This is a genomic window from Xanthomonas sp. NCPPB 2864, assembly GCF_056675615.1.
Window position 1 is genome coordinate 173,015 of the sequence record NZ_JBWWVS010000006.1, and the last position, 42,774, is coordinate 215,788.

29 protein-coding genes and 2 other RNA genes (1 of these 31 running past the window's edge) are annotated in these 42,774 nt (G+C 66.5%); 15 read left to right on the forward strand and 16 right to left on the reverse strand.

Going from position 1 to position 42,774, the window contains the following annotated elements; genetic code table 11:
• Positions 1 to 784, forward strand: the 3' portion of a protein-coding gene (locus AC1KVE_RS14705; RefSeq protein WP_024938980.1) for an LpxL/LpxP family Kdo(2)-lipid IV(A) lauroyl/palmitoleoyl acyltransferase. It extends 137 nt beyond the left edge of the window; the window shows 784 of its 921 coding nt (coding positions 138–921); the start codon falls outside the window, past its left edge; the stop codon is at positions 782 to 784.
• Between the two features lie 61 nt (positions 785 to 845).
• Here the strand turns inward: AC1KVE_RS14705 and AC1KVE_RS14710 are convergent, their stop codons facing one another.
• From AC1KVE_RS14710 to AC1KVE_RS14720, 3 genes are read right to left on the reverse strand one after another with little or no spacing between them, the layout of a single operon-like run.
• A complete protein-coding gene (locus AC1KVE_RS14710) occupies positions 846 to 2,180 on the reverse strand; it encodes an O-antigen ligase family protein (RefSeq protein WP_046344212.1) in 1,335 nt (444 codons plus the stop codon).
• Positions 2,161 to 3,273 carry a glycosyltransferase gene (locus AC1KVE_RS14715; protein WP_481092408.1) on the reverse strand — a complete coding sequence of 371 codons (1,113 nt, stop codon included), beginning with the start codon at positions 3,271 to 3,273 and terminating at the stop codon, positions 2,161 to 2,163. Before AC1KVE_RS14715 ends, AC1KVE_RS14710 begins: the two co-directional genes overlap by 20 nt.
• A 10-nt stretch (positions 3,274 to 3,283) precedes the next feature.
• Positions 3,284 to 3,481, reverse strand: a complete 198-nt coding sequence (locus AC1KVE_RS14720) for a zinc-finger domain-containing protein (protein ID WP_016902555.1) — start codon at positions 3,479 to 3,481, stop codon at positions 3,284 to 3,286.
• Between the two features lie 316 nt (positions 3,482 to 3,797).
• Between AC1KVE_RS14720 and AC1KVE_RS14725 the strand changes: the two genes are divergently transcribed.
• Positions 3,798 to 7,160, forward strand: coding sequence for a GH92 family glycosyl hydrolase (locus tag AC1KVE_RS14725; RefSeq protein ID WP_481092409.1), 3,363 nt, complete (start codon positions 3,798 to 3,800; stop codon positions 7,158 to 7,160).
• 312 nt (positions 7,161 to 7,472) lie between these two features.
• On the opposite strand, the gene AC1KVE_RS14730 is transcribed toward AC1KVE_RS14725, so the two are convergent.
• Complete coding sequence (locus AC1KVE_RS14730; RefSeq protein WP_024938976.1) at positions 7,473 to 9,782, reverse strand: NADP-dependent malic enzyme; 2,310 nt, start codon at positions 9,780 to 9,782, stop codon at positions 7,473 to 7,475.
• A 198-nt stretch (positions 9,783 to 9,980) separates the two neighbouring features.
• Positions 9,981 to 11,327 carry a dicarboxylate/amino acid:cation symporter gene (locus AC1KVE_RS14735; protein WP_016902552.1) on the reverse strand — a complete coding sequence of 449 codons (1,347 nt, stop codon included), beginning with the start codon at positions 11,325 to 11,327 and terminating at the stop codon, positions 9,981 to 9,983.
• A 286-nt stretch (positions 11,328 to 11,613) separates the two neighbouring features.
• Between AC1KVE_RS14735 and AC1KVE_RS14740 the strand changes: the two genes are divergently transcribed.
• The 4 genes from AC1KVE_RS14740 (at position 11,614) to AC1KVE_RS14755 (ending at position 18,058) form a co-directional block, all read left to right on the forward strand.
• Positions 11,614 to 12,786 carry an OprO/OprP family phosphate-selective porin gene (locus AC1KVE_RS14740; protein WP_016902551.1) on the forward strand — a complete coding sequence of 391 codons (1,173 nt, stop codon included), beginning with the start codon at positions 11,614 to 11,616 and terminating at the stop codon, positions 12,784 to 12,786.
• A 203-nt stretch (positions 12,787 to 12,989) separates the two neighbouring features.
• Positions 12,990 to 15,638 (forward strand): hybrid sensor histidine kinase/response regulator, encoded by a 2,649-nt coding sequence (locus AC1KVE_RS14745; protein WP_481092422.1) that lies wholly within the window; start codon positions 12,990 to 12,992, stop codon positions 15,636 to 15,638.
• 294 nt (positions 15,639 to 15,932) lie between these two features.
• The gene (tcuC, locus tag AC1KVE_RS14750) at positions 15,933 to 17,282 is read left to right on the forward strand and encodes an MFS transporter (RefSeq protein ID WP_104596659.1); all 1,350 of its coding nucleotides are present in this window, start codon (positions 15,933 to 15,935) and stop codon (positions 17,280 to 17,282) included.
• Positions 17,279 to 18,058, forward strand: coding sequence for a substrate-binding domain-containing protein (locus AC1KVE_RS14755; protein ID WP_481092410.1), 780 nt, complete (start codon positions 17,279 to 17,281; stop codon positions 18,056 to 18,058). Before tcuC ends, AC1KVE_RS14755 begins: the two co-directional genes overlap by 4 nt.
• Here AC1KVE_RS14755 and AC1KVE_RS14760 read toward each other — a convergent pair.
• Positions 18,050 to 18,952: a LysR family transcriptional regulator gene (locus AC1KVE_RS14760; protein ID WP_026064333.1), complete on the reverse strand. Its 903-nt coding sequence runs from the start codon at positions 18,950 to 18,952 to the stop codon at positions 18,050 to 18,052. The genes AC1KVE_RS14755 and AC1KVE_RS14760 overlap by 9 nt on opposite strands.
• A 365-nt stretch (positions 18,953 to 19,317) precedes the next feature.
• Here AC1KVE_RS14760 and AC1KVE_RS14765 point away from each other — a divergent pair, with 365 nt between their 5' ends.
• Together AC1KVE_RS14765 and AC1KVE_RS14770 are read left to right on the forward strand one after the other, a co-directional pair.
• Positions 19,318 to 21,438 (forward strand): TonB-dependent receptor, encoded by a 2,121-nt coding sequence (locus AC1KVE_RS14765; RefSeq protein ID WP_481092411.1) that lies wholly within the window; start codon positions 19,318 to 19,320, stop codon positions 21,436 to 21,438.
• A 580-nt stretch (positions 21,439 to 22,018) separates the two neighbouring features.
• The gene (locus AC1KVE_RS14770) at positions 22,019 to 23,089 is read left to right on the forward strand and encodes an aldo/keto reductase (protein WP_481092412.1); all 1,071 of its coding nucleotides are present in this window, start codon (positions 22,019 to 22,021) and stop codon (positions 23,087 to 23,089) included.
• A gap of 190 nt (positions 23,090 to 23,279) precedes the next feature.
• On the opposite strand, the gene AC1KVE_RS14775 is transcribed toward AC1KVE_RS14770, so the two are convergent.
• The 4 genes from AC1KVE_RS14775 to AC1KVE_RS14790 all read right to left on the reverse strand — a co-directional run bounded on the left by AC1KVE_RS14775 (position 23,280) and on the right by AC1KVE_RS14790 (position 27,238).
• Entirely contained in the window at positions 23,280 to 23,918 is a 639-nt protein-coding gene (locus AC1KVE_RS14775) for a response regulator (protein ID WP_024938967.1), read from the reverse strand.
• A 191-nt stretch (positions 23,919 to 24,109) separates the two neighbouring features.
• Positions 24,110 to 25,159 (reverse strand): ABC transporter substrate-binding protein, encoded by a 1,050-nt coding sequence (locus AC1KVE_RS14780; protein ID WP_024938966.1) that lies wholly within the window; start codon positions 25,157 to 25,159, stop codon positions 24,110 to 24,112.
• Positions 25,159 to 26,544 carry a sensor histidine kinase gene (locus AC1KVE_RS14785; protein WP_016904740.1) on the reverse strand — a complete coding sequence of 462 codons (1,386 nt, stop codon included), beginning with the start codon at positions 26,542 to 26,544 and terminating at the stop codon, positions 25,159 to 25,161. The genes AC1KVE_RS14780 and AC1KVE_RS14785 overlap by 1 nt, the downstream gene beginning before the upstream one ends.
• Entirely contained in the window at positions 26,537 to 27,238 is a 702-nt protein-coding gene (locus AC1KVE_RS14790; RefSeq protein WP_016904741.1) for a response regulator, read from the reverse strand. The genes AC1KVE_RS14785 and AC1KVE_RS14790 overlap by 8 nt, the downstream gene beginning before the upstream one ends.
• Positions 27,239 to 27,481: 243 nt before the next feature.
• Between AC1KVE_RS14790 and AC1KVE_RS14795 the strand changes: the two genes are divergently transcribed.
• From AC1KVE_RS14795 to phbB, 3 genes are all read left to right on the forward strand, one after another.
• Positions 27,482 to 28,675 carry an OprO/OprP family phosphate-selective porin gene (locus AC1KVE_RS14795; protein WP_024938964.1) on the forward strand — a complete coding sequence of 398 codons (1,194 nt, stop codon included), beginning with the start codon at positions 27,482 to 27,484 and terminating at the stop codon, positions 28,673 to 28,675.
• 102 nt (positions 28,676 to 28,777) lie between these two features.
• Entirely contained in the window at positions 28,778 to 30,106 is a 1,329-nt protein-coding gene (locus tag AC1KVE_RS14800) for a CitMHS family transporter (protein WP_024938963.1), read from the forward strand.
• Between the two features lie 121 nt (positions 30,107 to 30,227).
• Positions 30,228 to 30,968: an acetoacetyl-CoA reductase gene (gene phbB, locus AC1KVE_RS14805; protein ID WP_024938962.1), complete on the forward strand. Its 741-nt coding sequence runs from the start codon at positions 30,228 to 30,230 to the stop codon at positions 30,966 to 30,968.
• 4 nt (positions 30,969 to 30,972) lie between these two features.
• Here phbB and AC1KVE_RS14810 read toward each other — a convergent pair.
• A non-coding RNA gene (locus tag AC1KVE_RS14810) (sX9 sRNA) lies at positions 30,973 to 31,048 on the reverse strand.
• A gap of 291 nt (positions 31,049 to 31,339) precedes the next feature.
• On the opposite strand from AC1KVE_RS14810, the gene AC1KVE_RS14815 reads away from it, so the two are divergent.
• Entirely contained in the window at positions 31,340 to 32,371 is a 1,032-nt protein-coding gene (locus tag AC1KVE_RS14815) for a LacI family DNA-binding transcriptional regulator (protein ID WP_024938961.1), read from the forward strand.
• Between the two features lie 137 nt (positions 32,372 to 32,508).
• Here AC1KVE_RS14815 and AC1KVE_RS14820 read toward each other — a convergent pair whose 3' ends face one another.
• On the reverse strand, positions 32,509 to 33,828 hold the full coding sequence (locus AC1KVE_RS14820; RefSeq protein ID WP_481092413.1) for an MFS transporter: 1,320 nt from the start codon (positions 33,826 to 33,828) through the stop codon (positions 32,509 to 32,511).
• A 267-nt stretch (positions 33,829 to 34,095) separates the two neighbouring features.
• Here AC1KVE_RS14820 and AC1KVE_RS14825 point away from each other — a divergent pair, with 267 nt between their 5' ends.
• From AC1KVE_RS14825 to AC1KVE_RS14835, 3 genes are all read left to right on the forward strand, one after another.
• Positions 34,096 to 36,552, forward strand: coding sequence for a TonB-dependent siderophore receptor (locus tag AC1KVE_RS14825; protein ID WP_434981737.1), 2,457 nt, complete (start codon positions 34,096 to 34,098; stop codon positions 36,550 to 36,552).
• A gap of 34 nt (positions 36,553 to 36,586) precedes the next feature.
• A complete protein-coding gene (locus AC1KVE_RS14830) occupies positions 36,587 to 38,506 on the forward strand; it encodes an amylosucrase (RefSeq protein ID WP_481092414.1) in 1,920 nt (639 codons plus the stop codon).
• 331 nt (positions 38,507 to 38,837) lie between these two features.
• A non-coding RNA gene (locus tag AC1KVE_RS14835) (sX9 sRNA) lies at positions 38,838 to 38,914 on the forward strand.
• Between the two features lie 67 nt (positions 38,915 to 38,981).
• On the opposite strand, the gene AC1KVE_RS14840 is transcribed toward AC1KVE_RS14835, so the two are convergent.
• The 4 genes from AC1KVE_RS14840 to AC1KVE_RS14855 form a co-directional block, all read right to left on the reverse strand.
• Complete coding sequence (locus AC1KVE_RS14840; protein WP_481092415.1) at positions 38,982 to 39,662, reverse strand: type 1 glutamine amidotransferase domain-containing protein; 681 nt, start codon at positions 39,660 to 39,662, stop codon at positions 38,982 to 38,984.
• A gap of 237 nt (positions 39,663 to 39,899) precedes the next feature.
• Positions 39,900 to 41,162 (reverse strand): flavohemoglobin expression-modulating QEGLA motif protein, encoded by a 1,263-nt coding sequence (locus AC1KVE_RS14845; RefSeq protein ID WP_481092416.1) that lies wholly within the window; start codon positions 41,160 to 41,162, stop codon positions 39,900 to 39,902.
• The gene (gene rsgA / locus AC1KVE_RS14850) at positions 41,162 to 42,253 is read right to left on the reverse strand and encodes a ribosome small subunit-dependent GTPase A (protein ID WP_481092417.1); all 1,092 of its coding nucleotides are present in this window, start codon (positions 42,251 to 42,253) and stop codon (positions 41,162 to 41,164) included. Before rsgA ends, AC1KVE_RS14845 begins: the two co-directional genes overlap by 1 nt.
• A gap of 229 nt (positions 42,254 to 42,482) precedes the next feature.
• Positions 42,483 to 42,774 (reverse strand): calcium-binding protein (locus AC1KVE_RS14855; RefSeq protein ID WP_481092418.1); only part of this gene is annotated, 292 nt, incomplete at its 5' end.

The following is a 42,774-nucleotide window of genomic DNA, read 5'->3' on the forward strand; positions in this document are numbered from 1 at the left end:
GGGCTGGATCGCGATGCGCCTGGCCGGCACGCGCCGGCGCGCTGCCGAGGTCAACCTCGCGCTGTGTTTTCCCGAACAGGACGATGCCTGGCGGGCGCGGCTGTTGCGCGACAGTTTCGATGCGCTGGGCGTGGGCCTGTTCGAATTCGCGCGTGCTTGGTGGGGCAGCATCGATGCCATCCGTCCGGGCGTGCAGGTCGAAGGGCTGGAACATCTGCAGCGTCTGCAGGAACAAAAGCGCGGCGTGTTGCTGGTGTCCGGCCACTTCATGACGCTGGAGATGTGCGGACGGCTGCTGTGCGATTACGTGCCGCTGGCCGGCATGTACCGCAGGCATCGCAACCCGGTGTTCGAGTGGGCGGTCAAGCGCGGGCGGCTGCGCTATGCCACGCACATGTTCGCCAACGAGGATCTGCGCGCCACCATCAAGCACCTCAAGCGCGGCGGTTTCCTGTGGTACGCGCCGGATCAGGACATGCGCGGCAAGGACACCGTGTTCGTGCCGTTCTTCGGGCATCCGGCCTCCACCATCACCGCCACCCACCAGTTGGCGCGGCTGACCGGCTGCGCGGTGGTGCCGTACTTCCATCGGCGCGAAGGTGGCCGCTACATCCTCAAGATCGCACCGCCGCTGGCAGACATCCCCTCCGACGATGTGATCGCCGATACCGCGCAGGTCAATGCGGCGATCGAGGATATGGTGCGCGAGGCGCCGGACCAGTACCTGTGGATCCATCGGCGCTTCAAGCGCCAGCCGGGCGGGCGCAGCGAATTTTATCGCTGATGTCGGCCGGTCTCAGGCCTGCGCTGCGTGCAGCCGCAGCAGCGCACGGATGTGCGGCGAGTCAGCGCGGCAGCGGCTGATCTGCGTCGTCGTTGAGCAAGGCACCGGCATACAGGCCGGCCAGCATCAGGCTCAGCCCGCCCCAGAAGCTGGAATAGAACGCCAGATGCGTATTGAGCGGGAACACGGTTGCCACCAGCGCGATCATTGCCGGGCGTGCCTGCGCGCGCGCGGCCAGGCTGGAATAGCGCCACGCACGCCAGGCCTGGGCCGCACCGGCCAGCCACAGCAGCAAACCGATCACCCCGGTTTCGGCCAAGATTTCCAGCACGATCTGGTGCGCATGGAAGGCCGGCCCGTCGCCCCATGCCGGCGCCTGCGCGGGGGCCGGATTGCAGGCCGGATACGCCTGCCGAAATCCGCGTGCGCCCACGCCATTGAGCGGATGCGCGCGGATCATGCACAGCGCCGCGCCCCAGATCTGCGCACGCCCGGACAGGGCCTGGTCGACGCCCTGCTCGCCATCGCTGAAGGCCAGGGCGGTGCGCTGGATGCGCTCGCGCGCCTGCGGCGCCACCGCCACCACGCCGGCCGCCAGCAGCGCGCCGATCAGCGCCACTCCCAGCAGGCGACGGCCACCCAGCAACTGCCAGCCGGACAGCAGCACGATCACGCCGTAGGTGATCCACGACGCCCGCGAACCGGCCAGCACCAACACCACCCCGACCGCCGCCGCAGCGCCTGCCCAGGCCCAGGCATGGCGCCGCCCCAGTGCCAGCAACAGGAAGGGCGACAGGCTGGCCAGGGTCTGGCCGAACTTGAGGTTGCACGGCCCCAGCACGCCGCTGAGGCGGTCGACCAGGGCCAGCTCCTGCGGTGTGCACAGGCCATGCCCGCTGATCAGTTGCTTGATCTGATCCAGGCCGAAGAACAACGGGCTGTTGCCGAACGCGGCCTGCAACAGCGCATCCAGCGTCCACACCGCGCCGATCACTGCCAGGCCGGTGAAGGTGCGCCGACGCCGCTGCGCATTGGCCACCGCGATCGCGCACAACCACATGAAAGGCAGATAGCGCAGATCGGTGGCCGACTTGCGCAGCGCGCGGCCCACGTCCACCGCATCGAACGCCGACAGCATCTGCGGCAACCAGTACGCGAAGAACAACACACTGGTCAGCGCCCAGGCCGCACCGCTGAGCAGCCGGGTGCCGCCGCGGAAGCGCGCATGCAGCAGGCGGTACGCCGCAAACAGCGCGCCCAGCGACAACACCGTCTCGGCCAGCCCGGGCGTGGGCCACAGGGCCACGAACAGGATCACCCACAGCGGCGCCCAGCGACCGGCATCGGGCGTCAGCACGGACGCGGGAGGGATGGCCTCAGCGGCGGAGTTCGTCATAGACCTTCAGGGTGGCCGCTTGCATGGCCTGCAACGTATAGGGAAGCACGGCGGGCGCTGTCGGCGCCTGCTGCAGCAAATGAAGCGCCTGGGTGCGCAAGGCAGCGGCATCGAAGGCCGGCACCGCGCCGCCGGGTTGCAACTCGGCCAGCAGCTCGCCGACGCCGCCATGCGCCCACCCCAGCACCGGCCGGCCCACCGACAAGGCCTCCACCACGGTGCGGCCGAAGGCCTCGGGTTTGCGCGACAGCTGCAGCACCAGATCGCTGGCGGCATAGGCCTCGGCGATGCGTGCGGTGGGTTCGGTGAAGGCGACCGCCTCAGCCACGCCCAGCCCGGTGGCCTCGGCTTCCAGCTCGCGCAGATAGGTTTCGCGGCCCGGCTCGCGCGCGCCCGGCAGCCACAACCAGGCCGGCACGCCGGCAGCGCGCACGTCGGCGAGCAGTTGCAGACCGTCGGTGTGCCCCTTCAGACGGGTGCCGCGCCCGGGCAGCAGCAGCAGGGGCGCATCGGCCGGCAGGCCGGGCAGCATGCTCTGTGCCCAGGCGAGCGCGCGGCGATCCGGATGCGGGCGACGCGGAAACTGCGCGATATCGACACCGCGCGGTATCGTGCGCAAGCGCGCGCTGTCGGTCTGCGGATAGTGCGTGCAGACGTACTCGCGCACCGTCTGCGACACGCAGATCACCCGCTCGCCGTAGGTCATCACCGCGCTGTAGCGGCTGGGCGAGTTGAGCCCGTGCACGGTGGTGACAAAGCGCGGCCGCGTGGCCTGCGGCATGCCGCGCAACGCGTACCAGCCCAGCCAGGCCGGCAGGCGCGAACGCGCATGCACGATGTCGGCGCCCAGTTCGGCGAACAGCCGGCGCAGGCCGACCACATGGCGCAAGGTCAGCAGCGACTTGCGCCCGATGTCCAGGGTGAGATGTTCGCCACCGGCCTCCAGCAGCGGCTGGACCAGGCGACCGCCGGCCGACACCACTACCGCGCGGTGGCCGGCGCGCACCAGCGCAGCAGCGATTTCCAGGGTGGAGCGCTCGACGCCGCCGGACTGCAGCGCCGGCAGCAGTTGCACCACGGTCAGGCGGTGCATCCGGCCAGGATCAGTCGGCGAGCACGAACAGCGCGCCGCAGTACGGGCACTTGGCTTCGCAGTTGGGCTCGTCTTCGATCGGCAGGTATACGCGCGGATGCGAGTTCCACAACGCCATCTGCGGCGTCGGGCAGCTCAGCGGCAGATCGCTGCGATGCACGGTGTAGCGCGATTCGGCATTGGCGGGCGCGGTGGCGGTCTGGCTCATGGCGGCACGATCGTAGAGGCAAAGGCAGAGCGCGGATTCTAGCAGCCTGCGTGGTGATCGGCCCATTGAGCGGGTGACGCCGGTTCGGGTGGCGATGGTCTCGGCGCCAGCGCGGGCGCCGGCAACCTCGAGAGATGCTAAAGATCCAGCAGCGCCTGGCCCCCTACAGGCACGGCAGCGCCACCCCACCCGGACATCGCGCTTATCATCGCCTGACCATGGCGCACCGCCCCGTGCCTGCGCCCCGTGTCCGGATCGCCCGCAGCACTCGGCCGGACCTGCCCTGCGGCATCGCACCCTAAGGAGACATCGCCACGTGACCTCGTCTGTTGTGCTGTTGCACCCGCGTGAGCTGTGGCTCCGGCTGGTTGTCGCCCTGGGCTGCGCTGCGCCGCTGTCGGTGAGCGCGGCAATTGAGTTTTCGAGTTCGTTCGAGCCCGGGCAGCCGTTGCCGGTGAGCGCAGCGGCAGGCGATGTGCAGATTGCCATCGGCACCGGCCCGGCCGCGCCGTATGCGGCCAAGCCCAACGCCGGCTACAGCGGTGCGCATGCATTGCGGTATCAAAGTCATGCTGCAGGTGGGCGGCGCACCCTGTTTACCGCCGATGTCCCGATCGGTGCCGATACGACGCTGTCGTGGCTGGTATTGCCGGAGAGTGTGGGCGGCGAGCACGTGGCATCGACCTATGTGTCACTGGATCTGCTGCTGGACGACGGCACGCGCGTGTCTGCCAGCGCTGCGCGGGATCAGCATGGCGTCGCGCTAGCTGCGCAGGCGCAAGGCGAGTCGAAGACGCTGTATCCGCAGCAATGGGCGCGCAAGGCGGTGCGGCTGGGCGACGTGCCCGGCCTGCGTGGCCGCCGTGTGCGCGCGATCGAGCTGGACGTTGCGCCGCCCGCAGGCGCGACCAGTGCCGGTTGGATCGACGATATCGCGCTTGCCGAGGTGCCGCTGACGCCGGCAACGCGTCCGTCGGATTGGGTGCTGACCACGCGCGGCACGCAATCCAATGGCACGTTCTCGCGTGGCAATAATTTCCCTGCAACGGCCGTGCCGCATGGCTTCAACTTCTGGACGCCGGTGACCGATGCGGGCACGCTGACCTGGCTGTATCGCTGGAACGAACACAACGATGCAGACAATCGCCCACGCCTGCAGGCCTTGTCGCTCAGCCATCAGCCCAGCCCGTGGATGGGCGACCGCCAGACCTTTCAGGTGATGCCGTCGTTGGCCGCCGGCGTGCCGCCAGCCGATCGCAAACAACGTGCACTGGCGTTTTCGCACGCCAATGAAACTGCGCGTCCCTATCGCTACGCGCTGCAGTTGGACAACGGGATCCAGGCCGAGATCGCACCGGCCGACCATGCCGCGCTGTTCCGCTTTCGCTTCCCGGTGCAGGGTGATGCCAATCTGGTGTTCGACAATGTGGACGCGCGCGGCGCGCTGCGCCTGGATGCGGCAACACAGACGCTCTCCGGCTACACCGATGTGCGTAGCGGGCTATCGACCGGGGCCACGCGCATGTATGTCTATGCCAGCTTCGACACGCCGTGGAAAACCAGCGGCCTGAGCGATACCGGCCGGCCCACCGGCTGGATCAAGTTCGATGCCGGCAGCACCCGGCAGGTGCAGATGCGCATTGCCACCTCGCTGATCTCGCTGGATCAGGCCAGGCACAACCTGGCCCTGGAAATCGCGCCGCAGGCGACATTCGAGCAGGTTGCCGCGCGTGCGCAGGACGCCTGGGATGCGTTGCTGGGACGCCTGGAGGTGCCCGATGTCACCGCCGACCAGAAGACCACGCTGTACTCCAACCTGTACCGCCTGCACCTGTATCCCAACTCCGGCCATGAGAACGTCGGCAGCGCCAGCGCACCGGACTGGCGTTACGCGAGCCAGAGCAGTTGGTCGGACGACAACATCGATGGCAGCGCGGTGCGCAGCTTTGCGCCGATCCGCAATGGCCGGGTCTATGTCAACAACGGCTTGTGGGACACCTTTCGCACCGCGTGGCCGGCGTACGCCTTGTTCGCGCCCGACGATGCCGGTGCGCTGGTGCAAGGCTTTCTGGAGCAGTCGCGCGCGGGCGGCTGGGTGGCGCGCTGGTCGTCGCCCGGCTATGCCGATCTGATGGTCGGCACCAGTTCCGACGTGGCCTTTGCCGATGCCTGGCTCAAGGGCGTGCAGGGCTTCGATCCGCTCGAGGCGTATGTTGCCGCACGCAAGAACGCCACCGTGGTGGCGCCCGACAGGCATGTCGGCCGCAAGGGCATGGCGCGTTCGACCTTTCGCGGTTATGCCGATACCGACACCCACGAAGGCATGTCGTGGTCGATGGAAGGCGCACTCAACGACTTCGGTATCGCCAACATGGCCGATGCGCTGGCCACGCAGGCGAAAACAGCCACGGCGCGCGAGCGTTACGCGACCGAGGCTTTGTATTTCCGTCACCGCGCGGCAGGCTATTCGGCACTGTTCGATCCGGCGATCGGGTTCTTCCAGGGCCGCACCCCGGACGGCACCTGGCGCGTGGACGCGGCACAGTACGATCCGCGCGTCTGGGGCCACGATTACACCGAATCCAGCGGCTGGACGTTTGCGTTCACCGCACCGCACGATGGGCAAGGCCTGGCCGCGTTGTATGGAGGACGCGCCGGTCTGGCAGCGAAGCTGGATACGTTCTTCGCCACCCCCGAGACCGCCGAGGCCAGGTTCGCCGGCTCTTACGGCTCCACCATCCACGAAATGACCGAAGCGCGCGACGTGCGCATGGGCATGTACGCGCACAGCAACCAGACCGCGCACCATATCCCGTGGATGTACCTGTACGCCGGGCAGCCGTGGAAGACGCAACGCCTGACCCGCGAGATCCTGGCGCGCCTGTACCTGGGCAGCGAGATCGGCCAGGGCTACCCCGGCGATGAGGACAATGGCGAAATGTCGGCGTGGTATCTGTTCGCAGCGATGGGCTTGTATCCGTTGCGCATGGGTACGCCGGCCTATGTGATCGGCTCGCCGCTGTTCACGCACGCCAGCCTGCGTTTGCCGAACGGCGGGACGCTGACGGTCAATGCGCTGCAGAATTCGCCGCAAAACGTGTACGTGCAATCGCTCAAGGTCAACGGCAAGCCCTGGCGCAAGACCTGGTTGCCGCATGCAGACATCGCCAGGGGTGCGACGCTGGACTTCGTCATGGGGCCGACGCCCTCGCGCTGGGGCACCGGGCCGGACGATGCGCCGCCATCGCTGACGCCTGCGGGTGAACGTCCTGCCCCCTTGCGCGATGTGCTCGGAGACACGGCGCGCATCACCCTGGCCGATGGTGGCGATGTCCCGGCACTGCATGACGACGATGCCGGGACGGTCGCTGCAGTTGCATCGGCATCGGCACTGACGTTCAGCGGCATGGCGCGCGGCACGCCGACGCTCTACACGCTGACCAGCGGCAACGCGGCGATTGCGGCAAGCGGATGGACGCTGGAAGCGCGGACGGCCGATGGTGCGTGGAAGGTGGTCGATCAGCGCCGCGAGGAAACGTTTGACTGGCCATTGCAGACGCGGCCGTTTCGCATTGCCTCCCCGGGTGCATATGCCGAGTATCGGCTGCGATTCAGCGCACCTGCGAAACTGCAGCTGGCGGAGATCGAGTTGCTGGGGGCTGAGCCTGCGGCGCGTTGAGGCGCCGGTCTCGCATCGCTGATCGCGCTGCTTTCTGCAGGCAGGCGACTGCAGGATGCAGGCACCCGCTCACGCGATCGACGGAGTTACACGGGGGCCGCCGGAGCGGGGTTTTACTGCAAGGTCAGCAGCGCTGGTGATCGTACCCCCCCGCTCCGCGCGCCGGCCCGCGCTTGCGGCGCGGGCGCTTCAAGGCACGCGCGCCAGTGGCGCGCAAGCAGTGCCTTGTCGCCCCGATGAGAGAGGGGCGTTGGCGCGGCACGCGGGGTGCCGCTAGCGGATCGGTCTTTGATGTTTCCCGGTGGGGGGATCTCAATCGCTATTTTTTTCGCTGGCGGTCTTCTCGGCATCGCGCTGCCGGCGGATCTGCGCATCCACCGCCGCGATCGCGGTCATGTTCATCACCCGGCGCGAGGTGGCGCTGGTGGTGAGGATGTGCACCGGCTTGGAGATGCCCATCAGGATCGGGCCGATCGCCACGCCGTCGGTGAACACGCGTACCAGGTTGTAGGCGATGTTGGCCGCTTCCAGGTTCGGCAGCACGAACAGGTTGGCCCGGCCCTTGAGCGTGCTGTTGGGCATGATCTGCTTGCGCAGCGCCTCGTCCCAGGCGGTGTCGCCCTGCATTTCGCCGTCGATGTTGAGCTCGGGCTTGCGCTTGAGCAGGGCTTCGCGCACCTGGCGCATCTTCAGCGCATCGCGCGAGTCGTGGCTGCCGAAGTTGGAGTGCGACAGCAGCGCGATATTGGGCTCGATGCCGAACAGCTTGAGGCGGTACGCGGCCTGCAGCGTGGCCTCGACCACCTGCTCCACGGTCGGGTCTTCCTGCACATGCGTGTCCAGGAAGAAGAACACGCCCAGCTGGTTGATCACGCCGGTCATCGCCGAGGTGGAGCTGACCCGCGGCTCCAGCGGAATCACGCTGCGTGCGTAGCCCAGCTTCTTGTGGAAGCGGCCGACCACGCCGGACAGCATCGCATCGGCTTCGCCACGCGCCACCATCACCGCCGCGATCAGGGTCGGACGCGAGCGCATCAGTTCCTTGGCGGCGGTGACGGTCACGCCGCGACGCTCGGTGAGCGCGTGGTAGTACTGCCAGTATTCGTTGAAGCGGGGATCGTCGAGGATGTTGGTGATCTCGAAATCCACTCCGGCGGTCAGGCGCAGGCCCATGCGCTCGATGCGCGCCTCGATGACGTCCGGGCGGCCGATCAGGATCGGGAACGCCAGGCCTTCGTCGACCACGTTCTGCACCGCGCGCAGCACCACTTCCTCTTCGCCCTCGGCATACACCACGCGCTGCTTGTCGGCGCGCGCGCGGTCGTAGACCGGCTTCATCATCAGGCTGGTGCGGTAGACAAACTGGCCGAGCTTGTCGCGGTAGGCCTCCATGTCGGTGATCGGGCGCGTGGCCACGCCCGAATCCATCGCCGCCTGCGCAACGGCGGACGACAGCTCCACCAGCAGGCGCGGGTCCAGCGGACGCGGAATCAGGTATTCCGGGCCGAAGCTCGGGGTCTCGCCGCCGTAGGCCGCGCCCAGGTCGGAGGCCTCGCGCCGCGCCATCGCCGCAATCGCCTTGACGCAGGCGATCTTCATTTCCTCGTTGATGCCGGTGGCGCCCACGTCCAGCGCGCCGCGGAACAGATACGGGAAGCACAGCACGTTGTTGATCTGGTTCGGGTAATCCGAACGCCCCGTACCGATGATGCAGTCCGGACGCACCGCCTTGGCCGCTTCCGGGGTGATTTCCGGGTTGGGATTGGCCAGCGCGAAGATCACCGGCTGGCGCGCCATGCTGGCGACCATCTCCGGCTTGAGGATGCCGGCCGCCGACAGGCCCAGGAAGATGTCCGCACCCTCGACGATCTCGGCCAGGGTGCGCTTGTCGGTATCGCGCGCGTAGCGCTGCTTGTCCGGGTCCAGGTCGGTACGGCCGGTGTGGATCACGCCGTCGCGGTCCAGCGCCAGGATGTTCTCCGGCTTCAGGCCCAGCGAGACCAGCATGTTGACGCACGAGATGCCGGCCGCGCCCATGCCAGTGGTGGCCAGCTTGACCTCTTCGATCTTCTTGCCGGTGACCACCAGCGCGTTGAGCACGGCGGCGCCGACGATGATCGCGGTGCCATGCTGGTCGTCATGGAACACCGGGATGTTCATGCGCTCGCGCAGCTTGCGCTCGACGATGAAGCACTCCGGCGCCTTGATGTCTTCCAGATTGATGCCGCCGAAGGTCGGCTCCAGGCTAGCGATGATGTCGACCAGCTTGTCCGGGTCGTTCTCGTTGATCTCGATGTCGAACACGTCGATGCCGGCGAACTTCTGGAACAGCACGCCCTTGCCTTCCATCACCGGCTTGGAGGCCAGCGGACCGATGTTGCCCAGGCCCAGCACGGCGGTGCCGTTGGTGATCACCGCCACCAGATTACCGCGCGCGGTGAGCTCGCTGGCCTGGGTGGGTTCCTCGACGATCGCCTCGCAGGCGAAGGCCACGCCCGGCGAATACGCCAGCGACAGATCGCGCTGGGTCAGCATCGGCTTGGTCGCGGTGACCTTGATCTTGCCGGCCGGCTGCTGGCGGTGGTAGTCGAGGGCGGCCTGTTTGAAGTCGTCGTTGGACATCGGCTGTGTGGGTCTCGAAGGCGCAGGAGGGCTGAATTCTACCCTCCTGCCTGAACAAGGGCCTGTCGCGCAGCTGTCGGCGTGGCAGGAAGATCGCAGGCTGCAGCGCGTCGTGCGCGGCGGCCAGTGTGGGCTGGAAGCGGAAACGGCCCTGCACCCCGCCGGCAGCGCCGACGGAATACAGGGCCGTAGGAAGCATCAGCGTGCGCTGATCGGGGCGACGACGTCGGTCGAGGCCACCGGTGCCTGCAGCGGCGGCGAGCCGCCATCCAGCACCAGCTTGAGCTGGTCGCGGTCCAGCGCATTTTCCCAGCGCGACACCACCACGGTGGCGACCGCGTTGCCGATGAAGTTGGTCAGCGAGCGGCACTCGCTCATGAAGCGGTCCACGCCCAGGATCAGCGCCATGCCGGCCACCGGCACGTCCGGCACCACCGACAGCGTGGCGGCCAGGGTGATGAAGCCGGCACCGGTCACGCCAGCGGCGCCCTTGGAGCTGAGCATCGCCACCGCCAGCAGGGTGATCTGCTGGCCCAGGCTCAGATCCACATTGGTGGCCTGGGCGATGAACAACGCGGCCAGGGTCATGTAGATGTTGGTGCCGTCCAGATTGAACGAGTAGCCGGTCGGCACCACCAGGCCCACCACCGACTTCTCGCAGCCGGCCTTTTCCATCTTCTCCATCAGCGACGGCAGTGCCGACTCCGACGAGGAGGTCCCCAGCACCAGCAGCAGTTCGGCCTTGAGGTAGCGGATCAGCTTGAGCACCGAAAAGCCGCACAACCGGCACACGATGCCCAGGATCACCAGCACGAAGAACAGCGAGGTCAGGTAAAACGACCCCACCAGCCAGGCCAGATTGACCAGCGATTCCACCCCGTACTTGCCGATGGTGAAGGCGATCGCACCGAACGCACCGATCGGCGCGGCCTTCATCAGCATGTGCACCAGGCGGAACACCGGCGCGGTCAGCGCTTCCAGGAAGCTCAGCACCGGGCGGCCACGCTCGCCGACCAGGGCCAGCGCGATCCCGAACAGCACCGCCACGAACAGCACCTGCAGGATGTTGCCATCGACGAACGCGCTGACCAGCGTGGCCGGGATGATGTCCATCAGGAAGCCGACCAGGCTCAGCTCGTGCGACTTCTGCACGTAGGTGTTGACCGCGCTCTGATCCAGCTCGGCCGGGTTGATGTTCATGCCGGCGCCGGGCTGCACCACGTGCGCCACGATCATGCCCACGATCAACGCCAGCGTGGAGAAGAACAGGAAGTAGGTCATCGACTTGGCGAAGACCCGGCCCACCGTCTTGAGGTGGGTCATGCCGGCGATGCCGGTGACGATGGTCAGGAAGATCACCGGGGCGATGATCATCTTCACCAGCTTGATGAAGGCATCGCCCAGCGGCTTCAGGCTTTCGGCGAAGGCCGGCTCGAAGTGGCCCAGCAGGGCACCCAGGACGATCGCCACCACCACCTGGAAATACAGCTGACGGTAAAACGGGACGGGCGCCGGCAAGGGGCCGGCAGGCTTGCTGATGTGCATGACGCCACTCCGAGGGAACATAGAGGGTGCCTGAGCAGGTACCCGGTGCGGGCATTCTGGCCGTACGTCACAGCCCGAGCCGATAGCCCATTGGTACTACGCACTGTCCCCGGGCTGAACGTCGCCTTACACTTCAGCCGCGCCACCACCGGCCGTTAATTCCGTTTAACGCAGACACCGATTCCTGTGTTGTTGGCCGTCCGGAACCTGCGCGCTTGCTGAAGCTGTTCAGTGCGACCGCCATGGCAGGACGCCCGGCCCCTTCTCCTTGCCGAAGACCACACCTATGCGCCTCAATCCGCTCGTTCTCGCGTTGGCCATCGCCGCCGCGCCCGCTGCCGCCAATGCGGCCACCTCGCTGGAAAACTGGCCCACCAAATACACCTTCGGGGATGGCACCGAGCTCGGCCTGACCGGCAACTATGCCTACGACGACAACAATTTCTCCGGCGACGACCGCCTGGAAGACCGCACCGACTTCCGCCGCAAGGAATTCGGCGCCACCCTCAAGAAGAAGGGCGTCTACGACGCCATGGTGTATTTCGACTTCGAGTCCAAGCTGTGGCTGGACGTGTTCTTCCGCGTCGAGACCAAGGCGCTGTTCGGTCAGGACTACGGTCGCGTGCGGATGGGCTACATGAAGGTCCCGGTGGGCCTGGAAGCGGTGCAGAGCTCGCGTGCTGGCAGCTTCATGGAACTGGGCCTGCCGATCCAGGCGGTGTTCCAGGGCCGTCGTACCGGCGTGGAATGGACGCTGGAGCGCCAGCAGTACCTGCTGCAGGCCGGCGCCTACGGCGGCAAGGACCTGCAGGGCGACAACCCGGGCACCACCCAGGCCGTGCATGCCGCCTGGACCCCGTTCAAGGCCGAAGGCAACGTGCTGCACCTGGGCCTGGCCGGTTCGGTGGAAAACCCGCGCGGCTTCAGCGACGGCCGCGGCGTGTCGTTCAGCCCGCGCGTGCGCCTGCGTGCCCGCCCGGAAGCCGGCTTGACCGACGTGCGTCTGATCGACACCGGCACCATTCTCGATGTGGACCACGTGATCCGCGCCGGCGTGGAAGCGGTGTGGATCCACGGCCCGTTCTCGCTGCAGAGCGAAGCGCTGCGCGCCGAGGTGGCGCGTAACGACAACCTGCCGCATTACATCGCGCAGGGCCAATACCTCTATGGCACCTGGACGCTGACCGGCGAGTCGCGCAGCTATGCCGGCGGCGTACCGGGCAACATCAAGCCGGCGCACGATTACGGCGCGGTCGAGCTGACCGCCCGCTACAGCCGCCTGGATCTGGAAGACAACCGCGTCAGCGGCGGCCGCCAGCACGACACCACCATCGGCGCCAACTGGTACCTCACCAGCCACTTCAAGATGCAGGCCAACTACAGCTGGGTGGATGCCACGCGCAACGGCGTGCATGAGACCCCGCATGTGATGGAGCTGCGCGCGCAGGTGCAGTTCTAAGCCCTATCGCGCAAAGCTGACTCGGCCCTTGCCGGCCGCGGGTTGGCTTCGGTTGACCGCTTCAACGCGGTAACCTGGCTATTCAAGCCAGCATGCAGGCCCCTGCGGCCGCTTCCTTCCGGGGATGCGGCCGCAGTCGTTTTTGGGGGCGCCGTGGCCGCGATGGCTGCACGATGCATCGGCGCACCGCCATACTTGTCGGCATGTACGCCTCGCAACGCCGCCGTCTGCTGCTCACCCTGACCATCGTGTTGGGCGGCATGCTGGTGGCCATGCTGGCGGCCGGGCATTTTGTCGAACAGAACGCCCTGCACGAGGAAAGTGCCACCGTGCGGCGCCAGCTGCGCCTGTACGCGCAGGCCCTGCAGCAACGCATCGATCGCTATCGCACGCTGCCGCAGATCCTGGCGCTGGACCCGGAACTGCGCGCGGCCGTTTCCGGCCCGCTGTCGCCCGCGCAGGTGGAGCGGCTCAATCGCAAACTCGAGCGCGCCAACAATGTCACCCAATCCTCCACGCTGACGCTCATCAACCGCGACGGCATTGCGCTGGCTGCCAGCAACTGGCGCGCGGCGCGCAGCAACGTGGGCGTGGACTACGCCTTTCGCCCGTATTACCAGCAGGCATTGGCCAATGGCAGCGGCAGTTTCTACGGCATCGGCATGACCACCAGCGAACCGGGCTACTTCCTGTCGCAGGCCATCGTCGATGCCGGCGGCCAGGTACAGGGCGTGGTGGTGATCAAGATCGCGCTGGCCGCGCTGGAACGCGAGTGGTTGCAGACCCCGGACATCGTGCTGGCCTCCGACGCGCATGCGGTGGTGTTCCTGGCCAGCCGCCCGCAGTGGCGCTACCGCATGCTGGCCCCGCTGAGCCTGCGCGACCGCAGCGAATTGCGCAGCACCCGCCAGTACGCCGACCAGGGCCTGCTGCCGCTGCGGCGCCGGCTGATCGAGCAGACCGGCAACGGTGGCGTGCTGGCCGAGGTCAGCGACCCACCGCTCGCCGGCCCGGTGCTGTGGCAGACCCTGGAGGTGCCCGAAAGCGGCTGGCGCCTGCATCTGCTGCACGACACCCGCGCCAGCGCGGCGGCCGGCCGCGCCGCGGCGATTGCCGCGGCCGGTGCGTGGTTGGCACTGGCCTTGCTGTGGTTGTTCGTGCAGCAGCGGCGGCGCCTGTCTGCATTGCGCCAGCGCAGCCGGCACGAACTGGAAACGCTGCTGCAACAACACGCCGAAGAACTGCGTACCGCGCAGGATGGCGTGGTCACCGCCGCGCAACAGGCCAATGCCGGTCTGAGCCGCAGCCTGGAACACCTGCCGCAGGGCGTGGTGGTGATCGACGAGGCGCTCAATCTGGTGGCGTGGAATTCGCGCTATGTGGAGCTGTTCCGCTTCCCGCCAGAACTGCTGAAGATCGGCCGGCCGATCGAAGACCTGTTCCGCTTCAACGCACGCCGCGGCCTGCTCGGACCGGGGCCGATCGAAGCGGCGATCGAACGCCGCCTCAATCATCTGCGCAGCGGCAAACCGCATATGCGCGAGAGCGAAAAGGAAGACGGCACCGTGCTGGAAATCCGCGGCAATCCGCTGCCCGATGGCGGATTCGTCACCAGCTATGCCGACATCACCAGTTACAAGAACGCCGCGCGCGAGCTGCGCTCGCTGGCCGATGCACTGGAACACCGCGTGGCCGAACGGACCCGCGACCTGGCCGCGGCCAAGCGCGAGGCCGAGAGCGCCAATCGCTACAAGACCCGCTTCGTCGCCTCGGCCGTGCACGACCTGCTGCAACCGCTCAACGCCGCGCGCATGTTCGTCTCGGTCCTGCGCGGACAGGTCGGCGAGCCCGGCAGCGCGCGCGTGGTCGACAACATCGAAGGCGCGCTCGCCGCGCAGGACGCCATCCTCAACAGCCTGCTGGACATCTCGCGGCTGGAGGCCGGCAGCCTGAAGACCCAGGTGCGCGATTTCGCCATCGCCCCGCTGCTGGAAACGCTGGCCCGCGAGTTCGGCATCCTGGCCGAAGACCGCGGCCTGGTGCTGGACTGGGTGCCCACGTCCGCGGTGGTGTTGAGCGATGAAAACCTGCTGCGGCGCATCCTGCAGAACTTCCTGTCCAACGCCATCCGCTACACCCCGCGCGGGCGGGTGCTGATCGGTTGCCGTCGTCGCGGCGGCTGGCTACGCATCGAGGTGCACGACCAGGGGCCCGGCATCCCCGAGGCCTTGCAGGAAGAGATCTTCGAAGAATTCCGGCGCCTGGACGACGGCGTGGCCAACGATCGTGGCGCCGGCCTGGGCCTGGCCATCGTCGAGCGCATCGGCCGGCTGCTCGGCCACCGCATCGGCCTGCGCTCCACGCTGGGCAGCGGCAGCGTGTTTTCGGTGACCGTGCCGCTGGGCGAACGCGCGGCCATCGTCAGGCAATTGCCGCCGCCAACCACCACCACCGCAGAAAACGCCAACGACCCAATCCTGCACGGCTGCCGCGTGTGGTGCGTAGACGACGACCCGCGCGTGTGCGAGGCCAGCCGTGCCCTGCTGGAACGCTGGGAATGCCGCGTGGACTTCGTCGGCGGACCCGATGAGGCATTGGCCGCCGCCAGCCCCGACGAGGTGCCGGAGCTGCTGTTACTGGATGTGCGCATGGGCGAGCACTACGGCCCCATGCTGCTGCCGCAGCTGGTGCAACGCTGGCAACGCGAACCGCGCGTGATCCTGGTCACCGCCGAACCCGACCCGGCGCTGCGCGAACACGCGCTCGACCTGGGCTGGGGATTCCTGACCAAGCCGGTGCGCCCGCCCGCGCTGCGCGCACTGGTCACCCAGATGTTGTTGCGGCGCGGATAGGTTGCCCGGCTGCCGGCACGGCATGCGGCCTAGCAGTTGATGCAGAGCGACAGATCTGCGCATCGGCAGCTCGAGACAGCGTTCGTTTCTACGCCCTGGATCGATAAACGCCCACGTCTCGCGGACTCCCTGCATGCACCTGCTGCATGCCACGTTCGTCGCATCGCCGCCAGGTCGAGTCGAGCATTGCTCCGGGGCGGGTTGATGTTCAACGCGCATCAGTCGATGAGAAAGCAGCAATTATCAATGCAGGCCCGCTCCACCAGAATCGATCGCCTCACCTATCAGACGCACGTGCATACCTATCGTGGAGGGCGATCTATGCAGACTTCGAACCTTGAGGCAACGCGACAGTCGAAACTGGGGATGGTGCTGAGGGTGACCTCGGGCAACTTCCTCGAGCAGTTCGACTTCTTCCTGTTTGGTTTCTACGCAACCCAGATCGCCGCGGTGTTCTTCCCGGCGAGCAACGAATTCGCCTCGCTGATGATGACCTTCGCAGTGTTTGGCGCAGGCTTTCTGATGCGCCCGCTGGGTGCGGTGATCCTGGGCGCCTACATCGACGATGTCGGGCGCCGCCAGGGCTTGATCGTCACCCTGGCGATCATGGCCAGCGGCACGGTGCTGATCGTGCTGGTGCCGGGCTATGCCAGCATCGGTTTGTGGGCACCGGCACTGGTGCTGCTCGGACGGCTGCTGCAGGGCTTCTCGGCGGGTGCCGAAATGGGCGGTGTGTCGGTGTATCTGGCCGAGATGGCCACGCCGGGGCGCCGCGGCTTCTATGCCAGTTGGCAATCGGCCAGCCAGCAGGTGGCCATCGTCGCTGCGGCCGCCATCGGCTATGCGCTCAACCAGCTGATGCCGCCGCAGGATCTGGCGCAGTGGGGCTGGCGGATTCCCTTCGCCATCGGTTGCGTCATCATCCCCTTCATCTTTTTGCTGCGGCGGCGCCTGGAAGAGACTGCGGAATTCGCGCAGCGCACCCAGCGGGTGACGATGAAGCAGGTGATGCGCGGGCTGGCGAACAATGCCGGCACCGTGATTGCCGGCGGCTTGATGGTGGCACTGACAACGACCGCGTTCTATCTGATCACCGTGTACGCACCGACCTTCGGCAAGAGCGTGCTCAAGCTCAGCACCGGCGACGCCTTGATCGTGACGCTGCTGGTGGGCATCTCCAACTTCCTCTGGCTGCCGATCGGCGGCGCGCTCAGCGACCGCTTCGGCCGCAAGCCGTTGCTGGTGACCATGGCGGTGGTGTGCGCACTGAGCGCCTATCCGGTGCTCGCGTTCCTTGCATCCGCACCGAGCTTTGCGCATATGTTGCAGGCGCTGCTGTGGCTGTCCTTCCTCTACGGCATCTACAACGGCGCCATGATTCCCGCGCTCACCGAACTGATGCCGGCGCATGTGCGGGTGGCGGGCTTCTCGCTCGCCTACAGCCTGGCCACGGCAGTCTTTGGCGGGTTCACGCCGGTGATGTCGACCTGGCTGATCCATGTCAGCGGCGACAAGGCGGCCCCTGGGTACTGGTTGGTGTTCGCCTCGGTGTGCGCGCTGTTGGCAACGCTGTTCCTGTATCGCCGGCATGGCAACGCAGCAGCAGCGACCGGCCTCGATACGGCTGCGGGAGCTGCAAAATGATGCGGGCCCTATGGAAAAAATTGCTGGCTGCGGTTGTCGCCACGGCCCTGCTGTCGCCGGCCGCAGCCGCGCAGGATCTGACCGTGATGACCTCCGGCGGTTTCACCGCCGCATTCGAACGTCTGGCGCCGCAGTACAGCAGGCAGACCGGGGTGACGGTTGCGACATTGCATGGCCCTTCGATGGGGCAGACGCCGCAAGCCATTCCCAACCGGCTTGCGCGTGGCGAGCATGCCGATGTGGTGATCATGGTGGGCAGCGCGCTGCAGAAATTGATCGATGCGGGACTGGTGGATCCGGCATCGCGGGTGGAGCTGGCCGATTCCCGGATCGGCATGGTGGTGCGCAGTGGCGCACCCAAGCCGCAGATCGATACCGTCGAGCAGTTCAAACACGCGTTGCTGCAGGCCGATTCCGTTGCCTATTCCGACAGCGCCAGTGGCGTCTACATCGAGACCACACTGTTCAAGCAGCTGCAGATCCAGGGCCCGATGATGGCCAAGAGCCGCAAGATCGAACGCATCCCGGTGGGCTCGGTGGTGGCCGACGGCAGTTATCAGCTGGGTTTTCAGCAGGTGGCCGAACTGCTCCCGGTGGCGGGCGTGGATGTTGTCGGCAAGATCCCCGAACCGCTGCAGTCGATCACGCGCTATGCGGCGGGCGTGCCGGTCAGCGCGGATCATCCCGCAGCGGCCAGGCGCCTGCTTGCCTACCTGCAGTCGGGTGACGCGCAGGCGGTTGCGCGCGCAACCGGCCTGGATCCGGTCTCACCGTGAGCGCGCGGGCATCCGTCGCACCAGTTCCGCCAGTTCGAGCGCGGTCGGTGTCAGCGTCCGCCCACGGCGTTTGAGGATCCCCACGTTGCGCAACACCTCCGGTTCGACCAGCGGCACCGCCGCCAGCACCGGATGCGGGCCGGAGGGCATGGCGATCGAAGGAACGGCGGCAATGCCGACGCCGGCCTCCACCAAGCCCAGCAATGTAGTGACGTGGCGGGTTTCGCAGATGCTCGGCTGCTCCGGCGTGAATGCAGACAGCGCCCGGTCCAGCACCAGCCGGTTGCCCGAGGTCTTGTCGAGCGTGATGTAGTCATGGCCATAGGCTTCCTGCCAGCTGACCTGCTCGCGTCCGGACAGGGGATGGTCCCGGCGGCAGGCAATCACATAGCGCTCCTGCAGCAACGGCTCGAACTCGACCTCCGGTGCCAGGTTGCCGCTGAAGCTGACGCCGAAATCCGCCTCGCCGGAGGCCACTGCCGCACTGACGTGACTGGCGCTGCCATCGAACAGCCTGATGCGGATCTTCGGAAACAGCTGATGCAGCCCGTGAATCGCCTGGGGCATGAAGTAGTACGCCGCAGACGGCACGCACGCCACGGTCACCGTGCCCATCCGGCTGGATCCGGCATCGCCGATGCTCATCAACGCCATGTCCAGGTCGTCGAGCATGCGCTCGACCTGCGGCATGAACGCCTGCCCGACCGTGGTGAGCGCGACCTTGCGCGTGGTGCGCTCGAACAGCTTGACGTTCAACGCCGACTCGAGCTTGTCGATCCGGCGGCTGAGCGCCGGCTGGGTGATGCGGATGCGTTCGGCAGCGCGGCGGAAGCTGCCGTTTTCGGCAACGGCACGGAATGCCTGTAGATCGTTGAGGTCGAATTTGATGGTCACGATGCCGCGGCTGCGATGTTCGATGGCGGTCGCCATAGCATAGACAGTTGCCTGCTGCGCTGCGTGCGCAGACGCGTGCAGACGCGGCGCGCGCGGCTTGCAACATTCGTGCAGGCGGTCATCGCCGCAGGAATGCACACGCCTATTTCCGACGCAGGTGATACCTGCACGCGCGGCGCATGGCTCGGGCATCGCCGCGATGCTGCCAACGCGCGCATTCGCAGCGCACGACGCTGCGGCATGCCCAGCGTGGCGGCGCTCGCGCCTGCTAGAATGGCGATAATGATTCCCATTTAATCTTCACCTTTCGCGTTGCCGTGCACGTGCTGCGTCTGTGCCGGCCGCGCCTTGGAGTTCCTTGCCCGATGAAGTCTCCCGTCTCCGGATCGGCCGGCATGCCGTTCGTTGCCACCTTCTGCCTGCTCGCCTCTGCCACCGCGTCTGCGCAATCGGACGTCACCGACACGCTGGACACCGTGGTGGTCGCCGCCTCGCGCTCCAACATGACCGTGGCCGAATCGCCGCAGACGGTGTTGATCATCGACAAGGCGCAGATCCAGCAGCAGCTGACGATCTCCAGCAACTCCTCCGACCTGCTCGCCAACCTGATCCCCTCGTACACGCCCAGCCGCGGCAAGATGAATGGCAGCGGCGAAACCCTGCGCGGGCGCACGCCGCTGATCCTGATCGACGGCGTGCCGCAGTCCAATCCGATCCGCCCCACCGGGCGCGAAGCGCACACCATCGACTATGCGATGGTCGAGCGCATCGAAGTCATCCAGGGCGCCAATGCCATCAACGGCCTGGGCGCCACCGGCGGCACCATCAACATCATCACCCGGCGCCCGCAGGACGGCTCGTTGAACCAGTACATCGATGTGCAGGCCACCGCACCTACTTCCGAAACGCGTGCGGAAACCACCAGCGTCGAGACCCGCTACCGCGTGGACGGCCGCTCGGACAGGCTCGATTACCTGTTCTCGGCCAGCTACAGCGACCAGGGCCTGTATGTGGATGGACAAGGCCGGCCGATCGGCGCCGACAACACCCAGGGCGACCTGATGACGTCCAAGAGCTACGACGTGCTGGCCAAGCTCGGCTACGCGTTCACCGACACCCAGCGCCTGAGCGTCAGCGTCAACCGCTACCGCATCAAGAACGACAATGACTACATCGGCGTCGCCGGCAACCGCGCGCAAGGCCTGCCCACCAGCTCGGTGCGCGGCACCCCGCAAGGCACCGCGCCCTGGAACGATGTGCTGACCTCCAGCCTGTCGTACACCCATGACGATCTGGCCGGCATGCAGCTGAGCGCGATGGTGTTCAACCAGGAATTCGAAGGGCTGTTCGGCGCCGACAACTCGTCCACCTTTCAGGACCCGCGCATCGCCCCGGTCGGCACCTTGTACGACCAATCGCGTTCGGTCGCCTCCAAGTGGGGCAGCAAGATCAGCCTGACCAGGGACGACCTGCTCGACCGCCGGCTCAAGCTCACCGGCGGCGTCGACCTGCTGGCCGACACCGGCAAGCAGGATCTGTACGGCACCGGGCGGACCTATGTGCCCGAGTCGGACTACCGCAATCTATCGCTGTTCGTGCAGGGCGAATACAAGCTGCTGCCCACGCTGACCCTGCACGCCGGCGTGCGCCGCGAAGAAGCCGAGTTGCAGATCGACAGCTACCAGACGCTGTGGCGCTACAACCGGGTCGCTGTCGAAGGCGGCACGCTCGACTTCAACCAGACCCTCTACAACACCGGCCTGGTCTACACGCCGCTCGAGGGTGTGAGCTTTTTCACCAGCTATTCCGAAGGCTTCGGCATGCCGGACGTGGGCCGCGTGCTGCGCGCGATCAACACGCCGGGCACGCGCGTGGCCAGCCTGAGCACGCTGGAGCCGATCCTGACCAAGAGCGTGGAAGCGGGCACCCGCCTCACGCGCGGCGCCGTCGATGCGGACCTGAGCTACTTCCAGTCCAACTCGGACCTGGGCACGCGCGTGGTGCCGATCAACGGCGCCTTCATGATGAGCCGCGAAAAGACCCGCGTGCAGGGCATGGACGCCAGCCTGGGCTATCGCCTGGATGCGGCACATCGCCTGCGCCTGTCCTACGCCTACACCCGTGGCCGCTACGACAGCGATAACGATGGGCAGCTGGACGCACGCCTGGATGGGCTCAACGTGGCGCCCAACCGGGTGATCGCCTCGTGGTCGGCGCAGTGGACGCCGAAGTTCTCCTCGTTCGTGCAGGCCCAGCATGCTTTCAGCCAATCCTTCGACGAGGCCGACAAGCGCTTCAGCGGCTACACGCTGGTGGATGCGACCTTCAACTACGCGTTGCCGCGTGGCGCAGTGCGCATGGGTGTGTCCAACCTGTTCGACAAGCAGTACATCACCTACTACTCGCAATCGGCCCTGGTCGAACCGCTGCGCTACTTCGCCGGGCGCGGCCGCACCATCACGCTGGGCTATTCGCTGGATTTCTGATGGCGTGGCGTGATTGCCAGCAGCGCGCGCGATACGCCTGCGCACGCGTGCTGCTGCGCATGGATGCCGATTCGTTGCGTCGTTTAGATGCAGTCAACAGCGTGGGCGGTCGAGGGCGCGGTGCCCTCGCCGCCCGCGGGACACGCCGTGAATCCGTCCGTGGAGGCTCGGTGGCGGCATCCATGCCGCCACACGGTCCCGCAAGCGGCAAGGACACCGCACAAGACAGTTTGCTGGCTGTTTTATTGAAAGCCATACGCACCAATCAACTCGACTGGTCCTTGCCCGCCCACCGTCGCGGGACCTTACGCTGCATGGATGCCGCGCAAGAGCCTACACGGACGTACTCGCGGCGTGTCCTGCGATGGTGGGCGGGCAAGGGCCCTGCAACGAAGTCGCAGACATCAGCGTCTTGGTCGCTCAATCGCCTCCCAGTAGCGCGCCCCCCTACGTGACGATACCGAGTTGACGATCCGGACGATCGGGCAAGAATGCCGGATCACCAGGCTCACGCCGACCCGGCGACCCGCGGCACAGTGCATCGCAACACGCACAACGCCACTACCGGGAGACACACCGCATGAGTCAGACACTGTCGCTGGACCACTATCGCCTGCTCGGCCGCTCCGGCCTGCGCGTTTCGCCGCTGTCGCTGGGCACCATGACCTTCGGCGAAGCCTGGGGCTGGGGCGCGGACGTGGACGAAGCCAGGCGCATCTTCGATGCGTATGCCGACCGCGGCGGCAATTTCATCGACACCGCAGTCAACTACACCAACGGCGGCTCCGAGCGCATCCTCGGCGCGCTGCTCAAGCACCGCCGCGAGCGCTTCGTGCTGGCCACCAAGTTCACGATGGCGCGCGATCCGGACAACATCAACGCCGGTGGCAATCATCGCCTCAACCTGATCCGCTCGGTCGAGACCAGCCTGCGCCAGCTCGACACCGACCGCATCGACCTGCTGTACCTGCACGCCTGGGATTTCACCACCTCGCCGGAGGAAGTGATGCGCGGGCTGGAGCATCTGGTGCAGTCGGGCAAGGTGCTCTATCTCGGCATCTGCAACACCCCGGCCTGGCGGGTGGCGCAATTGCAGACACTGGCCGACCTGCGTGGCTGGTCGCCGCTGGTGGCGCTGCAGATCGAATACAGCCTGGTCGAGCGCAGCGTCGAACACGAGCTGCTGCCGATGGCACGCGAGCTGGGCCTGGGCGTGTTGCCATGGTCGCCGCTGGGCGGTGGCATCCTGACCGGCAAGTACAGCCGCGCCGATCTCTCCGACGACAACGCAGCCGAGGTCTCGACCAGCCGCAAGGGCGTGATCGCCTCGACCGGGCATCTCAACGCACGCTCGCTGGACATCGCCGATGCGGTCGGTGCGGTCGCCGAGGAACTGGGCGCCTCGCGCTCGCAGGTGGCACTGGCCTGGACCTTGCGCAATCCGGCCGTGGTCTCGCCGGTGATGGGCGCGCGCACGCTGCAGCAGGCCGAGGACAACTTCGGTGCGCTGGAAATCGTCTTGAGCGATGAACACCTGGCTCGGCTGGATCGGATCAGCGCGCTGGCGCCGATCTTTCCGGAGCGCTTTATCGGCCGACCGATGGCGCAGCAGCTCATCTACGGCACCTACAAGGTGCAGTTACGCAGTTGATGGATGCATCGCCGACGGACGATCCGTCGGCGATGCACTGCCTGACGTGCAATGATTTTTCACCGACAACGGCACGACCGATCAATCCGTCACGTCATCGCGCGTTTGCATCGCCGTTCTGCACGGTGCTGCGTCCCAGCACGTCATCGTCATCGCAAGACACGATGCAGCACACGATCACCAGGAGCGATCAGCCCTCGCCTTCCGGCTCCAGCGCCTTGACCAGCACTGCCGCCTGCGTGCGGCTGTAGCAGTCCAGTTTCTTCAGGATGGCGGTGACGTGCACCTTGACGGTGTTCTCGGCCAGCCCGAGTTCGTGTGCGATCTGCTTGTTGAGCAGGCCATCGGCCAGGCTCAGCAGCACGCGGAACTGTTGCGGGGTGAGCTGGGCGAGCTTGGAGGCCAGTTGCGCGTCGGCCTCCGAGCGCTCGGCAGTCATCGGCGGGAACCAGGTGCCGCCCTCCAGCACGCTGGCCACCGCAGTGCCGATCGATTCGGCCGGGGTGGATTTGGGAATGAAGCCGGCCGCGCCGAACTGCTGCGCGCGCCGGATCACGCGTGGGTGATCGTTGGAGGAGATCACCACCACCGGGATGTCCGGATGCTCGCCACGCACGTGCAGCAGCGCCGAGAAGCCGCGTGCGCCCGGCATCGCCAGGTCCAGCAGCACCAGCTCGGCCTGGGGGTGCGAGCGCAGCATCGCGCTCAGCGTGGCGGCGCTGGAGGCCTCCACCACATCGGCCTGCGGCAGGGTCTGCTGCAGCACGTGGATCACGGCGGCACGGAACAACGGGTGGTCGTCGGCGACGAGGATGGTGAGATCGGCCATGCGCCAAGTCTGGCACATGGCTGTGTCGGTTTCCCGCGTCCGGGCATCCATCCCTGCCCCGCTGCGCAAGCACCGGGCCTGCCGGGCAGCCAGCATGGGCGTGGAAATCGCCGCCTCCACGCCCTGCACGCCAAGACCGGCAGCGCACGCCGCGCCGGCATGCGGCCGTTCGCGCAGGTCGTCGCGCTTGCCTAGCGCGGCGGCTGCGTGCTGGCCCGCCAGGCATCCAGGAACTGCCGGCGTTTGAGCTTGTCCAGATACACCAGCAGGCCGGGGCCGAGCGGGATCGGCCGGAACGGCGGCTGCGCCGGGCCGCCACGGCCGCCGGCGGCCGGCAGGATCGGCATCAGCCGCGCCTCGCGCGAGAGCACCTGCTGGCCGCGTGGCGAGAGCAGGTAATCCAGGAACCTGCGTGCCTCCGGCGCGTGCGGTGCAGTCCTGGGGATCACCGCAGTGCGTAGCGCCACCAACGTGTAGTCCTGCGGCTGCACGATGCCCAGCGGGGCGCCGGCGTCGATGCGCGTCTGCGCATAGGAGCCGAGCACGTTGTAGGCCAGCAGCAGCTCGCCACGGCTGACGCGGTCGAGCAAGGTGCCGGTGCGTTCTTCCAGCCTGACCTGGTTGGCCCCCAACGCGGCCAGCAACGCGCCGGCAATGCTGCCGACCTGCCCGTCCTGGGTGGCGAACAGATAGCCCACGCCGCTGCGCTCGACATCGTAGGTGCCAACCCGGCCGCGCAGCGGCGCGTCGGGCGCGCGCAGCAAGGCCAGCAACTGCCGGCGCGTGCGCGGCACCCGCGCGGCCGCCAGCTTGCGTGTGTTGTAGACGATCGCCACCGGCTCGTAGCTGATGCCGAACACTTCGTGCCGCCACTGCGCCCACGCCGGCAGCGCTTCGGTCTGCGCGGAGCGATGCGCGAGCGCGTGGCCGTCGTTCACCAGCTTGGTCTGCAGGTCCATGCTGGCGCTGATCAGCATGTCGGCGGCAGGCGTGGCCTTGCCCGGATGCAGATAGCGCTCGTAGATATCCCAGGCGATCACGTCCTCGTAGATCACCTCGGTGCCCGGATGCAGGCGCTGGTAGTCCTGGATGACCGCGCCGAACACTTCCAGGTCGGTGGAGCCTTGCACGCGTAATTGCGCCTGTTTCGGGCCGTGCGCGGGAAACACCCGCACATCGCCGGGCGCGGCACGCGCAACAACCGGCGCCAGCAAGACCACCATCAGCAACAGCACGCGCATCACCGCGTCCCTCCAGGAAAATGCAACGAGGCGATCAGCCCGCCGCCGACGCGGTTGCTCAGATCGATGCGCCCGCCGTGCGCTTCGACCACGCGCTTGACGATGGCCAGCCCCAGCCCCGCGCCGCCTGCCGGCGCATCCGGCCCGCGGACGAAACGCTCGAACACGCGCTCGGCCTCGGCGGCGGGAATGCCGGGGCCGTGATCGGCGATGGTCAGCACGTGATGGCTGCCGTCGCTGGTGAGCGCCACCTGCAATGGTGCCCCGGCACCGTATTTGCAGGCGTTGTCGATCAGGTTCTTCAGCGCCTCGCGCAGCAGCAGTGCATCGCCGCGCAGCAGTGCCGGTTGCGGGTCGATCGCCAGGTGCACGCGCGGTGCGCCGTCGCTGCGCGGCAAGGCCTCGTGCAAGGCCTGGTGCAGCACTTCGGCCAGGTCCACGGTGGCAAAGCGCTGCAGGTTGGCGCGGTGGATCACGCTGGCGTCGCTGAGCAATTGATTGAGCAGCCGGCTCATATGGCTGGCATTGCGTTCGATCGCCACCAGGCTGCGTTGCATCTCGCGCGGGTCGTCGTCGTCCATCGCCAGCTGCGCCTGCGCGCGCAAGGCGGCCAGCGGCGTGCGCATCTGGTGCGCGGCTTCGGCCATGAAGGCGCGCAAGGTTTCGTTGCTGGACGATAGCCGCGCCATGAAGCGGTTGAGCGCGGTCACCATCAACTGCATTTCCTGCGGCGCCGGCACGCTGAGCGGTTTCAGGTCGGAGGGCTCGCGCCGCGACAGGTCGCGCTCGATACGCTGCAACGGGCGCAGGGCGCGATACACGCCCAGCCACACCAGGCCCAGGGCGAGCAGCGACAGCACGCCGATCGCCACCAGCGCGTTGAGCACCACATCGCGTGCCACCGCATCGCGCGCGCGCCGGGTCTGACCGACCTGCACGCGCACCTCGCCCTGCCCGGAGGCCGATGCCACCCGATGCATCACCACCGCAAAGCGCACCGGCTCGCCGCTGTAGACGGCATCGAACAGCACCGGGCGCTCGTCGCCGGGCGCACGCGCCGGCAACGGCAAGCTCTCTTCGCCGGTGATGGTGCGGCCTTGCGCATCGAACACGCGGTAGAACACGCGGTCTTCCGGTGCCATGCCGAGCAGGTCCAGCGAGGCATACGGCAGGTCCACCTGCCAGTCGCCGCCGACCAGCGCCACGCTGTCGACGATGGACAGGGCCGAGGACACCAGCAGGTGGTCGTAGGAGCGGTTGGCGGCCCGCTCACCATAGTCGCGTGCGGCAAAGAACAGCACCACCGCGCCCAGCACCGACAGGCTGCCCAGATACAGCAGCAAGGTGCGCCGGATCGACGGTGCCACCATGCGCGGCTCAGCCATCGACGCCCGGCTCCACCGGCGCATGCGGATCGGCTTCTTCGAGCTTGTAGCCGGCGCCGCGCACGGTGACGATTCGCAACGGCGCGCCCGCCAGCTTGCGACGCAGGCGGCCGACATACAGCTCGATCGCATTCGGCCCGGCATCGTCGTCGAAACCGAACAAGCCGTTGCCGATCTCGTCCTTGCCAACCACATGGCCCAGGCGCCCGATCAGGATCTCGAACAGGCGGTATTCGCGATTGGGCAACTCGATCGGCACCCCGTCCAGCACCAGCGTGTGCGCGGCGTTGTCGAACACGAACCCGCCGATCTGCACCACCTCGCTGGCCTGCCCGCGGTTGCGCCGCAGCAGCACCCGGCAACGCGCCTCGAACTCGCGGAAATCGAACGGCTTGCCCAGGTAGTCGTCGGCCCCGACATCCAGTGCCTGCACGCGGTCTTCGATGCCATCGCGCGCGGTCAGCATCAGCACCGGCGTGGTATCGCCACGCTCGCGCATCCCGGCCAGCACGCGCAGTCCATCCAGCTTGGGCAGGCCGATATCCAGCACCACCAGATCGAAGCTCTGATAGCGCAGCACACTCGCCGCCGCCAGGCCATCGGACTGCCAATCCACCGCATGCCCGCTACGGCGCATGCGCCGCACGATGGCATCGGCGAGATCGGCGTTGTCTTCGACTAGCAGCAGGCGCATGGGCGGGGATTGGGGAGTCGGGATTGGGAATTCGCAAAGGCGGTTGGCCGCGGCCGGAAGGTAACAGGCCACGCAAACAAAAGCTTCTTTGACTCTTGCCAATCCCCAATCCCGACTCCCCAATCCCCGCCCCAAACGACAGGTCCATGACAGCTTCACCGGACTAGGCTGCTGCCAACGCGCCGCAGCGTGCTTGTGCGGTGCATCGCTGAACGTGATTCACACATGTACCTGGGAGGGTCTGTGAGCAACGACACCTTGCGTCTGCGCGTCTTCACCACCTGCGCCGCGCTGTGCCTGGCACCGGCGGCGCATGCGGCCGAGGGCGACGGCCCGGTCACCGCCGAGGTGGGTGGGCGCGTGCACTGGGACTTCACCGTGTTCGACAACGACGAACGCGGCACGCCCGAGCGCAACGACACCCAGTTCCGCCGCGTGTGGCTGGATGTGGCCGGCAAGTTCTACGGTTTCACCTACAAGGCCGAGGCGGAATTTGCCGGCCTGCAATACGAGTCCGGCAGCCGCGGCATCCTGGCGCGCGATGTGTACATCGCCAAGAAGTTTTCCGCCGGTACGCTGACCGTGGGCCAGTTCAAGCAGTACTTCTCGCTGGACGATCGCACCGGCTCCAACTACGGCCCGTTCCTGGAACGTGGCTATGCCTCCACCACACTGGCGCCGATCTATCGCAAGGCGATCTCCTGGCAGGCCAATCGCCCCGATGCGACCTGGTCCACCGCGGCCTACAGCCTGGAAAGCATCGACAATTCCTCGACCAAGGGCGGCGCGCTCGGCACGCGGCTGACCTTCGCACCGGAGATGGGCGAGGCACGGCTGCGCCACCTGGGCGTGTCGCTGGCGCACGAGCGCTATTCGCATCCGGGCAGCGGCGGCGCGGCGTCCCTATTGATCCGTCCACGTCCGGAAAACGATCTGGCCAACAACAGCCGCATCACCCTGGCGCGCTTTGCCGATGGCCGCGATACCGATTTCGACAAATGGTCGCTGGAATACGCCGAAGTGCTGGGCCCATGGTCGTGGCAGAGCGAATTCAGCGGCGGCCTGCTCGACGACGGCTCCCAGCATGCCAAGGTGTTGGCCAGCTACGGCCTGGTCAGCTGGTTCGTCACCGGCGAGTCGCGCGGCTACGACCGCAAGACCGGACGTTTCAGCCGGATCAAGACGCCCAATCGTCCCTCCGGCGCGTTCGAGCTGGCCTTGCGCTACGACTACATGCGCGGCGATCAGCATCTGGATGGCCAACCCGACTTCATCAATGCCAGCACGCAGTCGTGGACGCTGGGCGGCAACTGGTATTTCAAGCCGAACCTGCGCGTGATGCTCAATGTGATCGACAGCCGCAACCGCGACCGCATGGCCGATGCGGTGGTCGATCACACGCTGGCGGTGACCGGCCGCTTCCAGTACGACTTCTGACCGTTTGCCTGACCTTCGCACGATGCGTCACCGCTGCCGCAATGCACCCGCCGCCGCGCGCTCCACTCTCCCCCTGCTGTACGCCTCAAAGGATTTGCCCGCATGCTGACCGCGCTCGGTTTCGGAATGGTGATCACCTTCATGTACCTGATCATGAGCAAGCGGCTGTCGCCGCTGGTGGCTCTGATCACGGTGCCGATCGTGTTCGCGCTGCTGGGCGGCTTCGGCACCGGCATCAACGAGATGATGCTCGACGGCATCAAGAAGATCGCGCCCACCGGCGTGATGCTGATGTTCGCCATCCTCTACTTCGGCGTGATGATCGATGCCGGCCTGTTCGATCCGCTGGTCGGCCGCATCCTGCGCCTGGTCAAGGGCGATCCGCTGAAGATCGTGATGGGCACAGCAATCCTGGCAATGCTGATCTCGCTCGACGGCGATGGCTCCACCACCTACATGATCACCGTGTCGGCGATGCTGCCGCTGTACCAGCGCCTGGGCATGAACGCGCTCAACCTCACCTGCGTGACCATCCTGGCCAGCGGCGTGATGAACCTGACCCCGTGGGGCGGCCCCACCGCTCGTGCCGCCACCGCCCTGCATGTGGATCCGGCCGATGTATTCGTGCCGCTGGTGCCGGCGATGGCGATGGCGATCGCCGGCATCCTCACGCTGGCCTGGTTTCTGGGCATGCGCGAACGGCGCCGCCTGGGCGTGGTGCGCCTGCCGGCCGACGGCAACTGGCTGGACACCAGCATCCCCGAAGAAAGCGATGCACTGCCGCGCGTGGAAGACACCGAGGACATGAAGCGGCCCAAGCTGCTGTGGGTGAACCTGCTCCTGACCCTGGCGCTGATGGCCGCGCTGGTGGTCGGCGTGCTGCCGATGCCGGTGCTGTTCATGATCGGCTTTGCGCTGGCACTGATGATCAACTACCCCAACCTGGCCGAGCAGCGCCGCCGCCTGGTCAATCACGCCGGTAACGTGCTGTCGGTGGTGTCGCTGATCTTCGCCGCCGGCATCTTCACCGGCATCCTGTCCAACACCGGCATGGTCGAAGCGATGTCGCGCAGCTTCCTGGCGGTGATCCCGGACAGCTGGGGCCCGTATCTGGCGGTGATCACCGCGATCGTCAGCATGCCGTTTACGTTCTTCATGTCCAACGACGCGTTCTACTTCGGCGTGCTGCCGATCCTGTCCGAGGCCGCCGGCCACTACGGCATCACCCCGGTGGAAATGGCGCGCGCCTCGCTGGCCGGGCAACCGGTGCATCTGCTCAGCCCGCTGGTGCCATCGACCTATCTGCTGGTCGGCCTGGCCAAGGTCGACTTCGCCGACCATCAACGCTTCACGCTGAAGTGGGCGGTGCTGATCTCCCTGCTGATGTTGGCGGGCGGGTTGTTGTTTGGCCTGTTTCCGTTGGCGCGCTAGCCGCGCGCCGGGATTCGGCATTCGGGATTGGGGATTCGCCAAAGCCAGAGCGAACCAATGCCCGCTGTTACGAATCCCCTCATCCCCAATCCCGAATCCCAACTCCGAAGGAGTTCAAGCAATGACACTTCGCATCGCATACGTCACCAGTGGCATGGGCAGTGTGGGTACCGCGATCTGCCAGAAGCTGGCGCGCAGCGGGCATACCGTGGTCGCCGGTTGCGGGCCCAATTCGCCGCGCAAGACCTCCTGGCTGCGCGAACAGCGCGAGCAGGGCTTCGAGTTCGTCGCCTCCGAAGGCAATGCCGCCGATTGGGATTCCACCGTGGCCGCGTTCGCCAAGGTCAAGGCCGAGGTCGGCGAGATCGATGTGCTGGTCAACAACGCCGGTGGTAGCCGCGACACCCTGTTCCGGCAGATGAGCCGCGACGACTGGAACGCGGTGATCGCCAGCAACCTGCATTCCCTGTTCAACATCACCAAGCAGGTGGTCGACGGCATGACCGCGCGCGGCTGGGGACGCATCGTCAACATCGGCTCGGTCAGTGCGCACAAGGGCCAGATCGGGCAGATCAATTTCGCCACCGCCAAGGCGGCGATGCATGGCTTCAGCCGCGCCCTGGCGCAGGAAGTGGCCTCGCGCGGGGTCACCGTCAACACCATCTCGCCGGGCTATATCGCCAGCGCCTCGATCAGCAGTTTCCCACCCGACGTGCTCGACCGCCTGGCTACCTCGGTGCCGATCCGCCGGCTCGGCAAACCGGCCGAAGTCGCCGGGCTGTGCGCCTGGCTCGCCTCCGATGAGGCCGCCTACGTGACCGGCGCCGACTATGCGGTCAACGGTGGTCTGTACATGGGTTGAGAGCCGCTGACAGACCGTAGCGATCGGTCGTCAGCTCGATACAGACGGCGCGCCCGAGCAGGACTGTGCGGAGGAGACATGCGGTTCCAACGCCGAGCGCGCCAGCCGGGCGCTGAGCGCAGTCCTTGCTAATGGCGGTGAAGCATCACCGCTCCGATGCATCACTGCTCTGAAGCCTCACTCCCCTGAAGCCTCACCGCTCCAAAGCCCCGCGCTAGTCGTGGCCGCTGTCATGCACGCCCCGCGCGCCTGCCGCTTGCATGCAGGTGCGTGATTGCATTGCCCAGCGCGCACAAGCGGCCGCCACTGCGTCGATCAACCCGCCTCCAGCGCGAACTGATTACACTCGGGTTTTTCCGCACTGCGCTGACATGGCCAAACCTTCAGAACGCGCCACGCCGGGTGCCCGCCCGCAGATGGCCGACATCGCCCGCATGGCAGGCGTGTCCGAATCCACCGTGTCGCGTGCCCTGGCCGGCAGCCCGGTGGTGGCCGAGCGGACGCGTGCGTACATCAAGCAGATTGCCGCCGATGCCGGCTACCAGGTGGATCCGATTGCGCGCAGCCTGCGCGCCAAACGCTCCAACACGGTGAGCGTGGCAGTGCCGATGATGCATGCGCTGGACCAGCCGCTGTCGGACCCTTTCATGATGACAATGCTGGCGCTGCTGGCCGAGGAACTGACCGGGCGCGGCTACAGCATGCTGCTGTCCAAGCTCGACCGGCATCAGGATGGATGGGTGGAACAACTCGCACGCGGCAGCCGCTCCGATGGCGTGATCGTGCTGGGGCAAAGTTCCGAACATGCCGCGCTGGACGAAGCCGCGCGCGATGGCCTGCCGATGGCGGTCTGGGGCAGCCGCATCGACGGGCAGTCGTACATCAGCGTGGGCAGCGACAATTTCCAGGGCGGCGCGCTGGCCACCGAACATCTGATTGCCAGCGGCCGTCGCCGCATCGCCTTTCTCGGCGACGACCAGTTGCCCGAGGTTGCCCCGCGCTTTGCCGGCTATCGCCATGCACTGCAGCGACATGGCCTGGAGTTCGATACGCGCCTGCATGCGCGCAGCCACTTCCTCAGCGAAGACGCCTACCGCCTCACCCGCGCAATGCTCAAGAAGACCGATCCGCCGGACGGGCTGTTCGCCGCCTCCGATGTGATTGCGGTCGGTGCGATCCGCGCCCTGGTCGAAGCCGGGCATCGCGTGCCGCAGGACATCTCGCTGGTGGGCTTCGACGATATTCCGCTGGCCGCCTACAGCCAACCGCCGTTGACCACGGTGCGGCAGGACCTGGGCCTGGCCGCGCGCCTGCTGGTGGACCGGCTGCTGGCGTTGATCGGCGGCGAAGCGGTGGAGTCGGTGGAAATGCCGGTGAAATTAGTGGTGCGTGAGTCGGCTTGAGGCCGGGAATGGGGAATGGGGAATGGGGAATCGTAAGAGCGTGTGTGATGGCGTGCGGTGCACAGCTACGCGTTGCTGTCCACGTGATCGCGGTCGGTTGTTTCAGTACGCCGCGACACAGGCGTAACGCGTCGCGGCTACACCACTGCTGCCTTGGGCTTGCGGACGCGTACGCATAGCATCGCCACAGCGGCGGCCAGCATCAGTGCGCCGGCCAGGCGGATCACGTTGCGCGGGTCGCCGTGCAACAGCCACTCGTAATACAGCGGCAAGGTGACGATCTGGATCAGCATGGGCAGCACGATGAACAGGTTGAACAGGCCCATGTACACACCGGTGCGCTCGGGCGGAATGCTGTCGGCCAGCATCAGGTACGGGTTGCCCATCATGCTGGCCCAGGCGAGCCCGATGCCGATCATCGGCAGCAGCATCAGCCAGCGGTCCTGGATACCCGGCAACACCCACATGCCCACGCCGGCCGCGACTAGGCAGGTCGCATGCGTGTACTTGGGGCCGATGCGGCGCACCACCGGCACCATCGCAAACGCAGCCAGAAAGGCGACGAAGTTATAAAACCCGCCGATCTGCCCATTGACCAGGCCGGCCTGGCGGAAGCCATGCGAGTCGGCTTCGGTGGTGCCGAACAAGCTGGTCGATAGCGACAGCACGATGTACTGCCAGTAGCAGAAGATCGCGTACCACTGGAACAGCATCACCGGCGCGAGCTGGCGCATGGTCGGCGGCATCGCGCGCAGGGCGCCGTAGATTTCGCGCACTGTGGCGCCCAGGCCGGCACCGGTCTGGCGCATCCGCGCGATCTCTGCCGGCGCAAGCACCGGCTCGCGCACGCTGCGCGCGGTGAGCAGGATCGAGGCCGCGGAAAACCCCGCACCGATCACGAAGGCGGCGATGGTGACATAGGGAATGTGGTGCGCATTGGCGGCGTCCTGGTTCATGCCCATCCACACCAGCAACGGCGGGGTGAGATAGGCCAGCGTCTGCGCAAGCCCGGTAAACGCGCTTTGGGTGAGATAGCCCAGCGGCCGCTGCGGTGGCGCCAGCACATCGCTGACCAGCGCACGGTATGGCTCCATCGCCACGTTGTTGGCCGCATCCAGGATCCACAGCAGGCACACCGCCATCCACAGCGCAGTGCTGAACGGCATCGCCAACAGGCACAGGCTGCACACCAGCGCGCCCAGCACCATGTACGGCATGCGCCGGCCCCAGCGGGTCACCGAGCGGTCGCTCCACGCGCCGACGAACGGCTGCAGTACCAGCCCGGTGATCGGCCCGGCCAGCCACAGGTACGGCAGGCTCGCGTGATCGGCGCCCAGATAGTTGTAGATCGGGCTCATGTTGCTCTGCTGCAGGCCAAAGCTGTATTGCACGCCGAAGAAGCCGGCGTTGAGCGCCAGGATGCGCGCGAAGGAGAACGGAGTAGCGGTCGACGACATGCAGAACCCTGGGCATCGGTGCGGCTCCCAGTGGCCGCAGCGCACTGTACCCTGCCGTCTTTGCAATCGATTGTAACGCTGCGCCGCAACACGTTTTCGCTTGTCTAAACATAAGCTCTCGATTCGAGAAATGATGCTGCAGCGCAAGATTGCAATCGATTGTATTGGGGCGTATTACTGCGCTCGCACTGCAGGCCACACGGCCACTCCCTGGGAGGGGACGATGCAGGCGTCGGCACACCACCATCCGTGAGAGAGAGAACCGCAATGTCCACCTTGCACACCCTGCGCCTGCATGCCCTGGCCTGCGCGGTCGCCTCCTGCCTGTGCGCGCCTGCCGCGCTGGCGCAGGACGCGACCACGGCCGCACCCGTCACCCCGCCGGCCGCCGACAGCGCCGCGGTCAATCTGGATTCGGTGTTCGTTACCGGTACTTCCACCGCCACCACCAAGCTGAAGTCCAGCGTGTCGGTCAGCACCGTGGGCGCCGAGGCGATCGAACAGTCGGCGCCGCGCAGCACCGCCGAGATCTTCCGCAACATCCCCGGCATCCGCTCCGAATCCAGCGGTGGCGAAGGCAATGCCAACATCGCCGTGCGCGGCCTGCCGGTCGCCTCCGGCGGCGCCAAGTTCCTGCAGCTGCAGGAGGACGGCCTGCCGGTGATGGAATTCGGCGATATCGCCTTCGGCAACTCGGACATCTTCCTGCGCTCGGATTTCACCCTGGACCGCATCGAAGCCATCCGCGGCGGCTCGGCATCGACGTTCACCAGCAACGCGCCCGGCGGCATCATCAACTTCATCAGCAAGACCGGCGACACCGCAGGCGGCAGCGTCGGCGTGAGCCGCGGCCTGGATTACGACAACACCCGCGTGGACTTCGACTACGGCGCGCCGTTCGCGGAAAACTGGCAGTTCAACATCGGCGGCTTCTTCCGCCAGGGCGATGGCGTGCGCGATGCCGGTTACACCACCGACAAGGGCGGCCAGCTCAAGGCCAACCTGACCCGGCTGTTCGAGAACGGCTACGTGCGTGTCTACGGCAAATACCTCAACGATCGCGCCGCCGGTTATCTGCCGGTGCCGACCTCCGTGCGTGGCCGCGACGGCTCGCCGGACCTGGGCGGCTTTGCCGGCTTCGATCCGGGCAACGACACCTTGTACAGCCGCAATTTCCGTACCGATGTCGGCCTGGACGGCAACAACCAGCCGCGCCGCACCGACCTGGGCGACGGCATGCACCCGATCTCGCGCACCATCGGCGCCGAGGCCTGGTTCGACCTGGGCAGCGGCTGGAACCTGAGCGAGAAGTTCCGCATCGCCGACAACAGCGGCCGCTTCGTCAGCCCGTTCCCGGCCGAGGTCACCGATGCCGCCACGCTGGCCGCGTCCATCGGCGGCGCCGGCGCGCAACTGGTGGAGGCCAGCGGCCCGGACGCCGGACAGGCCTACACCGGCAACGCGATCCGCACGCATCTGTTCAACGTGGCGATCAACGACCTGGGCAACGTCACCAACGATCTCAGCGTCTCGCGCGAGTTCGGCGGCGACGGCCGCACGCTCAACCTGCGCATGGGCTATTACAGCTCGCGCCAGACCATCGACATGGACTGGACCTGGAACTCCTATGTGCAGAGCCTGGGCCGCGATTCGCGCCTGCTCAACGTGGTCGATGCCGGCGGCGTGTCGCGCTCGCAAAATGGCTTGTATGCGTACGGCACCCCGTTCTGGGGCGATTGCTGCATCACCCGCAGCTACGACGTGCGCTACGACGTCAACGCGCCGTACGTCGCACTGACCTTCGACAGCGGCAAGTTCAGCATCGACGGCAGCCTGCGTTACGACATGGGCGATGCACGCGGCAGCTATGCCGGCACCGCGATCGCGCAGAACCTGGACGTCAACGGCGATGGCGTGATCCAGCCGGTGGAACAGCGCGTGGCCACGGTCGATACCGCCAACGCACGGCCGGTGGATTACGACTGGAACTACCTGTCGTACTCGCTGGGCAGCAATTACCTGATCAACGAGGACCTGGGCGCGTTCGCGCGCATCAGCCGCGGCGCACGCGCCAATGCCGACCGCCTGCTGTTCGGCGTGGTCCGCGACGACGGCTCGGTCTCCTCCGATGAAGGCGTCAACGTGGTCCGCCAGGCCGAAGCCGGCCTGAAGTGGCGCCGCGACGGCCTGAGCCTGTTCGCCACCGCGTTCTCGGCACGCACCGAGGAACAGAACTTCGAAGTCACCAGCCAGCGTTTCTTCAACCGCAGCTACGAGGCGCACGGCGTGGAGCTGGAAGCCAGCTACCGCTACGAAGGCTTCACCGTCAACGGCGGCCTGACCTGGACCGATGCGGAGATTTCCAAGGACCAGATCACTCCGGAAAACACCGGCAACGTACCGCGTCGCCAGGCCGATGTGGTGTGGCAGTTGACACCCAGCTATCGCGGCGACGGCTACCAGTTCGGCATCAACCTGATCGGCACCACCGATGCCTACACCCAGGATTCCAATCAGCTGAAGATGCCGGGCTATACGCAGGTGAACCTGTTCGGCGACTACCGCGTGACCGACGCACTCACCGTCGCGCTCAACGTCAACAACCTGTTCAACACCTTCGGCCTGACCGAGGCCGAGGAAGCCAGCATCCCGGCCAATGGCATCATCCGCGCGCGCTCGATTGCCGGCCGCACCACCAGCATCAGCCTGCGTTACGATTTCTAAGGACCCCTCGCCGGGTTCGTCCCGGCGCTTGACAATGAGCACCTCCCCCACCGATTTCTCTGCATTGCGCGCGGCCTTTGCCGCGCCCCTGGATGCGCAGCGTGCGAGCGTGCTGTTGCCGCGCTTCGACCGCCATGCGCCGCGTCTGCTGGATGCCCTGCACGCTTTGTACGGCGCACGCCCCGACACTGCATCCTGGTTGACGCAGTGGCTGAGTGCGTTGGGCAGCCACGCACAGCAGCGCCCGCAGGCGCTGCAACAGCTGGACGTCACGCGTCAGCCCGGCTGGTTCGGCGAGCAGCACATGCTGGGCTACAGCGCCTACGTGGACCGCTTTGCCGGCACGCTGCAAGGCGTGGCCGAACGCGTGCCGTATCTGCAGGAACTGGGTGTGCGCTATCTGCACCTGCTGCCGTTCCTGCGCGCACGCGCCGGGGATAACGATGGTGGCTTTGCGGTCAGCGATTATGGCCAGGTGGAGCCGAGCCTGGGCAGCAACGACGATCTCGTCGCACTGACCACACGCCTGCGCGAGGCAGGCATCAGCCTGTGCGCGGATTTCGTGCTCAACCATACCGCCGACGATCACGCCTGGGCGCAGGCGGCGCGGGCCGGCGATGCGCGCTATCTCGACTACTACCATCACTTCGCCGATCGCACGCAGCCCGACCAGTACGAAGCCACGCTGGGACAGGTCTTCCCGCACACCGCGCCCGGCAATTTCACCTGGGTGGATGCCACCGGCCAGTGGATGTGGACCACCTTCTATCCCTATCAGTGGGATCTGAACTGGAGCAACCCGGCGGTGTTCGGCGAGATGGCGCTGGCGATGCTACAGCTGGCCAATCTGGGTGTGGAAGCCTTCCGCCTGGATTCCACCGCGTATCTGTGGAAGCGCACCGGCACCGACTGCATGAACCAACCCGAGGCGCATACCCTGCTGGTGGCGCTGCGCGCGGTCACCGACATCGTTGCGCCGTCGGTGGTGATGAAGGCCGAAGCCATCGTGCCGATGACGCAATTGCCGCCCTACTTCGGCAGCGGTGCGGACCAGGGCCACGAATGCCACCTGGCCTATCACAGCACGCTGATGGCGGCCGGCTGGTCGGCGCTGGCACTGCAACGCGGCGACATCCTGCACAACGTCATCGTGCATAGCCCGCCCTTGCCGGCCAACTGCGCCTGGCTGAGCTATGTGCGCTGCCACGACGACATCGGCTGGAACGTGCTGCAACACGAAGCCGCCGGCAACGCCGCGCAGCCGCCATTCGCGCTGCGCGATGTCGCGCGCTTCTATGCCAACGAGGTGCCGGGCAGCTACGCGCGTGGCGAGAGCTTCCAGAGCAGTGGCGACGGCGTGCACGGCACCAATGGCATGGCCGCGGCACTGGCCGGGATCCAGGCCGCACAGGCATCGGGCGATACGGCGGCGTTGCGCATGGCGGTGGATCGGCTGGTGTTGCTCTATGCCATCGCGCTGGCGATGCCGGGCGTGCCGTTGATCTACATGGGCGACGAACTCGCCCTGCCCAACGACGGCAGCTACCGCGACGATCCGCAGCGTCGGCACGAAGGTCGCTGGTTGCATCGCCCGGCGATGGATTGGCAGCTTGCAACGCAGCGCGAAGATGCAGCCAGTCTGAGCGGCACGGTGTATCGCCGGCTACGTGGATTGATCCGGCAACGTGCCGCGCTGCCCGCACTGGCCGCCGATCAGGCGCTGGGCAGCGTTGCGCTGGGCGATGCACGCCTGTTTGCATTGACGCGTGGCGATCGCTTCCTGGCCGTGCACAACTTCGGCGACCAACCGCTGACGATAGAGCTTGCCGCGTTCGGAGATGGCCGATGGAAGGTGGTGGCAGATGGCGGCGAGACGGCTGCTGAGTCGCTGAGCAATGACATGCGACTGGTGCTGCCGGCGTATGCAGTGCGTTGGCTGGAGCGTATTGCTTGAACGCGATTGTGCAGGTTGTCGCGCACTGCAGGGCGGACCATCTGCGGCTAGGGCGGACGATCTGTGGCCTGGCAGCCGGGCCCTTGCCCGCCCACCATCGCAGGACACGCCGCAAGTACGTCCGTGTAGGCTCTTACGCGGCATCCATGCCGCGTAAGGTCCCGCGACGGTGGGCGGACAAGGGCCAGTCACCATGGCCGGCTCGTTTGGTTACGAGCACCAGCTTGCGTCCGGTTGTCGGACGCTGCCGCGCTCTGAAAGAACACGACGAATAACGCTAGAAACTGCTGCGCTCACCATCAGACGAGTGCGGCTGCCGCTCGGCACCGGTATGCACCACGCGTACACTCCGGTGCCTCCGCGACGTCCGCACCTTAGCTGACGACTACTTGCTCCGTCTTGTTGGCCGCTCCAAATCAAACGTCGCGATATCTTCCGGTGGCCGTCCAGGTATCACCAGACGACAACTGCAGAATCAGCGCTTCGACAACTCAAGCAGCGCCTCGGCAGCCTTCTCCGACGAAGCCGGGTTCTGGCCGGTGACCAGCAAGCCATCGGTGACCACATGCACGCCCCAGTCGGCGCCCTTCTCGTAGCGGCCGCCAAGTTCGGTCAGCACGTCTTCGACCAGGAACGGCACGATCTTGGTCAGACCCACGCCCTCTTCTTCGCTGTTGGTGAAGCCGGTGACGCGGCGGCCGTTGACTAACGGCTTGCCATCGCTGCCCTTGACCCGGCGCAGCGCGCCCGGTGCATGGCACACCAGGCCGTGCGGCTTGTTGGCCGCGGCGAATGCCTCGATCAGCGCGATTGAATCCACGTCTTCGGCCAGGTCCCACAACGGGCCATGGCCACCCGGATAGAACACCGCATCGAAGTCATCGGCCTTGACGTCGGCCAGGCGCTGCGTGCTGGCCAAAGCCTGCTGCGCGTCGGTGTCCTGCTTGAAGCGCTTGGTAGCCTCGGTCTGCGCATCGGGCTCGTCGCTCTTGGGGTCCAGCGGTGGCTGGCCACCCTTGGGCGAGACCAGGGTGATGTCTGCGCCGGCATCCTTGAACACGTAGTACGGCGCGGCAAACTCCTCCAGCCAGAAGCCGGTCTTCTTGCCGGTATCGCCGAGTTGGTCGTGGGAAGTGAGCACCATCAGGATTTTCATCGTATCGCCTCGTGTCATGGCCCATCTCGGGCAAGGCGAACAGTGTCCGGTGCAGTCCGTTGCAGCATCGTGTAGAACGCGTCGGCACGATGCTTACCGTTCAGCGCCTTGCAGTGGAAGCAATGCACTGCCAGGCACGTGTCAGGCGCTGCGCGGTGTTGCCCGACTCGCGCCAGCGGCAGCTTCGCCGCGCCGCCGCGCTGGCGCAATAACTGCGCGCAAGTTGCGCGGCAGGCTTCAAACGTTCATCGCCGGTGGCTGCAGCTGATCCATGCGGATGCGATTGGCGAACAACGAAAACGCCAGCATGCCGGCCAGGCCGCTGACCCGGCTCACCCACGGCGGCAACCAGCGCGGGGCGACCAGCACGCCGCTGTCGAACAAGGGCGCAAAGCGCGCCACGTCGCCCAGGGCCATCTTGCCGGCGAACAGGTAACGGCACAGCTGCAGCTGATCGCGCTGCAGCGCATGCCGGAAGAAAGTGTGCACCGCCACCAGCCCGCGCAGGTACACCGTGTCCTTGGTGAAGGCACCGCCGCCGGAGGTCGGCACGCCGCGGAATACGCGCTGCGCAGAGGAAAAGCTTTCCGCCGCGCTCTGCCCGCCTGCGGTGAAATAGCGGAACACCTCGATGAAGTCCGCACCCGAGCGCGCCATCGCAATCGCCTCGATACGCAGGCTGATGCGCTTCATGCGTTCGATATCGATGCTGCCGGTGATCTGCTCGGCAAACGTCGCCAGGCCTTCCTGCGTCGCGGTGGTCCGCGGCGAGGAAATGCCCAGGCTGGGCAGGTGCACCTGCGCACGCCCGTTGAGCGCGGTCAGCGAATGCACCAGTGCCTCGTGATGGAACAGCTGCGCGCGGTCGTAATCGCTGAAGGTGGCGCCGCTGCGCAGGCGGATGCGATGCGCGCCGGCCGCCGCCTTGGCCAGCAGATCCGGATCCAGCGTGACGGTGATGACGCGCCCTTCGAAGAAGGCGTCCAGATCGTTTTGCAGCTGCATGCGCAGGGCGGTTGCCGACACCGGCACCTGTTCTTCCGGCGCCAGCAGCTCACGGTCCAGCTCCTGCGCGATCTGGATGAAATGCCGCGCTGCCTCGCGCGTGCTCGGGCCGTTGCCCGGCATCGGGTCGTCGGGCACGCCGAACAGCTGCGCCGAGTAATCGCTGACTGCGGGAGTACCCAGCGATTCCAGCAGGCCGGCGGCCAGGCCCCAGCTATGCGTCGAGTCGATCAGGTAGGCGCCCAGCGGGTGATGCGGATCGGCCTGCTTGGCAATAGCCGCCAACTCGCGCCGGGTATCGCCGAAATCCAGTCGCGGATACTCCACCTGCGGCAGCTCCGGCTGCCCACGTGCCACGCTTTGCAGGAACGGCTCCTGCAGCGAGCGCGGCCAGCTGGCCAGCGCGAGCAGACGCACACCGCGTACGGCCTTGACCAGGCGCGCATCCAGCACCGCATGATGGACGATGTCCGGCGGCCCCTTGCGCGATGGCATCAGCGGCGTCCGTTGCGATCGACGCTGGCAGGCCGCCGGCCCGACCCCTTGCCCCGGTTGTTCTGCGCCAGGCGTGTGGCAAGCTTTTCGGCCGCTGCGGCCACTTCCACGCGCAGCTTCATGTAATTGGCCACCCGCTCCGGATCCAGCGTATCGGCCTCGATCGCCGCACGCACCGCACAGCCGGGCTCGGCGATATGCGCACAATCGTTGAAGCGGCACTGCGCCGCCAACGCTTCCACATCGGAGAAGCCGCCCTCGGCCAGATCTTCTTCGCCGGTGGGCTTGAGTTCGCGCATGCCGGGCGTATCGATCAGGCAGGCACCGGACGGCAACGGAATCAAGGCGCGATGGGTGGTGGTATGCCGGCCGCGCGAATCGTTCTCGCGCACCGCATTGGTCTTCATCTTCTGCGACCCGAGCAGGGTATTGGTCAGCGTCGACTTGCCGGCACCGGACGAGCCCACCAGCACCGCGGTACGGCCATCGCCCAGCCACGGCCGCAGCGCCGCCACGCTGTCCGGATCCTTGGCGTTGACCGCGCGCAACGGGATGTTCTGCGCTTCCAGTTCCTCCAGCACCGCCAATGCGTCCTCCGCGTATTCGGTCTGGTCGGCCTTGGTCAGCACCACTACCGGCTCGGCACCGCCGCCGCCGACCAGCAGCAGATAGCGTTCGATGCGGCGCGGATTGAAGTCCGCATCCAGCCCGCACACGATGAACACCGTATCGATGTTGGCCGCGATCACCTGCTGGTGGTAATGCTCGCCGGCCGCACCGCGCTTGATCGAGGTGCGCCGTGGCAGCAAGGCCACGATGCGCTTGCCCTTCATCAGCACCCAATCGCCCACCGACGCCCGCTCATGGCTGGGAAACCGCGGCCGCTGCCACTCCGGCAACGATTCGGCCTTGAGACCGGCCTCCGGCGTATCGGCCACCACATAGCCGGTGCGGTGCTGCTCCACCACCCGCGCCGGCAACGCCTGCGGATGCGCGGCAAAGAGCGCCTGCCAGGCCGGATCCTCGGCAGGGCCAGGCCAGGGCCAGCCAATGGATTGGAGGGTGGGGTAATCGGGGGGTGCGTTGCTCATGGGGCGATTCTAGAGGGTATGGTGGGTTTTGCCACGTTTGCTCAATACGCTTGCCGGCATTCACACACCCTGAGACAACGGACCTCAAATCTGAAAATATGACTTGAAATTCTTGCGAGGAATATACCGAATCTTTGGCAACTCCGCTCCAGCAATAACTTAACGCATAAATAAAATAAAGGCCCCGCCAAATGGCGGGGCCCGGCGTCGGCTATATAGTGATGATCAATTAGATAGCCGAACTTGCGAGCATCAACTTCGTCTCTTGAGTTTCACGCGATGCAATAAATGACACAGAAGAGGCATTTGCCACCGCCATAGCATCAATCAAGCTGGATACTTCGCTAGCAGCTACTGATCTATCATTAAAATCCAGATATTCAACTTGGGATGAGTCTGAGGCAAACCAACTTGCTACTGCCAGCTGATCTTGACTTCCCTTCAAGGTGACAAGTAGATCGTTACCAGATCGAGTGAAGACCGTATCATCCAGATTAATCCCGCTTCCAAAACTGACACGA

What these genes read in the sequence shown, in the direction of transcription:
- AC1KVE_RS14755 (WP_481092410.1), top strand. Translation starts at nt 17,279, where the DNA reads ATGATGCGGGCCCTATGGAAAAAATTGCTGGCTGCGGTTGTCGCCACG.
- AC1KVE_RS14815 (WP_024938961.1), top strand. Translation starts at nt 31,340, where the DNA reads ATGGCCAAACCTTCAGAACGCGCCACGCCGGGTGCCCGCCCGCAGATG.
- AC1KVE_RS14825 (WP_434981737.1), top strand. Translation starts at nt 34,096, where the DNA reads ATGTCCACCTTGCACACCCTGCGCCTGCATGCCCTGGCCTGCGCGGTC.
- AC1KVE_RS14720 (WP_016902555.1), bottom strand. Translation starts at nt 3,481, where the DNA reads ATGAGCCAGACCGCCACCGCGCCCGCCAATGCCGAATCGCGCTACACC.
- AC1KVE_RS14710 (WP_046344212.1), bottom strand. Translation starts at nt 2,180, where the DNA reads ATGACGAACTCCGCCGCTGAGGCCATCCCTCCCGCGTCCGTGCTGACG.
- rsgA (WP_481092417.1), bottom strand. Translation starts at nt 42,253, where the DNA reads ATGAGCAACGCACCCCCCGATTACCCCACCCTCCAATCCATTGGCTGG.
- AC1KVE_RS14730 (WP_024938976.1), bottom strand. Translation starts at nt 9,782, where the DNA reads ATGTCCAACGACGACTTCAAACAGGCCGCCCTCGACTACCACCGCCAG.
- AC1KVE_RS14830 (WP_481092414.1), top strand. Translation starts at nt 36,587, where the DNA reads ATGAGCACCTCCCCCACCGATTTCTCTGCATTGCGCGCGGCCTTTGCC.
- AC1KVE_RS14790 (WP_016904741.1), bottom strand. Translation starts at nt 27,238, where the DNA reads ATGCGCCTGCTGCTAGTCGAAGACAACGCCGATCTCGCCGATGCCATC.
- phbB (WP_024938962.1), top strand. Translation starts at nt 30,228, where the DNA reads ATGACACTTCGCATCGCATACGTCACCAGTGGCATGGGCAGTGTGGGT.
- AC1KVE_RS14820 (WP_481092413.1), bottom strand. Translation starts at nt 33,828, where the DNA reads ATGTCGTCGACCGCTACTCCGTTCTCCTTCGCGCGCATCCTGGCGCTC.
- AC1KVE_RS14715 (WP_481092408.1), bottom strand. Translation starts at nt 3,273, where the DNA reads ATGCACCGCCTGACCGTGGTGCAACTGCTGCCGGCGCTGCAGTCCGGC.
- AC1KVE_RS14845 (WP_481092416.1), bottom strand. Translation starts at nt 41,162, where the DNA reads ATGCCATCGCGCAAGGGGCCGCCGGACATCGTCCATCATGCGGTGCTG.
- AC1KVE_RS14740 (WP_016902551.1), top strand. Translation starts at nt 11,614, where the DNA reads ATGCGCCTCAATCCGCTCGTTCTCGCGTTGGCCATCGCCGCCGCGCCC.
- AC1KVE_RS14765 (WP_481092411.1), top strand. Translation starts at nt 19,318, where the DNA reads ATGAAGTCTCCCGTCTCCGGATCGGCCGGCATGCCGTTCGTTGCCACC.
- AC1KVE_RS14770 (WP_481092412.1), top strand. Translation starts at nt 22,019, where the DNA reads ATGAGTCAGACACTGTCGCTGGACCACTATCGCCTGCTCGGCCGCTCC.
- AC1KVE_RS14775 (WP_024938967.1), bottom strand. Translation starts at nt 23,918, where the DNA reads ATGGCCGATCTCACCATCCTCGTCGCCGACGACCACCCGTTGTTCCGT.
- AC1KVE_RS14840 (WP_481092415.1), bottom strand. Translation starts at nt 39,662, where the DNA reads ATGAAAATCCTGATGGTGCTCACTTCCCACGACCAACTCGGCGATACC.
- AC1KVE_RS14785 (WP_016904740.1), bottom strand. Translation starts at nt 26,544, where the DNA reads ATGGCTGAGCCGCGCATGGTGGCACCGTCGATCCGGCGCACCTTGCTG.
- AC1KVE_RS14745 (WP_481092422.1), top strand. Translation starts at nt 12,990, where the DNA reads ATGTACGCCTCGCAACGCCGCCGTCTGCTGCTCACCCTGACCATCGTG.
- AC1KVE_RS14735 (WP_016902552.1), bottom strand. Translation starts at nt 11,327, where the DNA reads ATGCACATCAGCAAGCCTGCCGGCCCCTTGCCGGCGCCCGTCCCGTTT.
- AC1KVE_RS14780 (WP_024938966.1), bottom strand. Translation starts at nt 25,159, where the DNA reads ATGCGCGTGCTGTTGCTGATGGTGGTCTTGCTGGCGCCGGTTGTTGCG.
- AC1KVE_RS14800 (WP_024938963.1), top strand. Translation starts at nt 28,778, where the DNA reads ATGCTGACCGCGCTCGGTTTCGGAATGGTGATCACCTTCATGTACCTG.